This is a genomic window from Vibrio gazogenes (genome assembly GCF_023920225.1).
Classification (GTDB): Bacteria; Pseudomonadota; Gammaproteobacteria; order Enterobacterales; family Vibrionaceae; genus Vibrio; species Vibrio gazogenes.
In genome coordinates, this window is the sequence record NZ_CP092587.1 from 519,044 (window position 1) to 576,714 (window position 57,671).

Annotated in this window: 53 protein-coding genes and 2 pseudogenes (2 of these 55 running past the window's edge); 38 read left to right on the top strand and 17 right to left on the bottom strand. The window is 43.5% G+C overall.

What is annotated here, in order from left to right:
- The 5 genes from MKS89_RS02405 to nadC form a co-directional block, all read right to left on the bottom strand.
- Positions 1–1,011 carry the 5' portion of a type II secretion system F family protein gene (locus tag MKS89_RS02405; protein WP_072960108.1) on the bottom strand. It extends 216 nt beyond the left edge of the window, so only the first 1,011 of its 1,227 coding nucleotides appear in the window; it begins with the start codon at positions 1,009–1,011; the stop codon falls past the left edge of the window.
- Positions 989–2,812 carry a GspE/PulE family protein gene (locus MKS89_RS02410; RefSeq protein WP_072960106.1) on the bottom strand — a complete coding sequence of 608 codons (1,824 nt, stop codon included), beginning with the start codon at positions 2,810–2,812 and terminating at the stop codon, positions 989–991. Before MKS89_RS02410 ends, MKS89_RS02405 begins: the two co-directional genes overlap by 23 nt.
- A gap of 260 nt (positions 2,813–3,072) precedes the next feature.
- Complete coding sequence (locus MKS89_RS02415) at positions 3,073–3,513, bottom strand: pilin (protein WP_072960104.1); 441 nt, start codon at positions 3,511–3,513, stop codon at positions 3,073–3,075.
- Between the two features lie 182 nt (positions 3,514–3,695).
- Positions 3,696–4,310: a hypothetical protein gene (locus MKS89_RS02425; RefSeq protein ID WP_072960102.1), complete on the bottom strand. Its 615-nt coding sequence runs from the start codon at positions 4,308–4,310 to the stop codon at positions 3,696–3,698.
- A gap of 103 nt (positions 4,311–4,413) precedes the next feature.
- A complete protein-coding gene (nadC, locus tag MKS89_RS02430) occupies positions 4,414–5,304 on the bottom strand; it encodes a carboxylating nicotinate-nucleotide diphosphorylase (RefSeq protein WP_072960101.1) in 891 nt (296 codons plus the stop codon).
- A gap of 147 nt (positions 5,305–5,451) precedes the next feature.
- On the opposite strand from nadC, the gene ampD reads away from it, so the two are divergent.
- Positions 5,452–6,018: a 1,6-anhydro-N-acetylmuramyl-L-alanine amidase AmpD gene (gene ampD / locus MKS89_RS02435; RefSeq protein WP_072960100.1), complete on the top strand. Its 567-nt coding sequence runs from the start codon at positions 5,452–5,454 to the stop codon at positions 6,016–6,018.
- Between the two features lie 12 nt (positions 6,019–6,030).
- Here the strand turns inward: ampD and fldB are convergent, their stop codons facing one another.
- Positions 6,031–6,549, bottom strand: a complete 519-nt coding sequence (gene fldB / locus MKS89_RS02440; RefSeq protein WP_072960099.1) for a flavodoxin FldB — start codon at positions 6,547–6,549, stop codon at positions 6,031–6,033.
- A gap of 200 nt (positions 6,550–6,749) precedes the next feature.
- Here fldB and xerD point away from each other — a divergent pair, with 200 nt between their 5' ends.
- The 3 genes from xerD to recJ all read left to right on the top strand — a co-directional run bounded on the left by xerD (position 6,750) and on the right by recJ (position 10,452).
- On the top strand, positions 6,750–7,658 hold the full coding sequence (xerD, locus tag MKS89_RS02445) for a site-specific tyrosine recombinase XerD (protein ID WP_278247355.1): 909 nt from the start codon (positions 6,750–6,752) through the stop codon (positions 7,656–7,658).
- Positions 7,659–7,672: 14 nt separating this feature from the next.
- A complete protein-coding gene (gene dsbC, locus MKS89_RS02450; protein WP_072960098.1) occupies positions 7,673–8,407 on the top strand; it encodes a bifunctional protein-disulfide isomerase/oxidoreductase DsbC in 735 nt (244 codons plus the stop codon).
- 305 nt (positions 8,408–8,712) lie between these two features.
- The gene (gene recJ / locus MKS89_RS02455) at positions 8,713–10,452 is read left to right on the top strand and encodes a single-stranded-DNA-specific exonuclease RecJ (protein ID WP_072960097.1); all 1,740 of its coding nucleotides are present in this window, start codon (positions 8,713–8,715) and stop codon (positions 10,450–10,452) included.
- Between the two features lie 813 nt (positions 10,453–11,265).
- On the opposite strand, the pseudogene MKS89_RS21020 reads toward recJ, so the two are convergent.
- A pseudogene (locus MKS89_RS21020) lies at positions 11,266–11,509 on the bottom strand (transposase); the annotation flags it as partial.
- Positions 11,510–12,405: 896 nt separating this feature from the next.
- On the opposite strand from MKS89_RS21020, the gene MKS89_RS02460 reads away from it, so the two are divergent.
- From MKS89_RS02460 to MKS89_RS02510, 11 genes are read left to right on the top strand one after another with little or no spacing between them, the layout of a single operon-like run.
- Positions 12,406–13,056 (top strand): thioesterase II family protein, encoded by a 651-nt coding sequence (locus MKS89_RS02460; RefSeq protein ID WP_072960095.1) that lies wholly within the window; start codon positions 12,406–12,408, stop codon positions 13,054–13,056.
- A 12-nt stretch (positions 13,057–13,068) separates the two neighbouring features.
- A complete protein-coding gene (locus tag MKS89_RS02465; RefSeq protein WP_072960093.1) occupies positions 13,069–13,920 on the top strand; it encodes an AvrD family protein in 852 nt (283 codons plus the stop codon).
- Entirely contained in the window at positions 13,904–14,908 is a 1,005-nt protein-coding gene (locus MKS89_RS02470; RefSeq protein ID WP_072960092.1) for a beta-ketoacyl-ACP synthase III, read from the top strand. The genes MKS89_RS02465 and MKS89_RS02470 overlap by 17 nt, the downstream gene beginning before the upstream one ends.
- Before the next feature lie 11 nt (positions 14,909–14,919).
- Complete coding sequence (locus MKS89_RS02475; protein WP_072960090.1) at positions 14,920–15,153, top strand: acyl carrier protein; 234 nt, start codon at positions 14,920–14,922, stop codon at positions 15,151–15,153.
- Position 15,154: 1 nt separating this feature from the next.
- Positions 15,155–15,730 carry a histidine phosphatase family protein gene (locus MKS89_RS02480; protein ID WP_072960089.1) on the top strand — a complete coding sequence of 192 codons (576 nt, stop codon included), beginning with the start codon at positions 15,155–15,157 and terminating at the stop codon, positions 15,728–15,730.
- A 2-nt stretch (positions 15,731–15,732) separates the two neighbouring features.
- Entirely contained in the window at positions 15,733–16,011 is a 279-nt protein-coding gene (locus MKS89_RS02485) for a putative quinol monooxygenase (protein ID WP_072960087.1), read from the top strand.
- An 18-nt stretch (positions 16,012–16,029) separates the two neighbouring features.
- Positions 16,030–17,442: an MFS transporter gene (locus MKS89_RS02490; protein ID WP_072960084.1), complete on the top strand. Its 1,413-nt coding sequence runs from the start codon at positions 16,030–16,032 to the stop codon at positions 17,440–17,442.
- Positions 17,429–18,949 (top strand): FAD-dependent monooxygenase, encoded by a 1,521-nt coding sequence (locus MKS89_RS02495; RefSeq protein WP_072960081.1) that lies wholly within the window; start codon positions 17,429–17,431, stop codon positions 18,947–18,949. The genes MKS89_RS02490 and MKS89_RS02495 overlap by 14 nt, the downstream gene beginning before the upstream one ends.
- Positions 18,950–18,958: 9 nt before the next feature.
- Entirely contained in the window at positions 18,959–19,504 is a 546-nt protein-coding gene (locus MKS89_RS02500; RefSeq protein WP_072960064.1) for a carboxymuconolactone decarboxylase family protein, read from the top strand.
- A gap of 8 nt (positions 19,505–19,512) precedes the next feature.
- Complete coding sequence (locus MKS89_RS02505) at positions 19,513–20,499, top strand: aldo/keto reductase (protein ID WP_072960062.1); 987 nt, start codon at positions 19,513–19,515, stop codon at positions 20,497–20,499.
- An 18-nt stretch (positions 20,500–20,517) separates the two neighbouring features.
- On the top strand, positions 20,518–21,477 hold the full coding sequence (locus MKS89_RS02510) for an oxidoreductase (RefSeq protein WP_072960059.1): 960 nt from the start codon (positions 20,518–20,520) through the stop codon (positions 21,475–21,477).
- 163 nt (positions 21,478–21,640) lie between these two features.
- Here the strand turns inward: MKS89_RS02510 and MKS89_RS02515 are convergent.
- Positions 21,641–22,115: pseudogene (locus MKS89_RS02515) on the bottom strand (transposase); the annotation flags it as partial.
- A gap of 1,441 nt (positions 22,116–23,556) precedes the next feature.
- On the opposite strand from MKS89_RS02515, the gene pdhR reads away from it, so the two are divergent.
- The 4 genes from pdhR to lpdA all read left to right on the top strand — a co-directional run bounded on the left by pdhR (position 23,557) and on the right by lpdA (position 30,622).
- Positions 23,557–24,327: a pyruvate dehydrogenase complex transcriptional repressor PdhR gene (gene pdhR, locus MKS89_RS02520; protein WP_072960057.1), complete on the top strand. Its 771-nt coding sequence runs from the start codon at positions 23,557–23,559 to the stop codon at positions 24,325–24,327.
- A gap of 64 nt (positions 24,328–24,391) precedes the next feature.
- Entirely contained in the window at positions 24,392–27,052 is a 2,661-nt protein-coding gene (gene aceE, locus MKS89_RS02525; protein ID WP_072960054.1) for a pyruvate dehydrogenase (acetyl-transferring), homodimeric type, read from the top strand.
- Between the two features lie 16 nt (positions 27,053–27,068).
- Positions 27,069–28,952, top strand: a complete 1,884-nt coding sequence (aceF, locus tag MKS89_RS02530; protein ID WP_072960052.1) for a pyruvate dehydrogenase complex dihydrolipoyllysine-residue acetyltransferase — start codon at positions 27,069–27,071, stop codon at positions 28,950–28,952.
- A gap of 245 nt (positions 28,953–29,197) precedes the next feature.
- On the top strand, positions 29,198–30,622 hold the full coding sequence (gene lpdA, locus MKS89_RS02535) for a dihydrolipoyl dehydrogenase (RefSeq protein WP_072960050.1): 1,425 nt from the start codon (positions 29,198–29,200) through the stop codon (positions 30,620–30,622).
- A gap of 124 nt (positions 30,623–30,746) precedes the next feature.
- Here lpdA and MKS89_RS02540 read toward each other — a convergent pair whose 3' ends face one another.
- Positions 30,747–31,367, bottom strand: a complete 621-nt coding sequence (locus MKS89_RS02540) for a LuxR/HapR/OpaR family quorum-sensing transcriptional regulator (RefSeq protein ID WP_021020566.1) — start codon at positions 31,365–31,367, stop codon at positions 30,747–30,749.
- A gap of 424 nt (positions 31,368–31,791) precedes the next feature.
- Here MKS89_RS02540 and hpt point away from each other — a divergent pair, with 424 nt between their 5' ends.
- A complete protein-coding gene (gene hpt / locus MKS89_RS02545; protein ID WP_072960047.1) occupies positions 31,792–32,325 on the top strand; it encodes a hypoxanthine phosphoribosyltransferase in 534 nt (177 codons plus the stop codon).
- Between the two features lie 97 nt (positions 32,326–32,422).
- On the opposite strand, the gene can is transcribed toward hpt, so the two are convergent.
- Positions 32,423–33,091 carry a carbonate dehydratase gene (gene can / locus MKS89_RS02550; protein ID WP_072960044.1) on the bottom strand — a complete coding sequence of 223 codons (669 nt, stop codon included), beginning with the start codon at positions 33,089–33,091 and terminating at the stop codon, positions 32,423–32,425.
- A gap of 420 nt (positions 33,092–33,511) precedes the next feature.
- Between can and MKS89_RS02555 the strand changes: the two genes are divergently transcribed.
- The 17 genes from MKS89_RS02555 to MKS89_RS02635 all read left to right on the top strand — a co-directional run bounded on the left by MKS89_RS02555 (position 33,512) and on the right by MKS89_RS02635 (position 50,656).
- Positions 33,512–34,495 (top strand): ABC transporter ATP-binding protein, encoded by a 984-nt coding sequence (locus MKS89_RS02555; protein WP_072960041.1) that lies wholly within the window; start codon positions 33,512–33,514, stop codon positions 34,493–34,495.
- Positions 34,496–34,508: 13 nt separating this feature from the next.
- The gene (locus MKS89_RS02560; protein ID WP_072960039.1) at positions 34,509–35,279 is read left to right on the top strand and encodes an ABC transporter permease; all 771 of its coding nucleotides are present in this window, start codon (positions 34,509–34,511) and stop codon (positions 35,277–35,279) included.
- A gap of 528 nt (positions 35,280–35,807) precedes the next feature.
- A complete protein-coding gene (yiaK, locus tag MKS89_RS02565) occupies positions 35,808–36,809 on the top strand; it encodes a 3-dehydro-L-gulonate 2-dehydrogenase (protein ID WP_072960036.1) in 1,002 nt (333 codons plus the stop codon).
- 86 nt (positions 36,810–36,895) lie between these two features.
- Complete coding sequence (locus MKS89_RS02570) at positions 36,896–37,411, top strand: TRAP transporter small permease (protein WP_072960033.1); 516 nt, start codon at positions 36,896–36,898, stop codon at positions 37,409–37,411.
- Positions 37,411–38,691: a TRAP transporter large permease subunit gene (locus MKS89_RS02575; RefSeq protein ID WP_072960031.1), complete on the top strand. Its 1,281-nt coding sequence runs from the start codon at positions 37,411–37,413 to the stop codon at positions 38,689–38,691. The genes MKS89_RS02570 and MKS89_RS02575 overlap by 1 nt, the downstream gene beginning before the upstream one ends.
- Positions 38,692–38,703: 12 nt before the next feature.
- Positions 38,704–39,678 carry a TRAP transporter substrate-binding protein gene (locus MKS89_RS02580; protein ID WP_072960028.1) on the top strand — a complete coding sequence of 325 codons (975 nt, stop codon included), beginning with the start codon at positions 38,704–38,706 and terminating at the stop codon, positions 39,676–39,678.
- A gap of 93 nt (positions 39,679–39,771) precedes the next feature.
- On the top strand, positions 39,772–40,470 hold the full coding sequence (locus MKS89_RS02585; RefSeq protein ID WP_072960025.1) for an L-ribulose-5-phosphate 4-epimerase: 699 nt from the start codon (positions 39,772–39,774) through the stop codon (positions 40,468–40,470).
- 46 nt (positions 40,471–40,516) lie between these two features.
- Positions 40,517–42,004: an FGGY-family carbohydrate kinase gene (locus MKS89_RS02590; RefSeq protein WP_072960293.1), complete on the top strand. Its 1,488-nt coding sequence runs from the start codon at positions 40,517–40,519 to the stop codon at positions 42,002–42,004.
- Positions 42,001–42,651 carry a 3-keto-L-gulonate-6-phosphate decarboxylase UlaD gene (locus MKS89_RS02595; RefSeq protein ID WP_072960022.1) on the top strand — a complete coding sequence of 217 codons (651 nt, stop codon included), beginning with the start codon at positions 42,001–42,003 and terminating at the stop codon, positions 42,649–42,651. The genes MKS89_RS02590 and MKS89_RS02595 overlap by 4 nt, the downstream gene beginning before the upstream one ends.
- A 9-nt stretch (positions 42,652–42,660) precedes the next feature.
- Positions 42,661–43,425 (top strand): IclR family transcriptional regulator, encoded by a 765-nt coding sequence (locus MKS89_RS02600; protein ID WP_072960019.1) that lies wholly within the window; start codon positions 42,661–42,663, stop codon positions 43,423–43,425.
- Positions 43,426–43,443: 18 nt separating this feature from the next.
- A complete protein-coding gene (locus MKS89_RS02605; protein ID WP_072960016.1) occupies positions 43,444–44,313 on the top strand; it encodes an L-ribulose-5-phosphate 3-epimerase in 870 nt (289 codons plus the stop codon).
- A 344-nt stretch (positions 44,314–44,657) separates the two neighbouring features.
- Positions 44,658–46,196 (top strand): sugar ABC transporter ATP-binding protein, encoded by a 1,539-nt coding sequence (locus MKS89_RS02610; protein ID WP_072960013.1) that lies wholly within the window; start codon positions 44,658–44,660, stop codon positions 46,194–46,196.
- On the top strand, positions 46,183–47,220 hold the full coding sequence (locus MKS89_RS02615) for an ABC transporter permease (RefSeq protein WP_072960011.1): 1,038 nt from the start codon (positions 46,183–46,185) through the stop codon (positions 47,218–47,220). Before MKS89_RS02610 ends, MKS89_RS02615 begins: the two co-directional genes overlap by 14 nt.
- On the top strand, positions 47,220–48,335 hold the full coding sequence (locus MKS89_RS02620) for an ABC transporter substrate-binding protein (RefSeq protein ID WP_072960008.1): 1,116 nt from the start codon (positions 47,220–47,222) through the stop codon (positions 48,333–48,335). Before MKS89_RS02615 ends, MKS89_RS02620 begins: the two co-directional genes overlap by 1 nt.
- An 11-nt stretch (positions 48,336–48,346) precedes the next feature.
- Complete coding sequence (locus tag MKS89_RS02625; protein ID WP_077316200.1) at positions 48,347–49,231, top strand: SMP-30/gluconolactonase/LRE family protein; 885 nt, start codon at positions 48,347–48,349, stop codon at positions 49,229–49,231.
- Positions 49,232–49,240: 9 nt separating this feature from the next.
- Positions 49,241–49,729, top strand: coding sequence for a NanQ anomerase/TabA/YiaL family protein (locus tag MKS89_RS02630; protein ID WP_072960006.1), 489 nt, complete (start codon positions 49,241–49,243; stop codon positions 49,727–49,729).
- Between the two features lie 174 nt (positions 49,730–49,903).
- Positions 49,904–50,656, top strand: coding sequence for an IclR family transcriptional regulator (locus MKS89_RS02635; protein WP_072960003.1), 753 nt, complete (start codon positions 49,904–49,906; stop codon positions 50,654–50,656).
- Between the two features lie 82 nt (positions 50,657–50,738).
- On the opposite strand, the gene panC is transcribed toward MKS89_RS02635, so the two are convergent.
- From panC to sfsA, 7 genes are all read right to left on the bottom strand, one after another.
- Entirely contained in the window at positions 50,739–51,650 is a 912-nt protein-coding gene (panC, locus tag MKS89_RS02640; protein WP_072960000.1) for a pantoate--beta-alanine ligase, read from the bottom strand.
- Positions 51,651–51,736: 86 nt separating this feature from the next.
- A complete protein-coding gene (gene panB / locus MKS89_RS02645) occupies positions 51,737–52,531 on the bottom strand; it encodes a 3-methyl-2-oxobutanoate hydroxymethyltransferase (protein WP_072960288.1) in 795 nt (264 codons plus the stop codon).
- Positions 52,532–52,543: 12 nt separating this feature from the next.
- Positions 52,544–53,044, bottom strand: coding sequence for a 2-amino-4-hydroxy-6-hydroxymethyldihydropteridine diphosphokinase (folK, locus tag MKS89_RS02650; RefSeq protein WP_072959997.1), 501 nt, complete (start codon positions 53,042–53,044; stop codon positions 52,544–52,546).
- Positions 53,041–54,408, bottom strand: coding sequence for a polynucleotide adenylyltransferase PcnB (gene pcnB, locus MKS89_RS02655; protein WP_072959994.1), 1,368 nt, complete (start codon positions 54,406–54,408; stop codon positions 53,041–53,043). The genes folK and pcnB overlap by 4 nt, the downstream gene beginning before the upstream one ends.
- A gap of 101 nt (positions 54,409–54,509) precedes the next feature.
- Entirely contained in the window at positions 54,510–55,382 is an 873-nt protein-coding gene (gene gluQRS / locus MKS89_RS02660) for a tRNA glutamyl-Q(34) synthetase GluQRS (protein WP_072960286.1), read from the bottom strand.
- A 143-nt stretch (positions 55,383–55,525) separates the two neighbouring features.
- Positions 55,526–55,972, bottom strand: coding sequence for an RNA polymerase-binding protein DksA (gene dksA, locus MKS89_RS02665; RefSeq protein WP_072959991.1), 447 nt, complete (start codon positions 55,970–55,972; stop codon positions 55,526–55,528).
- Between the two features lie 124 nt (positions 55,973–56,096).
- A complete protein-coding gene (sfsA, locus tag MKS89_RS02670) occupies positions 56,097–56,840 on the bottom strand; it encodes a DNA/RNA nuclease SfsA (RefSeq protein WP_072959988.1) in 744 nt (247 codons plus the stop codon).
- Positions 56,841–56,940: 100 nt separating this feature from the next.
- Here sfsA and hrpB point away from each other — a divergent pair, with 100 nt between their 5' ends.
- Positions 56,941–57,671: the beginning of an ATP-dependent helicase HrpB gene (gene hrpB / locus MKS89_RS02675; RefSeq protein ID WP_106406968.1), read on the top strand. It continues 1,705 nt past the right edge of the window; the window shows 731 of its 2,436 coding nt (coding positions 1–731); its start codon is at positions 56,941–56,943; its stop codon lies off the right edge, out of view.

A 57,671-nucleotide genomic window follows, 5' to 3' on the forward strand; every position in this document is an offset into this window, starting at 1 on the left:
AAATTCAGGAAAATGGTGACTGTTCTGCATCGCCACATATAAGCTACTTCCGGCAGATACTTGTGTCAAAACTGTGTCTAGTGCCGCTCGATACCGTAGCGACCCTGCAATATTTTGTGCGCTTTTCAGGCTATCCAGTAAAGGAATGCCGCAATCATAGCAGGTTGCCAGAGTGCGGCAACAACGAATCATGATTGCTTTTGTTCTCAAAGGTCCGAACAGCGGTAGCTTGAGTTGGAGTGCTTCAACCATCGTTTGGAGTATCGTGAGGCGATGCCAGAAGCACCTCAACAGGCAGATCACACCAATTATCAAGGTGATAGTCCACTTCCCCCAAAATCGTAGCATGTCCGATACGATCAGAACCTGACGAGTCAACCAAGGTAACTCAGCGTGCATATGGGCAAACATCTGAGCAAATTCAGGGATGACTTTAGTTAACATCAGGGTGGTGAGTAGCAGTGCGCTCGCCAGCACAATCGACGGATAGGTTGCCGCTTTGATCATTTTTGCGCGGAGCTGTGCGTGCTTTTCTCGATAGTCGGCAATTTGAGCCAGCGTTTCCGCGATTCTTCCGGTCATTTCTCCGGCATGGAGCATGTCACCATACAGACCACGAAAAGCGGATGAACTTTGTTGGAGTGCATCTGTGACTGATGCACCGTTCATCAGCGCATCGTGTGCTTGTAATACAATCAGTTTTCCGCCAAAACGCGAGAATTGTGTGACCATCAAAAGAAGCGCTTGAACAATGGGAAGCCCTGCGTTCAGCATGATTGCCAGTTGTCGTACAAGGTCTGTGATATCTTTCACGCGAGCACGATTGAGCCACCGGGTGAGTGGATTGGGTGGTGCTGGGCGAATGATATGGATAGCCGTCAACGTTGGTTGCAGCTGGCGGAGTGCCTCTTCCTGAGAGAAGGCCCACAGATGTCCGGTTTTTCGCTGCTGATTGAGATGAATTCCTTGCCAGTAATAACGATGAAGTTCAGGCGTCGGGGACGGCATCATGGTCTCCTTTGTCTGTGGTGTATTGAGATTTTGTGGCATGTTGAGATGGGGTCGGCTGATGTGGTGCTGATGAGGATGGCGTCGCTGAACAGGCTTTGGTGGTCTCGGCCGGCGGTGTTCCCAGTACTCGGACAATTTCTTCATAAGCGGTCACGCCTTGGCGGACTTTCTCTAGTCCTTCATGCCACAGACCTGATATGGTGCCGTTTCCCGAAGATGGCATGTGTTTTTCCACAGGATGGGACGCTTTATCTGAGAAGGCAGTATCTGAGAAGGAAGTGAGCTGGGTGGGCTGGTACATGTCATAAATGCTGAAGCGGCCCTGATAGCCGGCAATACAGGCGTGACAGCCTTGCGCTGATGGCTGATAAATCTGTCCGTTATTTAAAATGGGCCAGCGTTGGCACAACTCAGGAGCCAGCTGTACGGCGACTTTGCAGCGTGGGCAAAGCTTGCGGAGTAGTCGTTGAGCCACCACCAGACGAATGGTCGGCAGGATATGATAGGTTTCCAGTCCCATGTAGAGGAGTCTGGTCAGGGCTTCATGTGCTGAGTTGGTATGCAGCGTTGAAAACACCAGATGTCCCGTTTGCGCTGCCCGAAAAGCGATTTCTGCGGTTTCCGGATCACGGATTTCACCAATCATCAGTGTGTCGGGATCCTGCCGGAGTAGCGCCCTGAGGATATGACTGAATGACATCCCGATTTTTTCGTTGACTTGAATTTGATTGACGCCGGAGAGTGCGATTTCTATCGGATCTTCTACGGTTGAAATATTGCGTGATTCGTCGTTGAGCCAAGTCAGTGCGGAATAGAGGGTCACTGTTTTGCCACTGCCGGTCGGGCCGGTAATCAGAATCATGCCCTGAGGATGTTGAATCGCTTGTAGAAACATCTCATGTTGAACCGCAGAAAATCCCAGTTGATCAGGGTGTAGCGCCATTTGATGGCTATTGAGGAGCCGAATAACAATCTTTTCCCCCCATTGGGTCGGTAGGGTTGAGATCCTGAGATCGACATCGATTGTCAATGAAGCACCGAGTTTGATTCGTCCGTCTTGCGGTAAACGGCGTTCCGCAATGTTTAAATTGGCTAATACTTTGAGCCGAGATGCGAGTCTGCGACTGACTTTATTCGATGGTGTATGCGTCGTTAGCAGTAATCCATTGATTCTCATGCGAATCCGATAAGTGTTCTCATAAGGTTCGAAATGAATGTCTGAAGCGTGTCTTTGATGGGCTTCCTGAATGAGTTGTAGGATAAACTGTGTGACAGGGGCATCGTTGGGCTGAATATCCGTGGTCTGGTAATCATCATTCGCTTCCTGAATTACGTATTCATCCAACCGATTTTGAGCGGGAAGACTATGGCCGCCTTTGTCGCTGGATTCGTAGTGTGCGATCGCTTCTTGTAATTGTTCTGCATCAGCAATCACCACATCAATATTGAGTCCGGTAGCAAACTGAAAATCTTCGCGAAGATGGGGGATGGTTGGATCTCCGACAGCCAGTGTCAGCCATTCTTGCTGGATTGATAGTGGCAGGGCTAAGTAAAGTTGCATCAGATCACTGACCTCTAATTGCTGACAGGTTTCTGCATAAGCGTAAGTGTGAATGTCGATCTGACGCAGTTTGAGATGTCGGGCAATGAAATCCGCTATTTGTTTTGCGGTCATCAGTTGAGAATCTAACAGGACTCTCAATGGCGCGGTTGCATGATGTCCGCATTGTTCCGTCATCATGGTGAATTGTTCTTGCGTCAGGTGGCGTTCTGAATGGAGAAGCCGAAGTAATATACTCATGGTTTGAGCCTCTGATCGTTCTGGTTCATGGTTATCAGTCTGGGCTATATACCCAAATGACCTCAAGATGCAGTTTCAGTGAACTCGCCCTTCGGGAGTGCTTCAATCGGCGCCTTTCTGCGTCAAATGCCATTGAAATGGGAAGGCCATTCCTGCCGACATTTTCCTTGAATGACGCCGATTGAAGACACTCTGAATCCTGCATCTTGAGGTTACTTGGGTATATCTGGCATATCGAGGGGGGCTAACATGATGGTGCTTTACATGATGGAGCCTTGCTGACACCCTTTGATGTGTTCTGCCGCATCCTGAATACATTGCCATCCCGTGGTTGCGCTTTTTTGCCATTGCACCTTTTTCCCGGAAACCGATGTCGTGGCATTAAATTCGAACAACAGCACACCTTGCTCCGCGACCTCGGGATCCGGAAGTAGCGATAGTGTTCCCAAAGCGCTCATCGTGGCACTTGCGCCAATCTCGCTCAGCCCTGTTGCGGACGGAAATTTGCCGTTTTCCTGTATGAATAAATCGATATTGGTTGTCAGTGCACTGGTGGTACTGACACCTGCGGTGACTTCTGATTTCTGGATGTAGTTGTGGTAAGCCGGGACTGCAATGGAAGACAGAATGCCGATAATGGTGACGACAATCATTAATTCAACCAAGGTAAACCCAAGTTGTCGGCTGGTTGTTGAGGGCATAAAAGATCTCCGTTGTTAGTGAACGGAGCACAGCATAATTCGGTCGCGGGTTATTGAAACGGGGGCTATTTGTGAATGCGGGAGAGCGCTAGAGCGCTCATTCCTGACTGACATATAAGTCTCAGAATATTTCGACAGAGTCCGCATTTTTTGTGCAAATATTTCGTGAGAACCTGTTTGTCTTAGTCTCTGGACCACTCATATTCGCAGGCATCGAAGTGTTTCTTCGTACAGAAATAGTGCTTATTTTTCTGAATGAACTGATCTTTTTTCAGAAATGCCAATGCCCAGTTGCGGGGTTGAAAGGTGATGGATTGCTGATTGAAGGTGATGGATAACGGCCGAGGTGTCGTCATGACCAGACGAAAAGAGAGTTCACGGCCATTTTCATCGCAGATGAGCGGGTATTGCTGTGACCCTTTGTCACGATTGACAGTGACCGTGTACGTTTGATCTGGCGTGCATGAGTGGTTGAAGATCGTGAACAGATCAAAGCGGTTGTCCAGTGTCAGAGAGGTAAAGAGAACGGCTTGCTGAAAAGGATAAACACGGCGAAACAGTAACTGGTGGGTATCCGTGGTTCGCGTGACCTGTACACCGCCGATATCGTACCATTCCCAGTCCATTTCTTTATTCTGAAATGTCAGCAGATAATGGGATGTCAGCCAAAGACCAATCGAGATCACCAGCAGAAACAGCAGGACAATTTTCGTGCTCGTCGCACTCAGCAGGGATTTTACATTGATCATATTGGTTGTGATTTTATCCTGTATTTGTTCACCGTGAACATTTTGCATTCTGAATGAATAGACACAATCCGTGTGTCAGTGTTCAGAATTTTTTATCTTTTCCTGCACGCTTGATGTGTTTGAGGTTAAGTCTACTGAGTACCGTCTCTTACTATCCCTGAAAACGCATCGACAAATCGAGTGCCTGAATATGTTTGGTAAGTGCCCCGACGGAAATATAATCAACCCCCGTCATGGCATATTCACGAATGGTTGCCAGAGTCACATTGCCTGAGGTTTCCAGCGCAGCTCTGCCGGCATTAATTCGTACCGCTTCTCGCATCATGTCACAGTCAAAATTATCCAGCATGATGATATCGGCACCGGCTTCGATCGCTTGTTGCAGCTCGTTGAGCGATTCAGTTTCAACTTCGACGGGTTTGCCGGGGTTGAGTTGTTTTGCTGTGTGAATGGCAGCGGCAATTCCGCCACAGGCGATAATATGATTTTCTTTGATCAGATAGGCATCAAACACCCCGATGCGATGGTTCAATCCGCCGCCGCAGGTGACGGCATATTTGAGTGCGTTACGCAGTCCGGGGACGGTTTTTCGCGTGTCGAGCAGACGGCATTCAGTGCCCTGAAGCATCGCTGCATACTGCGCAGTTTTGGAAGCACAACCGGATAATGTCTGAATAAAGTTCATGGCATTTCGTTCACCGGTCAACAATACCCGAGCGGGACCGCACAGGGTGCACAGGGTTTGATTGGGCTCGACGCGATCACCATCTTGCACATGCCATTCGATCGTCACGCTGCCACCAAGTTGCAGAAAGACTTCATCCGCCCAAGCTTGACCACAAAATACCCCGGCTTCTCTGGTGATGATTGTGGCTGTATTCTGTTGATCTGCCGGAATCAGGCTGGCTGTAATGTCGGCACTCGGATCAACCGTGCCACCCAGATCTTCATAAAGGGTTTCTCTGACGACTCGAGTAATATCGAGAGGCAACTGCTGTTTGAGGTAGCTGAGGCGTTCCTGACTATTATGGCTGTTTTTCATCGACGATCTTTCGCTGTTGGTTAGACATTTTTAGTGGTATAGATGCGGCATCATACGATGACCGGATGTGAAATTCAGCCATTGTGTTCGAATTTTCCGGTGATTTGCGTAAAATTCCGAGACAAAAGCAGTGAGAGGATGACAGGAATGATCGATCCGAATGGATGGTACGACAAAGCCCAACAGGTGATTTCTCCGTTTTATGACCAACGGGAAAGCCCTGAGGATATATCCTTGCTGGTGATCCATAACATCACACTACCGCCGGGACAATTCGGCGGGCCCTACATCGAGCAGCTTTTTCAGGGCAAACTACAGGCGGATCAGCATCCTTTTTTTCAAGTTGTTGCTGATTTTCGGGTTTCTGCGCATTGCCTGATTCGACGTGACGGCCATGTGATTCAGTTTGTTTCTTTTCTGGATCGGGCATGGCACGCAGGTGCATCTTCGTTTGCCGGACGGGCACGTTGCAATGACTATTCGATTGGTATTGAGTTGGAAGGCACCGAATTTACCGCTTATACCGATGCGCAGTACCAGTCTCTGGCAACGTTGACCCAAGCAATCCTAGCGCGCTACCCGCAGATCTCTCGGCAACGTATTACCGGTCATCAGTACATTGCACCGCTACGCAAAACAGATCCGGGGTTAACCTTTGATTGGCGTCGCTATCGACACATGCTGAAAAATAATGTCAGTGATATGCTGAGATGAAGATGATACGCCCTAGAGCGCATCATGATATTCAACAAGTATTTGTTCACACCAGTTTGCGATGCGCTCGTCGCTCAGTTCGTATTGAGAGTCTTCATCCAGTGCAAGACCGACAAAATAGCGACCATCTTCGGTCAGAGCTTTTGATGTATCGAAGTTGTAGCCTTCGTTCGGCCAATATCCGATAAAATGGACGCCACATTGTTGCAGTTCATCATGAAGCAACCCCATGGCATCGAGATACCATTCACCATAGCCTTCTTGATCCCCCAGTCCGTAGAGCGCAACATACTTTCCGGCTAGATTCGGCTGTTGAATGTGATCCCAGATTGCTTGCCAATCTTCCTGAATTTCGCCGAAATCCCAAGTCGAGATCCCGAGGATCAGCAGATCATAGTCTTGCATTCGCGTTAAAGGGACATCTTTCACGTTGTGTACATCGACGATATCTTCACCGATCATCGCGCGAATTTTTTCGGCTGCCATTTCGGTGTAACAGGTGGTGGAACCGTAGAAAAGACCAATCTTCATAACAATTATTCCAGCAAATCAATTATTCCAGCAAATCAATGTATGCCAACGTGCTCAAGGTTGTCGGATTCTAACGCTATCCCCCGACGAGCTCAAGATGAGTGACTCGCGATAAAATTGATCGGTTTTTAGTGATGTTTCTTCTGTCGGAAGATGATTCTATGGTATTAAGGGCAGGTGAAATGAAAGTGAGGTTGATAGTGTCTGAGATTTTTGCTGCTGATCAGCGCTGGGTTGAACAGTTTTTGGATGCGATGTGGATGGAGCGTGGTTTATCGGAAAACACGTTAGCGTCTTATCGTCATGATTTGGAAAAACTGTTGCGTTGGATGCAGCGTTACGACTATCGACTTGCGTCCGTTCTGACACCTGAACTACAGGCGTTTCAAGCTTGGCTGGTGGATGAAAATTATAAACAGACATCCCGAGCCAGAATGCTTTCTGCGATTCGTCGTTTATTTCAATATTTGAATCGTGAAAAGGTCAGGACGGATGATCCGAGCGCTTTACTGGTGACGCCAAAGTTACCAAAGCGCTTACCGAAGGATTTGAGTGAAGCTCAGGTGGAAGCATTACTGGATGCCCCAAATCCTGACGATCCCGTCGAGTTACGTGATAAAGCCATGCTGGAGTTGTTGTATGCAACTGGATTACGGGTCACGGAACTCGTCACGCTGACGATGGAGAATATCAGTCTGAGGCAGGGGGTGGTCAGAGTATTCGGTAAAGGTGGCAAAGAAAGGCTGGTACCGATGGGCGAAAATGCCATTGAGTGGATTCAGACATTCTTGCAGCAAGGGAGAGGCATTTTGTTGGGTGAGCATTCATCTGATGTCTTGTTTCCCAGCCGCAGGGCCCGTCAGATGACGCGTCAGACATTTTGGTACCGGATTAAATATTATGCAGTTCAGGCGGGTATCGATACGGACATGTTATCGCCTCATGTGCTACGACATGCATTTGCAACGCATCTACTGAACTATGGTGCAGATCTCAGGGTCGTACAGATGTTGTTGGGGCATAGTGACTTATCGACAACGCAAATTTATACTCATGTGGCGACTGAAAGACTAAAACAGCTCCACAACGAACATCATCCAAGGGCTTAAGTAAGGTGACAATGATGCGCGCAATCCGCGAATTAGTTTTATTAGGTTTAGTATTTTTCTCTCTGGCAGCGTCAGCCGCTGATTCATTTGATAAACAGGCATTAATGCAGCGATTCCAGTCGTTGGGATTAAGTGTGAAGGACATTGTCCCTGCTGATGTTGATGGTCTGGTCGAAGTTCAAACTACCAATGGGGTGTTGTTCGCTTCTCCCAAAGGGGACTATTTCATTGCCGGAACCCTGTATAAAATGAAAGGCAACGGTCAGTATGAAGATGTGATTGCAAAACGTCAGGCACCGATTAATGCCAAACGAATTGAACAAATGAAAGATCAGATGATCGTGTATAAGGCTGATCATGAAAAATATGTGGTCACGGTGTTCACGGATATTACCTGTGGTTATTGCATCCGTCTGCACAGTCAGTTGAAAGCGTATAATGATTTAGGTATCACGATCCGTTATCTGGCGTTCCCGCGTCAGGGACCGAGCGGGCAGGTTGCCGGGCAAATGGCCGCAATCTGGTGTGCCGATGATCCGGCGAAAGCACTGAATAATGCCAAAATCAATCGCGACATTGCGAAGCCAGAAGGTGATATAGGCAAGTGTAAGCAAGAAATAGCCAATCATTACCAGCTTGGCCGGGAGCTGGGCATTAGCGGGACACCAGCAATTTTCCTACCGAACGGCGAAATGGTCGGTGGCTACTTACCGCCAGAGAAATTACTTGAGCGTTTAAAAGCGATTTAAGCACTCCCGAAGGGCGAGTTCACTGAACTCAGAGACTGTGTTAGAGATTCTCGCCATAGAATGGCTATGACTCAAATCTCTGCCTTGCCTCTGAGCCCAGTGATTCTCGCTGAAACTGCATCTTGAGGTCATTTGGGTATATTTCTCAGGCGATTCACTTTTCAGTCTATTGATTTCTCCGATTATTTATTGCTTAGACCATGGATATTTGTCGGGAGAACAGATGGTCTGAACCGAGCCTTTGTCAGCATGGTATGATCCGTGTATCCGAATCGTCTTGTCGTGAACAATGATTGAAGAGAAAAATGATTGAAGTAAAAAGAAGACCTGTCGCTGACATTTCCTTGCTACCGGATAGCATTCCTCCGATTCTGAGACGTTTGTATATTGGGCGTGGTGTCCAGCATGTCAGCCAATTGGAGAAGAGTGCTAAATCTTTGCACAGTTACCAGTTGCTTGACGGAATTGAGCGGGCGGTTGCCATTCTGTTTGATGCCATACAGCGTCAGCAGCGAATCATCGTTGTCGGTGATTTCGATGCCGATGGTGCAACCAGCTCGGCATTATCGGTCTTGGCACTGCGGATGATGGGTAGTCATCGGGTCGATTATCTGGTGCCGAACCGTTTTGATGACGGTTACGGTTTGAGTCCGGAGGTTGTTGATCAGGCATTGGCGATGAATGCTGAAGTGATCATGACGGTTGATAATGGGGTTTCTTCGATTGAAGGGGTCCGTTATGCCAAGCAGCAGGGATTGACGGTGATCGTGACGGACCATCACCTGCCGGGTCATGTGTTACCTGAAGCGGATGCAATGGTGAATCCCAATTTACCCAGTTGCCAGTTCCCTTCAAAAGCATTGGCGGGTGTCGGGGTTGCTTTCTATCTCATGATGGCGCTTTGTGTTGCCATGCGTAAGCAAAATTGGTTTGGGCAGCGAGGTATACCGGAACCGAAATTAATGGAATTGCTGGATTTGGTCGCGCTGGGAACGGTCGCCGATGTGGTGCCGCTGGATGAGAATAACCGCGTGTTGGTCCATCAAGGGCTTCAGCGTATTCGAGCCGGGCATGTACGCCCCGGAATTCAGGCGCTCATTGAAGTTGCTAAGCGAGATTCTCGTCATCTGGTTGCCGCTGATTTTGGCTTTGCTTTAGGGCCGAGAATCAATGCCGCAGGCCGATTGGATGACATGTCCTTCGGTGTTGAACTGTTGTTGTGTGACAATATTCATGCCGCACGGAGAATGGCCAGTGAATTGGATGCGTTGAATCAGACTCGTAAAGAGATCGAGTCGGGGATGAAGCAAGAAGCGATGGCATTTTGCGAGCGACTGAAATTAGGAGAGGGAAGTGAACTTCCTTTCGGTATCGCATTATTTCAACGAGACTGGCATCAAGGGGTGATCGGGATTCTGGCCTCTCGAATCAAGGATTCTTATCATCGGCCGGTCATCGCTTTTGCGGATGCCGGAGACGGTTTACTCAAAGGATCTTGTCGCTCAATCCCCGGTCTGCACATGCGGGATACGTTGGACTTAATTGATACCCGGCATCCCGGTTTGATCCTGAAATTTGGCGGACATGCCATGGCTGCAGGGCTGTCAATCAAGGCCAGTGACTTTGAACATTTTTCTTGCCAGTTTGATCGGGTGGTTCGCGATAACCTTGACGAGTCAGCACTCAAAGGCGTGCTTTTGTCTGACGGAGAACTGCTGCCAGAGGAGTTTTCTATGTATACCGCGGAAACGATCAGAGCCGGCGGTCCATGGGGACAGGCATTCCCTGAGCCACTATTTGATGGTGAATTTAAAGTGCTGGATCAGAAATTGGTCGCAGAAAAGCATTTAAAACTTATGCTTGAGCCGATTTATCAGGGACATACCACGCATAAAATGATCGATGCCATCGCATTCAATGTCGATGTTCGCCGTTGGCCAGATCGATCCGTCAAAACCGTGCATATTGTTTATAAGCTCGATATTAATGAGTTTCGTGGTAATCAGTCGTTACAGCTGATTGTCGATCATATTGAAGCACGTTAGGTAAAGATTGTAATTACTGATTTGATAAAGATCTCATTATTGAGGGGGTAGGATTTGAAGTGAAGATAATCCCTGCATAGTTTGTAAACCTTACCTGAAATTAGATAAGAACGACTTCAATGATGCCACCTCGATTGCCGAAATTGGGGTCGTGGTTCTATGCACAGTGTGCCATTAAAAATGGATGAACAGAGCTTGCGTTGCAAGCAACACACTGAGTCTGACAGAGGTTTATTATGGAACGAACAGCTGTTGTTAATCAGATGAGCACTCTTTTGCTGGAATACGGGATAGCAGTACTGTAGGACGGAAGGTATAAGCATTTTGGAAGATACTGACAATGGATTGCCAGATTTCATGCGTGCCTTATTTTTTCGTTTACGAGAACGCTGGTTATCCAAGGGGCAAAAGTACTGAAAATCCACATGAATCGGGAGCGGTCTTCTCTTGGGAAGTGTATTGGCAGACTGGATGCATCACATCATAATCATGTGGTTCTTATTGTGCTGGCGAACAAATTCATTCGTATCTTCTGGAAGTTATTAACCTCTTGTAGTTGCCCACTACAATAATAGCTATCTTATGTTTTGCGGAAGATAACAGATGAAAGAAGAGTTAATCCCACATCATTGAAGCCTGGCTAAAAAGCAATCTATCGTGACTGAAAGCTTTATTAGGACGGTGATGTGCGGATCCCACCAAAGCAAGAGCACAAAGGTTGCTCACGAATAGGCCGGATACATTGACGTAAATGACTTCTAGAATTGAATTTCTCTTACAATTCAGGAGTCGACTATACATTTTTTAATATGTTTTTTTTCGTTCCAGACGATTAATCCTAGCTTCAAACTTTTGAATTTTTTGCTGTTCAGGGAGCAACACTTTAGATGTTGGAATTTGTTTCCTGTTCGTTCAAGTTGTTTAACCCACAATGAATAAGCGTTTCTTTGAGATGAAGGGACCGGTAGACTTTGGAAATGGATCCTTCTTGGATGAAAACCAGATTTGCGTTCTCGAATTTAAATTCTGCTGAAAATGAGCGACGTTGTTTTGTTATTGAACATATCTTTTCTGATGGTGATTTTACTACCTTAATTGGTGTCTGGAATCATTAAACCATGATGGTTCTATTGTCAGAATTTCTCGGGTGAAATTATCGGCAAAATTAATGTTCTGAACTATCTACCACATAGTGGACTGTCATCATAAAATCCATCGAGCAGCTGTGAGTCGATTGCACAGGAATTATCAACGAAAACGGATGACGAGAGGGAAGACATTTTTACTTTTTCAACTTTTATTGAGCTTCAAACTACAGTACTCCAAATAAATTTGTTTATGATTCCAGTAATATTACCAACGTCCCAGGATTTGGAATAACTTAATAGTCTAGATAATCCCCTTCCCCAGCAGGAAAAACAGTCACACTGATTGTTGATAATTAGCTCATTCATAAAAGTAAAAAATCCTAGATTGGTTGAACTAAAATCCCTTATATAACTAGCTAGACCCATTCAAATTTTTATAAATGATGAAATTGAAAATAATTGTGAATATAAAATTATATATTATCATTAAAAATAGATGGGTATCAAAACGGACAAAGTATATATAAATCAAATAATTTATATGTAAATTATTTGATTTTATAATGTTTGTGGTATTTTTTTTGAACTTTTTCTTATAAGAGAATTATTTTTTATAATAAATTAATGTGAATTTAATATTGCCATGATATTAATCAATAAAATATAAAAATAAAAATGTGACGAACTTCAAAAAAACGGACATTATATTCAACTGATTTTATATTGCTATCACTATATCTAATTGTTTTTATTGTATTCTGATATTTTTTTTGCTTTTTAAAAAAAGTCAATAGAAATAAAGGTATTTATTTTATCAAGATGTAATGATTAAAATAGAATTAAACCATGAGATAGAATATTTAATATGAGTTGTCTGATTTTGTTTCCTTATGCTGGTGGAAGTAAAAAATGTTTTAAGATAATAGAAAGATTAATAGGTGATAACAGTAAAGTAATCACAATAGATTATGATAATAAATCATTTGAACTAGATAAGAATGATGTGGTTTTTTTTATAAAAAAAATTGTTCAATTTTTAAAAAAAATAGATGACGATATTATTTTTTTTGGACATAGTTTAGGTGCTATCATTGCTTACGAATGTGCTCTAGCTATACCTGATAATAAATGTAAAAAACTAATAGTATCTTCATGTTTGCCACCAAAACTGTTTATGAAAAAATTGATGTCATCAGGCAATATTGATGACTTAGTTGAACAGCTAATATCGAATGATGCAGTTCCTAGTGTAATAAAAGAAAATGATATGGTCACAGAAAATACTAGAAATAGAATAAAAAATCATATATCAATACTGCAAGACTATAAAGTGAATAGAAGTAAAGAACTTGATATTCCTATATGTGCTATATCCTCACATAGAGATCTAATTGCTCCATATAAAGATATGAAACTCTGGTGTGACTATACATGTAATTATTTTACACACCAATTAGTCTTTGGTGATCATTTTTATTTCAGAGAAAATTCAAGGTTAATTGATAAGATAGTATAGGAAATAACTGTTATGAATGTAAAACATATTGATGATTATCTAGGGAAATCAGATAATCGTTATTTTGGTAGTGGATATAAGAAAACGATATATAAATTAGAAAAAAGTGATATATGTAATAATGAGATAAAAAATACTTATAGTATTTTTTATCCTACTGACTGGTCTAAAAAGAAGGGTAAGTTAAATCCTCATCTAAGTAGTGTTGATGTAATCATATTAACTTTGCGTATGTTTACATTGTATAAAAACCATGTTTCATTTAATTATCATGACTTGATGCCAAGTGAAATAATAATAAGATCATCAAAAATTCCACTTGAAAATCTTGATAATATTGAATGTTTTCTTAAAGTAAAAAATAGTAATGATCTTGTAACACTTAATGGTAAAATTGGAAATATGAATGTTCAAATTATTTTGAATAAGATTAAAGATGAAGGCTATTATAATATTGATGGTTTTGAAGATGATGTTCAAATTATAAAAAATATAAATTTTATTAGTGGGGAGATAGCCACTTCTGAAGTAATGAAGTATAGGAAAACTGAAAAATTAAATATATTTAATGTATTAGATTCATTCTTAGTTACGTTGCAACTTGGACAAGTTTTATTATATAAAATAGATAATATAAAGAGAGAGGATTCTAATAACCTATGGATGAGAGATTTACATATACGAATGAACAATAAAAATAATGTAGATGATAAGGTATGCGTAAAGTTAGAAGATAATGAATTAATTGAAATGAATCAAGAATGTTGGAGATGTTCAAATATAAAAGGAACAATGGGCGATTTTATAATTAACTGTAAAGTTACACATAAGTTAGGACAGAAAAATTATGTATGCAAAAATTAGTGGATTAGGTGCTGCATTACCATCTAATAAGATATTAAATGAAGATATATCAAGTATGCTAGAAACCAGTGATCATTGGATATCGACTAGAACAGGAATTAAATCTAGGTATTTTTCAAAAGAAGGAGAAAGTACAGGTGATCTAGCTTATTTTGCAGCAAAAGAAGCTCTAAGTGATAATGATTTAGATAATATTGATTTGCTCGTTCTAGCAACATCTACACCAGATCGATTATGTCCTGCTACTGCACCTAAAGTTGCTGCTAGGCTGAATCTTAATCATATAGCTGCATTTGATATTAATGCTGCTTGCTCTGGCTTTATATATGCTCTTCAGATGGCTAAAATGGGCATCGAATCAGGAACATATAGAAGTGCATTAGTAATAGGTGCTGATACATATTCTACGATTACTAACCCTAATGATAGAACGACCTATCCTTTATTTGGAGATGGTGCGGGAGCTATATTATTAAATGCTTCAGAACATGAGAATGACTTGATTGATATTACTCTGGGAAGTGATGGAGAGTTTGAAGATTTAATAACAATTGAGAATGGTGGTTCTGAAAGTAAGTTAAAAGGTATAAAGAATATTTTACCAAATTATTTTTCTATGTCTGGTAAGGAAGTCTTCTTAAAAGCGATTGATAAAATGAAAGTTTCAGTGGAGAGTATTCTTTCCAAAAATAATATATTGAAAGATGAAGTGGATTTTTTAATTCCTCATCAAGCTAATATGAGGATTATAAATACACTAAAAGATACTATAGGATTTAAAAATGTTGTCACATCTATTAGTTTAGATGAGTATGGGAATACATCTGCTGCCTCTATACCCCTAGCTATGACTAAATCTTTATTAAATAATGAAATTGATGAGAATACTCTTGGTGTGATGACTGCATTTGGTGGTGGTATAACATGGGGATCTGCTCTGGTTAGATCTCCCTCTATTGGTATAAAAGTCGGAATAAAATATTTATAGGGTAAATATATATGAAAAGTAAGATATTTGAAAGAATAAGAGAATTACTTGTAGATAAGTACTACGTTCCATATGATGATGTAAAGATAGATACAGTCTATGAACATTTGGATATAGATTCTCTAACACTGCTTGAAATATTTGTTATCCTTGATAAAGAATACAAATTGACATCATCTAATAGTAATATTAGTGACGAAATAACTATCGGACAGTCTATAGATAATTTATTGGCTGGAAACTAGAATGATATATATATTTAGACATGGGATGACAGAATCAAATTTAATAGGTAATCTATTGAGTGAATCTGATGAAGAACTCTTACCAAAAGGAGTTGAATATTTTAAAAATATATCTAAAAAACTTTCTGATTTAAATATAGATAATATATATACATCTCCATACAAAAGAGCTTATCAATCAGGAAGTATAATAGCTAACAAGATTGGTAAAAAATTAGTGGTGGTAGATAAGTTAATTGAAAGAAAGTTAGGGGATTTTGATGGAGTATCCAAAACTGATGTAAGATATAAGAATAGAATAGATGATCTGAAAAATATAAATTATATACCGCCAAATGGAGAAGCCCCTAAACATGCGGTCAAACGATTTAAAAGTATGGTAGATGATGTATTGGATAATAAAGGGAACTCAGTAATAATTTCTCATGGTGGGATAATATATTTATATATGCGGTATGTATTGAATCAATATGAAAATACTTGTTTTTTAGATAATGGTGAATGTCATATTATTGAAAAAAAGGACAATAGTGAGATTGTTGTTACTAACTCAAAGTATGATTTTCTGAGGAATTGATCATGAGTTTAAATATTGTAGTTTTTATAAAGCCCAAGAGTGAATATATTGAAGAATATATGTCTTTATTAATAAAATTGAAAAATATCACAATAAAGGAAGATGGGTGTTATCTGTTTGACGTTTATCGGTATATGGATAAGGTTGTATTAATAGAAGAGTGGGAGAGTCAAAATAGTATCAATTTTCATATGGAACAAGAATATACAAAAGAATTCATTAACAGTATAAGTGATAATATTGAAGAGCAAGAAATTTTTCGATTAAATAAAATAGAGTAATATGAGAGTAGAATTATTATGAAAGCCAGTGATTTTATATTTAAGGAAGTGTTTCTAGTTATTATTGTCAGTTTGTCTATGCTATTAATACCATTAACGATAACGGCAAGTAGTATTATAAATTTGTCTATAATTAATGAATATGATATTAGTTATATCAATTCTCAATGGTTTATAAACTTTTTTATGATTTTCTATGGAGCTTTCTTGGCTATTACTGGCTCTTTATCTGACTTTATTGGAAGAAAAAAAATTTATCTGGGAGGTGTTATATTTTTTGCACTAGGATCCTTTTTATGTTGGGGAGCTAAAACATATGAGTTTTTGTTATTTAGTAGGGCGATATCAGGTATTGGTGCTGCAGCTCTAACAACATCTTCTACATCTATTATAGCTGCTAATATAAGAGAGAAGTCTAAAAGTATTGCTTTTTCTTTTTTTGGTATTTTTCTAGGAGTAGGAATGGTATCTGGCCCACTAATTGCTACTCATAGTAATGAACTATTTGGAAGTTATAAGTATCTGTTTTTATTTACTGGATTTTTTTTAGTTATTTTATTTTGTATATCACTGAATATAAATGATAGCTTTAATAGAGGGAAAAATAAATTTGATCTTATTGGATCCATTTTTTTGACTCTATTTTTACTTTCAGCTGTTACTCTATTTTCCATGATAACTTCTACTGCCTATAAACTTGATTTAATTTTATGTTGTTTTGTTATATGTTTATTAACAATTACTACTTTTATTTATGTTGAGATGAAGGTAGATAATCCAATATTAAATATAGATCTATTTAGAAATAAAGCGTTTCTCTCTATGTGTCTAACATCGCTAGCTTTAGGGCTCGGTTATATTAGTTTGCTTTTTTATATACCCTATATCTTACATGATATCATCAAGTTAGATGATAGCACAGTTGGTATGCTTATAACGGTTGCTACATTACCTTCACTATTCATACCTCCAATTGTTACAAAATATAGAAATAACTTGAGTACGGAAATTTTATTGAAATTAACATTATTTCTATTAACTTTATCGCCATTGTTATTAATGATTATGATTAAGGTTGATAGTATCATTTTGTCCTATATCATAATGTTTTTATTTGGTGCATCATTTGGAATTTCCTTGTCATATATTGATGGAGAAGCAGTGGTTTCTGTAGATAATAATAAGTCAGGAATAGCTGCAGGGACTTTTAATACCTTTCGTATCGCAGGAGAATCAATATCAATTCCATTTTTTACAGCATTAGTTTCAACTATAAGTAAATTCTCATTAGATGATTCTATCGTTGTTAGTAAATTGTCAATAATTGACTCATTAATAATTATTTTTATAATGTTGGTTTTTGTTTCTTTATTTATTACTAAATTGTATAAACAAAATAAAGGGGAGTTTAAAAAATATGTCTTATCATAGTGAAAATGAAGTGCTGATTGTTGGAGCTGGACCTGTTGGAATGTTAATGGCTCTAGAGCTTTTACTACTCGGAATAAAACCAAAAATAATATCAAAATATGAAAGAACATCACCACATTCAAAAGCTACCATTATATGGCCTAGAGTTTTGGAAATATTAAATAGAGTAGGTGTCGCTAAAGATATAATAAAAAATGGACATTATTTTGATCAAATGAACTATTACTCGAATAAAAGAAAAATTGGCGACTTTAGATTTGATAAGCTAAAATATACGAATTATAATTATGGTATAGCTATTCCACAATGGAAAACAGAATATTTTCTTGAAGAAAAATTAAAATCTAAAGGAATTAATATTGAATATGGAAGTGAGTTTTTAGATGGTTATCATTGTAGTGATGATTCTGTTGCTACACAGATAAAAAATAGAAATGGTCAAGAAGTAAATTGTGTATTTAAATATATAATTGGCGCTGATGGTTTTTCTAGTAAGGTTCGTGAATGTTTTGGTTTCAATTTTGATGGGTTTTCAATGAAAACAAAATTGGCCATTACTGATGCAGAAATAATTGGTGAAACAACAAGTAGAGAAGTCGGGTATTATTTACACAAAACTGGCAATATGGTTTTAGCTCCTATTGGTGATGGTATTTTTAGAGTTGGTGCTAGTATACCAGAAAATTATAAAGGAGAAATAGATAGAGAATTCTTTAATAACGTATTAAAAACTCGCTCACCTGGCAATAGGAAACTTGGTAAAATTAATTTTTGTGGATATTTCGAAGCTCATGTTAGATCTGCTGACTGCTATAATAAAGGGAATGTATTTCTTGTTGGTGATGCAGCTCATGCAATGAGTCCTTCTGGTGCTCAAGGAATGAATAGTGGTTTTCAAGATGTATTAAATCTTAGCTGGAAATTAGCTGGAGTAATGAATAATAAGTTTGATAAGAATATTCTGAATTCATATTCAGAAGAGAGAAAAAATGGGATATTAAGAACTTCAAGTTTATCTACATTCTTAGCTAAAAAAAGTTTATATGATAACTTTATTATGATTCTATTTCGAGATTTAATATTTGTATTCTTATCACGGCTTGGATTTTTAGATAAATTTCTTTCGCCGAGAATTGCACAAATTGATATACCAATGTTTGATCTAAAAGAAGGTGTTAATAAAATAGAAAGAGGAAGAAGAATCCCACTGGAGTGGGAGGAATCATGTACGATACCAAATCTATCAATTAATTCTCATACTATTTTAATGTGGCCAGGTGATGAATATGATTATAATTCTTGGAATGGTCTTTTTAATAAATTAAGTGTATCCTTCTCGGAAGGTATATTTATTAATCTAGCTGGTAATACTTTAGGTTTAATTAGAGGTTTGTTGCCTTCTAAACCTTTGTGTATTATTGTTAGACCTGATGGTTTTATATCTAAAGTTCTTGATGTTAATGATGAACTTAATAGTAATCTAAATAATGAATTTAACTTTATATGAGGAGTTTTTATGACTATTAATCTTGTAGAATTAAAAAAAATATCAGAAATGTCAAAAGAAGAGTTAAGTGTATATGATAAGTTTCCATCAAATCTTACTCGGGGATTATTGCTAACAAAATGTTCTGCTGGGCCTCATTTGGCATTAGGTGGTGCTTTAACTCAAGGATACTTAAATGATTATGAAAGAGAAATAATTGTTCTTAGAGTGGCAAAACTAGTGAATAGTGACTTTGAGAGAATTATTCATTATCCTTTAGCAATTAAAGCTGGGTTGACTGAGAAAGAAATAGATGATATTGAGAATGCTAATTATAGCAATATGTCAGAAAATAGAGTGTCAATGTTGAAATATATTACTGAATGTATTTTACAAGGTTCTGCATCAGTTGAATCATTTAAAGAATTAAATAAGTATTATACTCAGGGAGAGATTGCAGATGCAACACATCTTGCTGGTCACTGTTGGATGACTGCAATGTATTTATCCAGTTTAAATATTCCACTTGATGAAACTGAAACATCATGGGATAAACTTACAGAACTCAACAATTAAGGGATATTGTGCAATATAATAATATAGGAAACTCAGGACTTAAAGTTTCACGCCTTGGGCTGGGCTGTATGTCATTTGGAGATAATCAACGAGGAAGTCATAGTTGGACTCTTGATGAGAGAGAGAGTCGAGAGATCTTATTAAAAGCTTTTGATTTAGGTATAAACTATTTTGATACTGCTAATATCTATTCTTTAGGAAGTAGTGAAGAAATATTAGGTAATATTATAAATAAATATCTTCTTAGAGAAGATATTGTCATATCAACAAAAGTATATGAAAAGATAACTGATTCGCCTCTTTCTGGAGGTTTATCCCGAAAAGAACTATTCTACCAAATTGATCAAAGTTTAAAGAGGTTGAAAACTGATTATATTGATCTTTATGTTATTCATCGTTGGGATCCATACACTCCTATTGAAGAAACAATGGAAGCATTAAATGATCTGATAAAATTAGGAAAAGTAAGATATATTGGTGCGTCATCAATGAGAGCTTGGCAATTTATAAAGGCTCAATATGTATCTAAAATGAATGGTTGGTCTCAATTTATTAGTATGCAGAGTCATTACAATCTTATTAGTAGAGAAGAAGAAAGAGAAATGATTCCATTTTGTGAGTCAGAAGGATTTGGCTTTACTCCATGGAGTCCATTAGCAAGAGGAAAACTGGCTAGTAATAATATTATGGAGGAAAATACTAGTCGTAAAGAAAGTGATAAAGTACAAAAATGGCTCTACGATGAGTCGAGTTCTAATGATAGAACAATTATCTCTACCTTACAAAAAATTTCTACTGAGAAAGGATTAAGTTCAGCACAGGTTTCTCTTGCTTGGCTTTTATCAAAAAAAGTTGTTTCGGCCCCTATTATCGGTTGTACAACGGTTAGACAGCTTGTGGACAATGTTAAGAGTGTAGAATTATCTTTATCACCTGCCGATATTGTAGAGCTTGAGAGCAGTTATCTTCCGCATAATACACCAGAGTTATCTTAGGTTCAATTTAAGGAAATTATGATGTCTAATCAAAGAAAAATTTCTTCTGTTTGTTTTAATCATGAATCTACTGCTTCAGATGTTTTGCAAAATGTAGATGTATCAGGGAAAAGGGTACTTATTACTGGTGGCCATTCTGGACTTGGATTTGAAACAACAAAAGCTTTTAGTAATGCAGGAGCTTTTGTTACTGTTGCTTCAAGAAATACGGAAGAGGCATTGAATAAGTGTAATGATTTAAGAAATGTTGATATTAAAGAGATAGATTTATTTAGTCTTCAATCTGTACATAAATTTTGTGAATTATTAATATCTAATAATACCAATTTTGATTATATTATTTGTAATGCTGGAGTTATGGCTTGTGATTTAATTCGGACAGATAATGATTGGGAGAGTCAATTTGCCACTAATCATTTAGGGCACTTTGTAATGGTTAATCTTCTTATGACGATCCTTAATGACAAGTGTCGTGTTATTGTGGTTTCCTCTGCCGGGCACCATAATTCACCAATTCGCTGGTCAGATATTCATTTTCATAATGGTTATGATAAATGGCTAGCTTATGGGCAATCTAAAACTGCTAATATTCTTTTTGCTTTGCAGCTAGACATATTCGCTAGAGAACGAGGAGTTCGAGCATTCTCACTACATCCAGGAAAAATATTCACTCCTTTACAGCGTCACTTGAATCGGGAAGAGATGGTGTCTGAAGGGTGGATTGATGCAAATGGGAATGCTATTGACCCTACATTTAAATCTCCAGAACAAGGAGCTGCAACTGCTGTTTGGGCTGCTACTAGCCCAGAGTTAGATGATCTCGGTGGACTATATTGTGAAGATTGTAATGTTTCGGTTTTGTTTGATCACAATTGTGAACCATTTACCGGAGTACGCGATTATGCTATCAGTCGCGAAGAAGCTTTAAAATTGTGGGAATATTCAGCGAAAATCACAGGAGTTAATTTCTTTAATTGAAAGATTTGATTCATTGACCACGATGCTGGACTTTCTATGATTAACCTCGCTCGGTTTTAGTGATTACCACGAACTCTGATTCTTCAAAGTTCGTGGTGCTAAGAAACTGTTTTTTATATTTAAAAAAATAGACAATAGGCTACCCGGCTATCGAGATTTTTATTAGATCATATAGCTCAGAGATTGTTTTCTTCATCTTTGCGCTCAGTCCATTACACCCATACTCAAGAATTAGTGGCGCAGCTCTTCTTCGGCGGGAGACGGCTTTGCCGATGTGAGTAACAATCTACGTATCTGGTCAACGGTGGCAATACGATGACTAACAATTCTTTGTCTAGCTCGGTGTAGTGCTTGAATACCCTGCTGCTTTTGATTCTTCTTCGGCTCAGAATAAAAGGCTTAACAAACTGAGGCGCAATTATTTTTACTGAGTGGACAAACTTCTTGGATTCACGCTGCTAATAAAATGCTCCCGTACAAGCTTCAATTGCAATCTGACAAACTGGCAATTATACAATTTCACGCATAATATTATCTCTTTCAAGCCGTTTTGAATATACGACTTTACCAGCCTAATTTAGACCACAAAGCTGAAATACTGCTTTTGCTAAGTCAATTTCGAGATATGTGATAACTATTATATGCCCTCTGATGTTTAATACATCTTCAGTATTAGGTAGAGGTAGACCCTCCATCCCATTAACTGGGAATTGAAGTACGGTGGTATGGATGACTCTGATGTGAAAGGACTTGAGGATGAGAACCGAAAACTCAAACAGATTTTTGCTGATTCTAGCTTTGAGTATTGTATTGTCAAAGATATTAAACTGTAAAGCCAGCGAATAAATAAGCGCTTGTTGAGTATGTTCGCTCACAATTTCGGGTCAGCCTCAGGATGGCTTGCTGCGCAGTTGGTATGAGTGATTCCGTATGTCAATGGCAAACAGACGCTCATTTGGATGATGAGATCATTGTCAAGATACAGTAGGTATTAGAACATTATCCTGTCCACGGTTTTTAGCTATTTAAGGTGCTCAGACAGTAGGGTATCCATGGAATCATAAACGAGCTCACCGTGTGTACTGCACTCTCAAACTGAACATGAGGTGCAAAGAAAAAACGGTTACCAACATGCTCCCACTCCGCTTGCAAGCCTTGAGTGGATAAACCGTTTGTCTATCGACTTTATGAGCAAAACATTAGGTTGTGGCAGATGTTTTCGTACCTTTAATGTGGTTGATAATGTCAATCGCGAAGTTCTGATGATAGACGTGGATTTAAACCTGCCAATACAGAGGACTATTCGGTGATGGAATGGATTATTACTTGGCGAGGGATGTGGATACGGGTCAGAGTTTATCTCAATCACTCTGGCTGGGCTGAAGACAATAAAGTGGAAGTGAAATTTATTCGATAGGGTAAGTCAACAGAGAACTCATATATCGAGCGCTTTAATCGAACTCATCGAACAAGAATTCTGGATATGTATATTTGACATGTTGAATGAAGTTCGAGATTTGACAGAAAATTGGATGAGGTAATATAACGAAGAAAGGCCGTATTACTGGATACTCTCACTCTCTAGGAGTATTTGGAAAGACACTGAAGTTGGGAACATTCTAATTTACCGAGCTATTAAAATTTTAGAGGGTTACTGATTCACTATGAAGCTGAGTTTCAACCTTTCTTCTCGATGAATCTTTAACATTTTCTTATGATTGACGAGCCTTCTTCACGTTTCAATAAGGCATGAATGCACTGATTAACCATAGCGGACGAGTACTTCCACTATTTTTTTAGCCTGATATGGAGAGATAGTTGTGTTAGTAAAGAGAAGAAGTTGTTTATGCTCGCCAGTTATTGGTCAGATCTGCTGAACTTGTCACCTTATGTCACTATGTTTATTAGCAATTATGAATGAATATTGTTGCAAGTATGTTTAATTGTGATGGGTTCTATGATTTGGGTCAAATTTTATCTGGACAGGCAACTTTTGAATATGTTAATTTCTGCACCAGTTGGGAATTGGTATTACCAATTGACTAGATGAAAATATAACAATATAGCAGAACAATAAGTATGGCCTATCAAAGGATTCGTCAGCCGAAACTTGCCGATGTGATAGAGCAAGAATTAGAACGGCTGATTGTGGAAGGAATATTAGCGCCTGGGCAGCAACTTCCTCCAGAGCGAGAACTAGCCCGACAGTTTGATGTATCCCGTCCATCCGTTCGAGAAGCCATTCAGCGGCTTGAAGCGAAGCGTTTGTTGACTCGTCGTCATGGCGGAGGAACGTATGTGACTGCAAGTATTGGGACGAGTTTTTCGGATCCTTTACTCGATTTACTATCTAGCCATTCTGAAACTCAATTAGATTTACTTGAAGCCCGCCATGCTTTGGAAGGGATATCAGCTTATTTTGCAGCTTTGCGTGGCACAGAAGAAGATTTTGTGCGAATTCAGGCCTGTCTGGATAAAATCAGCGAAAAACAAAAAGAAAAAAATATCGCGGAAGAATCATCCAGTGTTGTTGAATTTTTAGTCGCACTGACTGAAGCAGCACACAATGTGGTCTTGCTACATATCGTTCGTAGTTTGGCTCCGCTGCTTGAGCAAAATGTATTACAGAATTTTAAACTATTACACCGCCGCCCTGAAGTGGTGGAGAAAGTGAGTAAGCATAGGGCAAGTATCGTAGATGCTATCGTTTCCGGGGAACCTGAAAAAGCTCGTGAAATGTCGCATTCTCACCTCGCCTATATTGAAGAAACACTGCTGGACCTTACGCGTGAACAGACTCGACGAGAACGTTCATTGCGCCGGATTCAGCAAGGTAATAAGCCTGACTGACTGCCTAGTCAAATGGTCTTAATTACTGATTTGTTTTGATCAAACCAACAAAAGGAAAGATCGCATGTCTGACATGAAGCATGACGTAGATGCACTGGAAACTCAGGAGTGGTTAGAAGCCCTTGAGTCAGTTGTCCGTGAAGAAGGCGTTGAACGTGCTCAGTTTCTCTTAGAAGAAGTTCTGGAGAAAGCACGTATTGATGGCGTCGATATGCCAACAGGTGTTACAACAAACTATATCAATACCATTCCTGCTGATCAGGAGCCTGCCTATCCGGGCGACACAACACTTGAGCGCCGTATCCGGTCAATTATTCGCTGGAACGCAATCATGATTGTTCTTCGTGCTTCGAAGAAAGACTTGGAGTTGGGAGGCCATATGGCTTCATTCCAATCTTCCGCTGCGTTTTATGAAACATGCTTTAACCACTTTTTCCGTGCACCAAACGAAAAAGATGGTGGCGATCTGGTTTATTATCAAGGTCATATCTCTCCGGGAATTTATTCTCGTGCTTTTGTTGAAGGTCGTCTGACTGAAGAGCAACTCGATCACTTCCGTCAAGAAGTTGATGGCAAAGGGATTCCATCTTATCCGCACCCTAAATTGATGCCTGAATTCTGGCAGTTCCCAACGGTATCAATGGGCCTTGGACCGATCTCTGCAATTTATCAGGCGCGTTTCCTGAAATATCTTGACGGCCGAGGCTTAAAAGATACGTCTGAACAGCGTGTTTATGCCTTCCTTGGTGATGGTGAAATGGACGAGCCGGAATCTCGTGGTGCAATCTCTTTTGCCGCGCGTGAAAAGCTGGATAACCTCTGTTTCCTAATCAACTGTAACCTGCAACGTCTGGATGGACCGGTTATGGGTAACGGTAAAATCATTCAGGAACTGGAAGGTCTCTTCCGCGGTGCCGGCTGGAATGTCGTGAAAGTGCTTTGGGGCAACAACTGGGATTCTCTGTTGGCAAAAGACACTTCTGGCAAACTATTGCAGTTGATGAATGAAACCATTGACGGCGACTACCAGACATTCAAGTCAAAAGATGGTGCTTATGTTCGTGAGCATTTCTTCGGTAAATATCCTGAAACAGCAGCACTGGTTGCTGATATGACCGATGATGAAATCTTTGCCCTGAAACGTGGTGGTCACGATACATCGAAGTTATTTGCTGCATTTAAAAATGCTCAGGATACTAAAGGTCGTCCAACCGTGATTCTTGCTAAGACCGTAAAAGGTTATGGCATGGGTGATGCGGCTGAAGGGAAAAACATTGCGCACCAAGTGAAGAAGATGGATATGACCCATGTTCTGAAAATGCGTGATCGTTTAGGCCTACAAGATCTGATTTCAGATGAAGCGGTGAAATCTTTGCCTTATCTGAAACTGGAAGAAGGTTCAAAAGAGTATGAATACCTACATGCTCGCCGTAAAGCATTGCATGGTTATACACCACAACGTTTGCCGAAGTTTACCCAAGAATTGGTGACGCCAACGCTGGATGAATTCAAGCCGCTGCTGGAAGAACAGAAACGTGATATTTCTTCGACAATGGCGTTTGTTCGTACGCTGAATATTCTGCTGAAAGATAAAAGTATCGGTAAGCATATTGTGCCGATCATTGCCGATGAAGCGCGTACGTTCGGGATGGAAGGTCTGTTCCGTCAAATTGGTATCTATAACCCACAAGGCCAGACATATACGCCGGAAGACCGGAGTGTGGTTTCTTATTATAAAGAAGATACTTCAGGTCAGGTATTACAAGAAGGGATCAACGAGCTGGGTGCGATGTCATCTTGGGTTGCAGCTGCAACATCATACAGCACCAATGACTTACCGATGATTCCGTTCTACATCTATTACTCCATGTTCGGTTTCCAACGTATTGGTGATATGGCATGGATGGCTGGCGACCAACAAGCACGTGGTTTCTTGTTAGGTGGAACTGCCGGACGGACAACGCTAAACGGTGAAGGTCTGCAACACGAAGATGGTCACAGCCATATTCAGGCTAGCACGATTCCAAACTGTGTTTCTTATGACCCGACATTTGCTTATGAAGTGGCGGTCATCATTCAAGATGGTATCCGTCGTATGTATGGTGAACAAGAAAACGTTTACTACTACCTGACGCTGATGAACGAAAACTATGCGATGCCTGCAATGCCAGAAGGTGCAGAAGAAGGCATTCGTAAAGGGATCTATAAGCTGGAAACGCATGCAGGTAATAAAGGCAAAGTTCAGTTGATGGGTTCTGGCACGATCATGAATGAAGTCCGTAAAGCGGCTGTGATTCTAAGTGAAGAATATAGCGTTGCTTCTGATGTTTTCTCCGTCACTTCATTTAATGAGCTGACGCGTGATGGTCAGATATGTGAGCGTATCAACATGCTTCACCCTGAAGCTGAAGAGAAAGTACCTTATATCCGTACTGTCATGGGTTCTGAGCCTGCTATCGCGGCAACAGACTACATGAAAAATTATGCCGAACAAGTTCGCGCTTATGTGCCTGCTGAATCTTATAAAGTGCTGGGGACTGATGGTTTCGGTCGCTCTGACAGCCGCGAAAACTTGCGTCGTCACTTTGAAGTGAATGCAGGTTATGTCGTAGTCGCAGCATTGAATGAACTGGCAAAACGAGGCGATATCGAGAAATCTGTTGTGACAGCAGCGATTAAGAAGTTCGATATTGATACAGAAAAAACAAATCCGCTATACGCTTAATTGAGGTAGAAAAACAATGACAATCGAAGTTAATGTACCAGATATCGGTACGGATGAGGTTGAAGTCACTGAGATTCTTGTAAGCGTTGGTGACAAAGTTGAAGAAGAGCAATCCCTGCTGACCGTTGAAGGTGATAAGGCCTCAATGGAAGTACCGGCGCCATTTGCAGGTACCATCAAAGAGATCAAGATTAAAGAAGGCGACAAAGTGTCAACCGATTCTCTGATCATGATTTTTGAAGATGAAGGTGCAGCATCAACTGCAGCACCGGCCGCTGAAGCGAAATCTGAAGCGCCAGCTCCAGCCGCATCAACAGCAAGCACGGAAACGAAAGAAGTTGTTGTTCCGGATATCGGTGGTGATGAAGTTGAAGTGACTGAAATCATGGTTGCTGTCGGTGATCAGGTTGAAGAAGAGCAATCTTTGCTGACTGTTGAAGGTGATAAGGCTTCAATGGAAGTACCTGCACCATTTGCAGGTACCATCAAAGAGATCAAAATTAAAGAAGGTGACAAAGTGTCAACCAGCTCTCTGATTATGATCTTTGAAGTTGCGGGTTCAGGTACTGCACCGGCCGCCGCTTCTGATGAGTCGGCACCTGCTGCTTCAACTGGATCTGCGTCTAAAGACGTGCATGTCCCTGATATCGGTGGCGATGAAGTTGAAGTGACTGAAATCATGGTTGCTGTGGGTGATTCGGTGACTGAAGAGCAGTCGTTGATCACTGTTGAAGGTGATAAAGCGTCAATGGAAGTGCCTGCGCCATTTGCTGGTACGGTCAAAGAAATCAAGATCAAAGAAGGCGACAAAGTGTCAACAGCATCTTTGATCATGGTCTTTGAAGTTGCCGGAGCGGCACCTGCTGCTGCGCCTGCAAAATCAGAGTCTGCGCCTGCTGCACCAAAAGCAGATGCTGGCAAACCAGCTACTGCTAGCGCTACACCTGCAACGGGGGATTTCCAGGAAAATAACGAATATGCCCATGCTTCTCCGGTTGTTCGTCGTCTGGCGCGTGAGTTTGGTGTTAACTTGGCAAAAGTCAAAGGAACGGGTCGTAAGAGTCGTATCCTGAAAGAAGATGTACAGAACTTTGTCAAAGAAGCATTGAAACGTCTTGAGTCGGGTGCTGCTTCTGGTCAAGGTGACGGTAGTGCACTTGGACTACTGCCATGGCCGAAAGTGGACTTCAGCAAGTTTGGTGAAACTGAAGTTAAACCATTGTCTCGGATTAAGAAAATCTCCGGTGCTAACCTTGCCCGTAACTGGGTGATGATCCCGCACGTCACACAGTGGGATAATGCTGATATCACTGAGCTTGAAGCATTCCGTAAAGAACAGAATGCGATTGAAGCGAAGAAAGATACCGGTATGAAGATCACGCCACTGGTTTTCATTATGAAAGCCGCGGCCAAAGCACTTGAAGCTTTCCCATCATTCAACGCTTCTCTGTCTGAAGACGGTGAAAGCTTGATTCTGAAGAAATACGTGAATATCGGCATTGCCGTCGATACGCCGAATGGCTTAGTCGTCCCTGTATTCAAAGATGTGAATAAGAAAGGTATTTACGAGCTTTCAGAAGAGTTGATGGCAGTTTCTAAGAAAGCCCGTGCAGGTAAATTGACAGCATCAGATATGCAAGGTGGTTGTTTTACAATTTCTAGCCTTGGTGGTATCGGTGGCACTGCATTTACACCAATCGTAAATGCCCCTGAAGTCGCAATTCTGGGTGTGTCTAAGTCAGAAATGAAACCGGTCTGGAATGGCAAGGACTTTGTTCCTCGTCTGCAACTTCCGTTGTCTCTCTCCTACGATCACCGTGTGATCGATGGGGCTGAAGGGGCTCGTTTCATTAGTTATCTGAATGGTTGCATGAGCGACATCCGTCGTCTGGTACTGTAATCATCGTGAAATGATAAGGCGGCTGAATAGCCGCCTTAATCAATAGAATCAAAGGGCAATTTGAACCGGAATGTTATTCTCGGGTTTTAATTGTTGACTGGCTCACAGGCTTTGGGGTTTATCTTTTCATATCATTAACATCTCTGTAAACTGGATTGGTTTTAGGATTCACTCCTCACATGTTTTAGACGTATGTTTTTGAAGCCCCGTTAGCCTGTAAGGGATAATGACTACAAGAGGTCAAAATGAGCAAAGAAATCAAAACCCAGGTGGTTGTGCTAGGTGCAGGTCCTGCTGGTTACTCCGCTGCTTTCCGTTGTGCCGACTTAGGTCTGGATACTGTAATTATTGAGCGTTACAACACCCTCGGTGGTGTATGTTTGAATGTCGGTTGTATTCCATCTAAAGCACTGTTGCACGTTGCGAAAGTAATTGAAGAAGCGAAAGCATTATCAGAACACGGCATCGTGTTTGGCGAACCGTCAACAGACATCGACAAAATTCGCCTGTGGAAAGAAAAAGTAATCAATCAGTTGACTGGCGGTCTGAGCGGTATGGCGAAGATGCGTAAAGTCAACGTCGTCAATGGTTTTGGTAAGTTTACGGGTCCAAATAGCATCGAAGTTGAAGGTGAAGATGGCAAAACGGTCATTAACTTCGACAACGCGATTATTGCTGCGGGTTCTCGTCCGATTGAATTACCATTTATTCCGCATGAAGATCCACGAATTTGGGATTCAACCGACGCGCTGGAATTAAAAGAAGTGCCGAAGAAAATGCTGATCATGGGTGGCGGGATTATCGGTCTCGAAATGGGAACGGTTTATCATGCACTCGGTTCACAGATTGATGTTGTTGAAATGTTCGATCAGGTGATTCCTGCGGCAGATAAAGATGTCGTAAAAGTGTTCACCAAACGCATCAAAGACAAGTTCAGCCTGATGCTGGAAACCAAAGTAACAGCGGTTGAAGCGAAAGAAGATGGTATCTACGTTTCAATGGAAGGCAAAAATGCCCCGGCAGAAGCAGAACGTTATGATGCAGTACTGGTTGCCATCGGTCGGACACCAAACGGTAAAATGCTCGATGCTGAGAAAGCTGGTGTGGAAGTTGATGAGCGCGGCTTTATCAATGTTGATAAACAAATGCGTACCAATATTCCTCATCTTTTTGCGATCGGTGATATTGTCGGTCAGCCAATGCTGGCACACAAAGGTGTTCATGAAGGACACGTTGCCGCTGAGGTGATTGCCGGTAAGAAACATTACTTTGATCCGAAAGTTATTCCATCAATTGCATATACTGAGCCTGAAGTTGCATGGGTTGGTAAAACAGAGAAAGAAGCGAAAGCTGAAGGGATCAATTACGAGGTGTCAACTTTCCCTTGGGCTGCATCTGGTCGCGCCATTGCGTCTGACTGCTCTGACGGTATGACGAAGATGATCTTCGATAAAGACACGCACCGTGTTATTGGTGGTGCGATTGTTGGTACCAACGGTGGTGAGTTGCTCGGTGAAATTGGTCTGGCAATTGAAATGGGTTGTGATGCTGAAGATTTGGCGTTAACGATTCATGCTCACCCAACGCTTCATGAGTCTGTTGGTCTGGCTGCTGAAGTGTTTGAAGGCACCATTACGGATTTGCCAAACGCAAAAGCGAAAAAGAAATAATGGGCTGAACCCCTTCAATAAAAAACCGCTGTCATGACAGCGGTTTTTTTATCTCTGAAATCTCTTACTGGAATGAACACGTTTTCCAGTCGAACACAAAGAGAAGCGATTTCTGGATAATCAGTTAAGCCCGACGGTTGTTATAAATGCATAACATGTCCAAGTAGCTGTTCACGAGATCATCGATCTCTTTTTGATCTTGTAAACGGTTCACTTGTACAAACAGGGAATAGAAAATTCCGAGGAACAGCGTGACTAAATGTTCAGGATCATAATGATCGCTGACATCGCCGCGTTCGATTGCATTGGTAAACATATTTTTTACCAACAGACGGTTTGTATGGTTGGTCGATACGAATAACGGCCAGACTTCGTCGCGGGTCGATGCACTCCATTCAAACCACACTTTCAGCCAATGACAATCTTCAAAGACCAGTTTTGTCATTTTATGTGTCAGATGATAGAGATTATCTTTGATATAACTATCGACATCGATGTTGTCTGCGAGGAAGTTTGAGAACTGGTGAACGACGTGAGTGAGAACATCATCAACTAAATCCTCACGAGTTGGGAAATAGTTAAATACAGTTGCGACAGATACCTGAGCAATTTCAGCGATATCTGCATGTCCACCACGTCCGATACCCCGTTTGGCGAAGACTTCAAGCGCAATTTCCATCAGCTGAAGTTTACGTTTCTGAGGTGATAATCGTGTACGAGGGCGTTTTTCTATTGAAGCGTCCATAGTTTTTTTCCTTGCCAATTACGTTGAATGAATATGTGTTCTAATGATTATTTTATTATTTTGTGTTCGATATATGAGTGTAATGGTGCATATGTGTCAGGTCAATTCTTTATATAAAGTTTTTGTGCAGTGCCTCAAGTATCATTTGTGACAGAATATGAATCATATTAAGTGATAATTACCGTGAAATTATGTCTTTATTTTATAGATGAATTTTATTCATCCAGAAGCCGGGCGGATCGGTGTGACATTTTTTCGCTGCGTATAGCGTAAGTCTAGACCGTCCTGTCAGGTTTGTTTAACTCTGATCTGAGAGGTGGTACTATACGCCCCCTTCATTGACAGGCTTATCATTCAAATAATGCCGGATTCAGTGAGACAAGACGCATTCATTTAAAAGCCATACCAAAGCAATGAGATTCTTATGAAGCATACCGTTGAAGTCATGATATCTGAGCAGGACGTCCAGAAACGTGTACAAGCCCTAGGGAAGGAAATTACCGAATATTATCAGCATAGCGAAGAGTTGGTTCTCGTGGGATTACTCCGCGGATCATTCGTTTTTATGGCTGATTTAGCCCGAGCGATTCAACTGACGCATCAAGTCGATTTTATGACGGCTTCCAGTTATGGGAACGAAATGGAGAGTTCACGAGATGTTCGTATCCTGAAAGATCTCGATGATGACATTAAAGGGAAAGATGTATTGTTGATTGAGGATATTATCGATACCGGCAATACCTTAAATAAAGTGAAAGAGATCCTGTCGCTTCGCGAACCACGTTCGATTCGTATCTGTACATTGCTGGATAAGCCTTCTCGCAGAGAAGTGCCGGTTGATGTGGCATGGATTGGCTTTGAAATTCCGGATGAGTTTGTTGTCGGTGTCGGTATTGATTATGCGCAGAAGTATCGTCACCTGCCTTATATTGGTCGGGTCATAATGCAAGAGTCATAAGATTTTCCCGGACAAGGATCAACATGATCTTTGTGAAAATAAGAGCCCGTTAGGGCTTTTATTTTTATCCGGGCGATGAATGACAAGAATGGGTCGCTCAGCGACAGAGTAACTCGTAGTCTGGATTGAGAATTTCTTCCATCGCTTGATGGTAGCTATCTTCAACCGTTTGTGGTGAGTTACAGCGAACGCCTAAGTATTCTAGCTTTCCGTCTTCGATGCCGTAGACCACACCGTGTAGTTCGATCTGTTGTCCTCGCTCCCAAGCGCCTTGAAGGATGGTCGAGTTACCCAAGTTATAAACCTGTTCTGCGACATTGATTTCAACCAGCTTATCGGCACGGTTTTGCTCCGGCATCTTATCAAGGTAAGTGCGGTGTTTGCAGTAAACGTCGTGAATATGGAGTAACCAGTTATTAATCAGGCCGAGCTTCGGCGTATCGATTGCGGCATTCACGCCACCACAGTGATAGTGTCCACAAATGATGACATGCTTCACTTTGAGCACATCGACAGCATACTGGACAACAGAGAGGCAATTCAGGTCGGTATGAATAACTAAGTTGGCAACGTTACGGTGAACAAACAATTCTCCGGAATGAAGTCCGGTCAGACGTTCTGCCGGTACGCGGCTATCGGAACAGCCAATCCAGAGAAAATCCGGGTTCTGGCCTTCTGCCAGTTTACTGAAATATTCGGGATTCTCCGCTTTAATCGATTGAGTCCATTTCGCATTGTTTTCGAATAGTGTTTTTATCTGGGGCATCTTACTTTCCTTATCAGCAATGGGATGTATTCCCACAGCCTAAAGATCATCAATCTGATTGTTCGGTAGGCTTGACTGAGAATCAATATACACAATCTGGTGGCGAATATATTACTTTTTTCACTCATCTGATCAGATATGCTAAGTGTAGGAAACAAATCGGTGATAAAATCACCAACTTTGAAGGGCTCAGACAAAATATAGAGTCGTGGCGGGGGGAACTGTGCATTTTCACCGTAAATACCCTCATTTAAATCCGGTTTTTTTGAGTTTTAGCGACAAGTTTTCTATTTCATTTTTCTGATGTAAGGTTGAATCTGATAGATTGAACCTCCATATGGAAATTATTCGTCTACTTGCATCCCTATCATCAGTTGCTGCTTCAGCAGACGATGTCAATGACACAGGATCTTATTTAATATGAATGCATTAGAACTAACCGATTTACGTAAAACGTATGCCGGTGGATTTGAAGCACTGAAAGGCCTCAATCTGACGGTGAGAAAAGGGGACTTTTACGCCTTACTGGGGCCGAATGGTGCCGGGAAGTCAACCACAATCGGTATTATTTCCTCACTTGTCAATAAAACTTCGGGAAAGGTAGCCGTCTTTGACCATGATTTGGACCAAGAAATGGAACTGGCGAAGCTTTCTTTGGGATTAGTGCCGCAGGAGTTTAACTTCAACCAGTTTGAAACGGTTGAGCAAATAGTCATTCAACAAGCAGGATATTATGGTGTGCCGCGTGCCCAAGCCAAAGAGCGGGCGAAGAAATATCTGACTCAGCTCGACTTATGGGGAAAGCGGAAAGAGCGCTCCAGAAATCTCTCCGGCGGGATGAAACGTCGTTTGATGATTGCCCGGGCTTTAATGCATGAACCTCAGTTATTGATTCTCGATGAACCAACTGCTGGTGTTGATATTGAATTGCGCCGCTCGATGTGGGATTTCCTTCAGCAGCTAAATCGGCAAGGCATTACCATTATTCTGACGACACATTATCTGGAAGAAGCAGAAATGCTGTGCCGTAATATCGGGATTATTCACGGTGGTGAGTTGATTGAGAATACGTCGATGAAAGCGTTACTCGGTCAGCTTAAGGTGGAGACTTTTATTCTGGATATTGCACCAACGGTAACCGATATCCCACAACTGACGGATGTGCTCAGTCAGAAAAATATTGATGGTTCTCTGGAGATTGAAATCGAAAAAACACGAGGCTTGAACCATGTTTTTCGTCAGTTAAGTGAGCATGGCATTCCGGTTCTGTCGATGCGGAATAAAGCCAACCGACTGGAAGAATTGTTTGTCCGTATCGTCAACGAATCGACAACGGGTGGACACACTGCCGTCAATCATAATGCGGATACCACAGATCACGAGCACGAGACGTCAACGAACTAAAATGAGAGGAAGCATGTACAAGCTTTATTGGACCGCCTTTTGCAGTCTGCTGGGGAAAGAAGTGGTCCGTTTTTCCCGTATCTGGGTGCAAACCCTCGTACCACCAGCGATTACGATGACACTCTATTTTATTATTTTCGGTAATTTGATTGGTTCCCGCATCGGAATGATGCATGGTGTCAGTTATATGGCCTACATTGTCCCCGGCCTGATTATGATGTCGGTGATTACCAACTCTTACTCCAATGTCGCCTCCTCGTTTTTTAGTGCCAAAATGCATAAGAATATTGAAGAGCTGCTGGTTGCTCCGGTACCGACTTACATCATCATCGGTGGTTATGTGATGGGGGGCGTTACCCGAGGACTATGTGTCGGGGTAATGGTGACATTGGTGTCACTGTTTTTTGTCGATCTTCAGGTTGAACACTGGGGCATTATTGTCGTGACCGTTTTCCTGACATCGGTTGTGTTCTCTCTTGGTGGGTTTATCAATGCCATTTATGCGAAAAGTTTTGATGACATTTCGATCGTTCCGACGTTCATCCTGACACCGCTGACTTATCTGGGTGGTGTTTTCTACTCATTATCACTGTTGCCTGAATTTTGGCAGTATGTGTCGAAGGTCAACCCTATCGTTTATATGGTCAATGCATTTCGTTATGGATTTCTGGGGATTTCCGATGTGAGTATTCAGGCATCGTTTTCAGTGTTAGGGATCTTCATTGTGGTGCTGTATTCATTGTCTTACATGCTGGTGAAAAAGGGCATCGGTCTGAGAACGTAATTCATTGATTCGCTCGGTCATTCAAGAACGAAGACGATTCGAACAACAGGGCGCACCGGTGACGGTGCTCCCTGTTGTTTTATATGAACATTATCTGATAAAGATGCGCGTTATAGAAAAGGCCATGACGTGAATAATACGCTCAGGATAAGTAGCAAGCTCATTCTGATAAAGAACAGAACAGATTTTAGATTAGACATTTCATTTTTCCTCAGAACATCAATATCGTCATTGTATTTATTCTTCTATTTTATCTGATCAATCCATTTCTATTGCTTTTTTGTTGTAATTTTCCTTCATTTTTTCGTATTCATGCGGATTCGAGTCTTCTTATCAGTTTAATGAACTGATTTTTATATTATTTGTGTTTTTTTATTTCATTTTCCACTCATTTCGTATTGCGAAACAAAAACTGCCAATTGTTTTGAATTTAAATCATTGGCTCACAAAGTGAGCAATTTGAGATTTTAAAATTCGGAATAAAACGTAGCATCGATTACGTAATATGAAATGAACTGGAGATAAGCAATGCCTCTCGTATCCTTAAATGAACTGCAACATCAATTTGAAAATGCCTTGCTCAAAAGGGGCATGCAAGCCGATTCAGCAACCAAACTTGCCCAAGGGTTTGTTGAAATGGCGAATGAAGGAACCTACTCACATGGTATTAACCGATTCCCAGTTTTTATTTCTCAGGTGGATCAAGGGCATATCAAACTCAATGCTGAACCCGAGTGTGTCAATAGTCTTGGCGCTTTGGAACAGTGGGATTGCCATTTTGGTCCCGGTGTTCTGAATGGGCTGATTTGTACAGATCGTGCCATTGAATTGGCGAAACAGTACGGGATCGGCATGGTCGCAATGCGTAACTCAAACCACTGGATGCGCGGTGGCACTTACGTTCTCAAAATGGCTCGTGCCGGATTGGCTGGCATTGCGTCCACCAACTCAATCGCAGTAATGCCAGCTTGGGGAGGAAAAGATCATCGCGTTGGCAGTAATCCATTAATTATGGCTGTTGCAGGTGATCCGCCGGTATTGGTGGATTGTTCAATGAGTCAGTATTCCTATGGTCAACTACAAAACTATGTGCTGGCGGATAAAGAACTCCCGGTTGTCGGTGGCTTTGATGATGACGGCCATCTCACCACTGATCCGCATATCCTCTGGGAAAACAAACGACTACTACCGATGGGATTCTGGAAAGGTTCATCGATGGCGGTGGTGCTGGACATGCTACTGACGGCGGTGAGCGGTGGCTACTCCGTCCCAGCGCTCACAGAAGATATGAAAGCTGAATTCGGGGTCTCACAGTTTTTGATTGCGATCGATACCAGCAAAACGATGGATGGCGAACGTCTGATCGAAGAGATGAAACGGATCCGAGAATATGTACTCGCCTCAGAACCTGCTGAAAGTGGCAAAGTGATGATTGCGGGATCTGAAATTCAGTCTTATATCGACAAGCATCAACAGCAAGGTGGAATTGAGATTCACGAAGACATTTGGCAACAGATTCTTGCACTCTAGATTGACAGCGTGAGTCGATCTGGCAACAAGAGTCGATCCGATAACAAGCATGATTCAGACAAGTAAGCATCGCCGGAGAGTTGTATATGCGTACGGTATTGAAATGGGTTTTGGACAGCATTGACATCATCATGGCTGCGATATTAGTCGCAATGTTAGTGCTGGTATTTACCAATGTAGTGCTCAGGTATGGATTTTCTTCAGGGCTGAGGGCATCGGTTGAATTGTCCCGTCTGGGGTTAGTCTGGGTTGTCATGTTGGGGGCCGTGATCGTCCTCCAACGTGATGAGCATCTGGCGGTCAAAGAATTTACCGAGAAACTTATGCCGCGCTGGGTCCCATTCCTCAGACGGTTATGTTGGTTGATCATTTTGATCTCAGTCGGGATGCTGTTTCATGGCGCATTCAATCAGATGATGGCGAACTGGCGCGATATTTCGCCTTTGACCGGTCTGCCGTCGGCGCTGTTTTATCTTGCCGGTACGATTTCCGGCGGCTTGATGGCCATTCTGGCGGTTGGACGCATCTTTTTCCCCCAGTGGATGATTGACCATTCATCTCATGACGCGACTGCGACAAAAGAAACTCAGGGGGATAGATAATGACGCTATTTATCTTCTTAACAGTCTTGATTGTGTCGATCCTGTTGGGATTACCCGTTGCCTTTGCATTACTCCTGTCGTCAATCGCATTGATGGTCCACATGGATCTGTTCAGCTCTGACATTCTGGCTCAGTCGTTGGTGAATGGTGTTGATAGCTTCACGTTGCTGGCGATTCCATTCTTCCTGGTTGCCGGTGAGGTGATGTCGGCTGGCGGATTATCGACGCGGATCGTCCGGCTAGCGACCTGCTATGTCGGCCATCGCAAAGGTGGGTTGGGGTATGTCGCCATTATGACATCGGTTCTGCTTGCCGGGCTTTCCGGGTCGGCGGTTGCCGATGCGGCGGCACTGGTCAGTATTCTTTACCCGATGATGAAAGCGGCCAAATATCCGCAGAGTTCATCGATGGGGCTACTGGCCGCTGGTGGCATCATTGCCCCGGTCATTCCACCATCTCTGCCATTAATCTTGGTTGGGGTTGCGGGTGGTATTTCTATCAAAAATCTATTTCTCGGTGGGATCGTGCCCGGCATTTTAATGGGACTGACATTGATGTTTGTCTGGGCGTTCACTGTCAGAAGCGAAGATCTGGATGTGCAGCCCAAGGCCTCAGGTGCTGAAAAACGAGCGGCGCTGAAAGATGGGATCTGGGCGTTGTTGCTACCGGTAATCATCATTGGTGGGATTCGCTTTGGCATCTTCACCCCGACAGAAGCTGCGGTTGTCGCTGCTGTATACGCCATCTTTGTCGCTGCGGTGATTTACCGGGAAATCAATCTACGCAGCTTTTATCAAATCTTACTCAATGCCGGACGTTCGACCGCCATGGTGATGTTCTTAGTCGGGTGTGCGATGGTCGCCGCCTGGTTGATTACGGTGGCTCAGTTACCCCAACAATTAGCCCAGATGCTGGCACCATTGGTTGACAGTCCGCGTCTGCTGATGGCGGTCATTATGCTGCTGGTTTTGTGTGTCGGTATGGTGATGGATCTCAGCCCGACCATTCTGATTTTGGTGCCGCTCCTGATGCCGGTTGTCAAACTGGCAGGGATCGACCCAACCTATTTTGGACTGATGTTCGTGATCAATTGTTCGATTGGTTTGATTACGCCACCGGTTGGCACTGTGCTGAATGTCGTGTGTGGCGTGGCAAAAGTGCCAATGTCGGCGGCGGTCAGAGGCATCTTTCCATTTATTCTGGCGTACACCGTGTTACTCACGCTGTTCGTCATCTTCCCGAGCATTATAACAATACCAATGAAACTTATTATCGGATAACGGAGAAACAACATGAAATCAATTCTGAAAGTAGCAGGTTTGGTGACAGCACTGGCAGTGTTCACGACCCAATCTTATGCCACCACGTTAAAGCTTGCCCATGCTGCACCTGAATCAGATCTGCAACAGGACATGTCACTGTTCTTTAAAAAAGAGGTTGAAGCGCGTTCTCATGGGGATATCAAAGTCAATATCTTTCCCCAAGGACAATTGGGAAATGATAAACAGATGATCGATGGTACCCGAGCGGGGATCATTGATATCTCGATGGTTGGGCTGAATAACTGGTCTGGTTTAATCCCTGAGTCGGCTGCTTTCACTTTGCCATTCATTTTCCCGAATCGGGAGGCCGCTTATAAGGCATTGGACGGTGATGTGGGCCAGGATGTGTTCAAGTCGATGGAAAAATATGGCATTAAAGGGCTGGGATATCCGGAAAACGGTTTTCGTAATATGACCAATAATCGTGGACCTATCCGTAAACCGGCAGATGTCGCCGGGTTGAGAATGCGAGTGAATAATTCCAAAGCTCTCAATGATATGTTTAATGCATTGCATGCGAACCCCCAACAGATACCTGTTTCTGAACTTTATACTGCCTTAGAAACGGGTGTGGTTGATGCGCAGGATCATCCTATTGGTGTCACCCTTTCTTTTAAGTTCTATGAAGTACAGAAATACTTGAGTATGACGCAACATGCATATTCGCCGTTGGTCTTAACCATGAATTTAAATAGCTTCAAAAAACTCAGTGCTGCTGAACAGAAAATCATCACAGATGTTGCAACGGAAGCCGTCAATATGCAGCGCAAAATGAGTATTAAGAAAGAAGATCAGATGATCGCTGAATTGGAATCTCATGGTATGAAAGTCAACCGTGATGTCGATGGCGCAGCATTTCAGGCGGTGGTTAAGCCGGTTTGGAATGCGTTTATCAAAGAAAACGGTGACGGCATGATCAATCGCATTTTGGCGACTCAAAAATAAAGTCAGCGATGAATGAGGCTTTCGGTGTGCGGTGCTGCCGTACACCGAAATTCAGAGGAGAGATATCGACAAGGCATGTCGATAGGAGCATGTATGTATTCTGAAATCAAACAACGTGTACTTGATGCGAATTTGAGTCTGCCGAAGTATGGTCTGGTGACATTCACATGGGGCAATGTCTCTGAGATTGATCGGGCACGCCATATCATCGCGATTAAACCATCTGGTGTGGCATACGATGACATGACTATCGACGACATCGTCGTCGTCGATCTGGATGGCACGATTGTCGAAGGGACGTTGAATCCTTCAAGCGACACGAAAACCCATCTTGAACTCTACAAAGCATTTCCATCGATCGGGGGCATTGTGCATACCCATTCACGCCATGCCACGATTTGGGCTCAGGCCGGATTGGATATCCCAGCGCTCGGAACCACCCATGCCGATTATTTTTACGGCAACATTCCTTGCACGCGTCCGCTGACGCCAGCGGAGATTGCGGGAGATTATGAGCAAAATACCGGTTTGGTGATGATTGAAACGCTACAGCAGCGACAGATTGATCCGGTTGCTGTCCCCAGTGCGATCATTACCGGTCATGCCCCGTTTAGTTGGGGAAAAAATGCCGATGAAGCCGTTCACAATGCCGTGGTTCTGGAAGAGGTTGCAACGATGGCTCTCGGCACCCGTTCTCTGAATGCCGACATTATGTTGCAGCAAGAACTTTCGGATAAGCATTACTTCCGTAAGCATGGGAAAGATGCCTATTACGGACAAAAAAGCAAATAAATCAGTCGGTTCACTGATGGCGGAGCAGAATATGGGTCAAAGCACAATGCATTATTTTCTTGGGATTGATTCCGGTGGTACGGTTCTGAAAGCGGGTCTGTTTGACCGTCACGGACGCCAAATTGCGTTGTATCGTGAAAATACCCAAGTGATTCGTGAAAAGCAGGGCTGGATCGAACGGGATTTAACCCTGTATTGGCAGGAAGCCTGTCGTGCGATTCAAGGGGTGATCAAGCAGAGTGGTATCCGACCGGAGCAGATTCAGGGGCTGAGTATTTCTGCGCAAGGTAAAGGACTCTATTTGCTGGATAAACACGGCAAAGCGCTGCGTCACGGCATTCTATCGTCTGATTCTCGTTCTATCGAAATTGTCAGACAGTGGCAACGAGACGGTATCCCTCAGACAATCTACCCGCTGACCCGTCAGACCTTATGGACCGGGCATCCCGTCTCGATCCTGCGCTGGGTGAAACAATATGAACCCCATCTCTATGCGCAGATCGGCTCAGTCTTGATGTCCCACGATTATTTACGTTACTGCCTGACCGGTGAGATCCGGGCAGAGATGACCAATATGTCGGAAAGTAATCTCTATCATGCTGACAAGCAACAGTACGATCCGGCACTGCTGTCGATCTTTGGTATTGAAGAGGTTTGGAGTGCGTTGCCTGAGCTGATTTATCCTTCAGCGTGTTCAGGTACGGTCAACGAAGATGCTGCCCAAGCCACCGGACTCATGGTTGGCACGCCGGTTTACGGTGGGTTATTCGATGTAGTCTCGACTGCAATCTGTTCCGGCATTGATGCCGAGCAACCGATGCTGAATGCAGTGATGGGGACTTGGTCGGTAACTTCCGGGATCACGACGGCTCTTGAAGATCATCCTGATGAGCAGTTTGTTTACGGACATTATGCGATGCCCGGTGCTTATATTGTCCATGAAGCCAGCCCGACATCAGCAAGCAATTATGAATGGTTCGCGCCTTATCTGGGCGGAGAGAAGATCGATCATCAGGAGAATGAGCGTTTAGTCAGCGCATTGGCGCCGTTAGCCAGTGATGTGCTTTTCGTTCCTTTTCTGTATGGCTCTAACGCAGGACTGGGGCTGAAAGGATCGTTATATGGGTTGCAGGCTTATCACAGCAAAGCGCATCTCATTCAGGCGATCTGGTTGGGGATCTTGTGTTGTCACAATGTTCATCTGCAAAAAATGTTACGCCGTTTCCCGGAAACCCGCGTGTTACGGGTGACCGGCGGTACCACCCAGTCCTCGACCTGGATGCAGATGTTGGCCGATCTCACCGGATTGATACTCGAAATACCCGCAGTAGAGGAAACCGGAGCATTAGGGGCAGCCCTTGTTTCAATGGTTGGCAGTGGTACTTATCCCGATCTCGCCACTGCATTGGCTGCATCAGATATCCCGATAGCAACGGTTCAGCCCAATCCTGATTTATATGCCAGTTATCAACGCCAGTATCAACGGTATCTGCGCTATGTCGAAACGCTGAAAAATTTTGAGGAAATGGTATGAACCAGACACAACCTTATTTGCAAATTGCACTGGATTCGACGGATCTGAGCACCGCTTTGAATGATGTTCATCATGTCGCAGATGTCGTTGATGTGATTGAAGTCGGTACGGTACTGGCTTTCTCAGAAGGGATGAGTGCGGTCAAAACGCTTCGGCAACGTTATCCCCGGCATATTTTAGTGTGTGATATGAAGTTGCTTGATGCAGGAGAAACATTAGCGGAGATGGCATTTGCCAGCGGTGCAAATTGGATCACCGTCGGTGCAGCCGCGCATATTGAAACCGTGCGCTCAGCTCAGCGGATTGCGCAGCAGTTTGATGGTGAAATTCAGATTGAATTGTTCGGACACTGGACAATTGAGGACGCGAAACTCTGGGTAGAAAGTGGCGTGACACAAGCGATTTATCACCGCTCCCGGGATGCGCAAGCGGCCGGAGTGGGGTGGGGTGAGCATGATTTAATGCTGATGGAGCAATTATCTGAGGTCGGGCTTGAACTCTCGATTACCGGTGGTATCGTTCCGGAAGATATTCATTTATTTAAGAATATCCGTGCAAAATCGTTCATCGCTGGACGCGCACTGGCAAATCGCGAGGGAAAAACCATAGCCCATGAGTTTCGCAAACAGATCAACCACTACTGGTAAGGTTTCTTTATGAGTGAGCAGGTAAAATCACTGGTGAAGTCTATGGCTGTGCTGGAATTTCTTAGCCACCACCCCGATGGGGTCGCGTTGCATGAAATTGCGCAGCAGACCGGCATCAACAAAACCTCGGCTTATCGTATGCTCAGTACCTTTGAGGCATTGGGGTATGTCGCCCAACATTCGGCGTCGAAGAATTATCGATTAACGCTGAAGCTACTGCATATCGGTCATTCGGCTTTGAGTTCCGACGTCTTGGCGACAACTCGGCCGAAGTTGAATGAGCTGGTGAAAGACCTGAATGAAACGATCAACTTTATTTCCCGTGAGGGGGATAAGATCGTGTTTCGGGATAAGTTGGAACCTCAGCATTCACCGTTCAGAACCCGGACGTTTGTCGGTATGTATTCCGAAATGTATTGCACCGCTGCGGGAAAAGTTTTTCTGGCGTTTTCAACGCAGGAAGATCAAGAGAATTACTGGCAGCGCAATGTCGGCCTGATTCAGAAACTGACCGACAATACCATTGTCAATAAAACCCATTTTCTCAATGAGCTGAAGAAGATCAGGGAACAAGGGTATGCGATTGATAATGAAGAAAATGAAGCCGGTATTTCTTGCACCGCCGTGCCGATTTTTGACCGTTCAGGCTCGCCGGCCTATGCCGTCAGCCTCTCAACACTCACCCCCCGGTTAAGAAATTTCGGACCGGATAATCTCGCGAATAAGATCAAACAAACGACAGAAAAGATAGCACAAGAACTGTTTAAACAGTGATTGAAAAGGATACCAGCGATGAACAACCATACCCTCAAATCTCGCATCGGCCTATATGAAAAGGCGATGCCGGCAACGCTATCCTGGGAAGACCGTCTCAGAGAAGCAAAATCACTTGGCTTTGATTTTGTCGAAATTTCTGTCGATGAAACCGACGCCCGGCAACAACGGCTGGACTGGGGAGATGATGAGATTGAACAGCTTCGTCAGCTCTGTTTTCAGTACGATATACCATTACAAAGCATGTGTTTGAGTGCGCACCGTAAATTCCCATTCGGCTCTGAACATCCACAGGTTCGAGAAAAAGCCCGTGAGATTATGGAAAAAGCCATCAAACTGGCTTATCGACTGGGAATCCGGACCATTCAATTGGCTGGATACGATGTTTATTATGAGTCTCAATCGGTAGAGACTCATCAACGCTTTATTGAAGGAATGCGTTGGGCGGCGAAGCTGGCAGAGCAGGCCGGTGTGATGTTGGCGGTCGAAATCATGGATACGCCGTATCTGAATTCGTTATCTAAATTTGAAGTCTTAAAACGGGAAGTCCCGTCCCCTTATTTTATGGCTTATCCCGATGTCGGTAATATCACGGGCTGGAATCACGATGTTTGTACTGAACTGAAACTGGCCCGGGATCATCTGGTACAGATTCATCTCAAAGATACGCTGAAAGTGAAACATGGTTTCTCCGGGAAGTTCCGGGATTTGGTGATCGGTGAAGGCGAAGTTGATTTTCCGGCTATTTTTACGGCACTTAAAGAGATTCACTACGGTGCGCCGTTCGTGATTGAAATGTGGGCTCATGATGAGCACTGGCGAGACAATATCATCACCGCCAAACAGCGTTTAACGGAGATGGCACATAGCGTCGGGTTTGAGCTATAGGCTGTTTTCTACCCGTCCAGATTGAACAAAATTCAACCATGAAAGGTCAACAGCTCCTAATAAGGCGCGTGTCAACGCGCCTTATTTTTCATCTTGTCTCATGATGACAGTCAATGGTGATACCCAGTCGAAACAAGGGTTGGCGGCAAATGTGATCCGATTCACTTAAAGACCAAAAACAAACGATATCCCTATCAAATACAGATCTTGCTCACTTTTTAAACACAAAAAACACTATAACGTAATTTGGAATTTAAAATAATATTATTCCACAATGTGGAATATAAGTGTGGTTGATTGTGAGCTGACATCCCGCGAAGCAGTCATATCATCATGAGGTATCTATGGAATTGCTCAACAATCCACAAGGAAGTCTGCTCTCGATTGATCGGTTAACTAAGCGATTCTTTAATTTTGTTGCATTGGAATCCGCTTCTTTCCATGTACACCCGGGACGTTGTGTGGCGCTACTTGGGGAAAATGGTGCCGGAAAATCGACCTTGATTAAAACGCTGGCCGGCATTCATAAAAAAACATCCGGTGAGATTCGTTTTAAAGGGGAACCGATTGAGGATGCAACCCATTTAGCGTCAGCCAATCAAGTCCCTATTGCCTTTATTCATCAGGATCTTGGCTTGATCGAATGGATGACGGTTGCGGAGAACATCGGTTTAACACTGGGGTTCCCGAAACGCTGGGGCATGATCAACTGGAAAGCCGCAGCAGAAAAAGCGCAGCAAGTTCTGGATTTGGTCGGGTTAGACGTGAAAGCGTCTGAGCGCATTTTTAACTTAAGTGCGGCAGAGAAATCCTTATTGGCGATTGCCAGAGCCTTGGTCGCTGATGCGGAGGTGTTGATCTTAGATGAACCGACGGCTTCTCTGGTTGCCAGTGATGTCGGTCGGATGTTTCAGGTGTTGAAACGGCTGAAAGCGCAGGGAGTGGGGATGATTTATGTCTCCCATCGGCTGGATGAAATTCATGATATTTGTGATGACGTAGTGGTGTTACGCGATGGACGTTTAGTGGGCTCCGGTCTGGTCAGTGACTACACCATTGATGAGTTGGTAACGCTGATCGTCGGTTCGCAAAAAGAGATGAATTATCGGACCCCGCTCCAGCCGGAGCAGGATGATATTTTGCAAGTCCGTAATCTACAACTCGGTGATTTAGAGCCGTTCAATATGACGTTGCGTCATGGTGAGCTGGTTGCTTTGGTTGGTCTGCGCAATGCCGGGCAAGAAGCGATTGGGCAGGCGTTATTTGGAGGGCTCAATATCAAGTCCGGTGAGGTGTTCATTCGCGGAGAAAAGGCTGATATCAGTTCGCCCGCTAAAAGTATTCGCAGTGGATTTGCCATGGTGGCAGCTGATCGGGTCAAAGAGAGTATTTGTGGCTCAATGAGCGCGATGGAAAACCTGAACTTGAATCCGACCATCAATGGTGGCGGTTATCTGACTTTCCTGTCAAAGCCTCAAGAATATCGTCAGGCCCTCGAAGCGATGAAACAATACGAAGTTCGCCCGATGGATCCTGATATTGCAATCAGCTCAATGAGTGGCGGCAATCAGCAAAAAGTGATTTTGGCGCGCTGGTTCAATCTGAATAAGCCGATTGTCATTTTGGATAATCCAACGGCTGGTGTTGATATTGGTGCTCGTTCTGAAATTTATCGAATCATGCGTGAGTCCATTCGTCAGGGATTGTCTGTGATTGTCATTTCCAGTGACTTTGAAGAGGTGGTGAATATATCAAATCGGGCGTTAGTGTTTAACCGGGGAAAAGTGGTGAAAGAGCTGACGGAGCAGCAAGTGACGGTGGCTAATTTATTGAAGTATGCATCAGGTTCAAAAGTAGGAGAGGACGAACATGGCGACGTCTAATATTAAATCGACCGCACTAGAGACGGATGTAACCCTCTCTTTGGGGATTGGGAATTTCATTACCCAGATTGCAATGCGTTATGGATTACTACTATTGACGGTATTTTTAATCCTGCTGTTTAGTCTGACGACCAACACCTTCTTTTCAATGCTGACACTTCAGGCAATTTTGAGTGAAAAGAGCGTTGTTGCGATTCTTGCTTTAGCAGCGATGGTGACCATGATCACCGGCAAAATGAACCTCAATGTTGGGTTTGGTGTTACCTTCTGGCATGTCTTTGCCATTACCTTACAGCAATGGTACGGATTCTCCTGGGAAGCTGCGGCATTGATTGTTGTGCTGTGTGGGTGTCTGTATGGTGCATTCAACGGCATGCTGGTGGCATTGGCGGATATTGACTCTTTCGTGGCCACGTTAGGCACCGGGACCGTGATTTATGCTGTGTCACTATGGCATACCGGTGGCCGTCAAATTGTTGGTGCATTGCCGGAGAATTTCTATCTGTTCAGCAGCTATGACATTGTCGGCATTCCGATCATCGTCTTTTACCTACTCGCGATTACGCTGCTGCTTTGGCTGGTGACTGAATACACCGCTTTAGGACGCAAACTCTATGCAGTCGGTGCGAATCCGAATACTGCATCCTTAAATGGTATCAATACGACCTCTTGTTACATCGGCGCTTATGTGGTTTCGGACGGATTGATCGCTTTTGCCAGCGTGCTGTTGGCTTCTCATATCGGGATCGGTTCTTCTTCGGTTGGTCAGGACTACATGCTACCGGCATTGGTCGGTGCATTCTTAGGCTCAACGACATTTCGTGCCGGGCGGGTCAACGTCTGGGGCACTCTGATCGGTGTTTCTCTGGTTAGCGTCGGGATTTCAGGTCTTCAACAATGGGGCACACCATTCTTTGTCGAACCACTATTCAATGGCGCGATTCTGTTAATTTCCATCACTTTGGCTGGCTTTAGCCAAAAACGTAAACAAACAGCAACCAAAAATAATGTGAAGGTGAAATAATGAAAAGACGATTCAAAATACTAGCCATGGTGATCGGTGCTGCATTAACAACCCTGCCCGTGCTTGCTGATGAAGCATCAGATTATGTTGAGATGGCAAAGCAAGTTGTCAAACAGGCATCAACAGACACTGCTGCTGCATTCTCACTCCCTAAAGGGCCGGTTGCCGCTAAGGATAAGACGATTATTTTTATTGCTTCTGATCTGAAAAATAGTGGTGTTTTAGGTGTGATGAAAGGCTATCAGGAAGCAGCGAAAGTGATTGGTTGGCATGTACGAGTGCTTGATGGGGCCGGCAGTGTGCCATCACAGTCTTCTGCCTTGAAGCAAGCCATCGCGTTGCAGCCGGATGGCATTATCATTGGTGGATTTACGCCCAATACGATGATTCCCACCCTGCGTCAGGCACATAAGCTGGGGATTCGGATTGTCAGTTGGCACGCGACCCCCGAGCCCGGCCCGATTGAGAAACTCTATATAGAAGATAACATCACCAGTTCGGCTGATGATGTTGCCAAAGTATCGGCAATGTATGCAATTGCCAAGTCCAATGGTCATGCGCATGTCGTGATTCTGACCGATGGTTTATACAGTATCGCAGTACGTAAAGCCGATGTGATGAAATCTTATATTGAAAAATGTAGTGGATGCTCTGTGCTGAGTTATGAAGATACGCCACTGGCAAATACGTCAGCACGGATCCCGCCGCTGACATTTTCATTGGTTCAGAAATATGGCGATAAATACAACTATACTCTGGCAATCAATGACCTCTATTTCGACTATATGGCACCGGCGCTTCGTTCGCTATCCGGTAAGAAAAAAGGTGAAGGCCCGTATAATATCTCTGCCGGAGATGGCAGTGAATCTGCATTTGAACGGATTCGTAACGGTAATTTTCAGGTCGCAACCGTTGCCGAACCGCTAAACCTGCATGGATGGCAGTTAGTCGATGAACTGAATCGACTGTTCCATGATCAACCCATCAGCGGTTATGTCACACCAGCACATTTAGTCACGGCAGATAATATTCATCAGTCAGGCGGGGATCGCAATTTATACGATCCGGAGAATGGCTATCGAGATTATTACCAAGCGTCTTGGCAAGTGAACTGAGCGAGGTGAATATGTCTTTTGAAGAGGCGTTGTTATCGCCACTGCATCAGGTTAGTGGCGGTCATATCTGGTGCGAGGGTGCTGCATGGTTGCAGCACCCCGGTCAACTGCTGTTTTCGGATGTAAAAAAAAATGCGCTCTATCTTTATCATCCCGATTCTCACGAGACAGAACTTGTCACGGATTACTCACATTTTGCCAATGGCAACTACCCATTGGCCAATGGCAATGTGGTGACATGCGAACACGGGCGGCGCTGTCTTTCTATTCGGCATAAAGACAATCTGGCACTCGCCAAGGTTTTAGTTGATAAGTATGATGGTAAACGACTCAACTCACCGAATGATGTGGTTGAGCGTCGCTCGGATGGGACGATTTGGTTTACTGACCCGCCATACGGCATTCTTAGTGATGCTGAGGGATATAAATCGGAAAGTCAGATGGTTGGGTGTTATATCTACTGTTATGATCCGCATGATGATTCATTGACGATTGCATCGACTGATATTCAGCGACCCAATGGTCTGGTCTTTTCTCCCGATGAAACAACCTTGTATGTGGCGGACATGTCGATTGTTGATTTTCCAACGCAGGGGTTAAAACACCTGAAAGCCTTTGATGTACATGGAAAAGTGCTCTCTCAAGGACGGTTGGTTTATCAAGTGGAACACGGTATCCCTGATGGGATGACGATGGATCATTTCGGAACGCTCTATTGCAGTTCGTCTGAAGGGATTTTAGTGCTCAATCGTGAAATGGTGCTGGTGGGACGTATTCCAGTGCCTGAGACGGTTTCTAACTGCACGCTGAATCATGATGAAAGTACGTTATATATCACGGCATCGACTTCGGTTTATGCTATCGATCTCAACTGCCAGATATTGGCAGAATTATAAGGAATTACTATGCTCGCTTGCCATTTTCATGCCTCTGATTATCGTGCTTTGTTACCTGCGCTCTTTGTCCGTGCGATTGACTATGTGACGACCCAAGATTTAAACGCTCTCGATTCCGGACGTCACACCATTCCCGAGATCGATCCGGATGATGCTTTTTTTATGATCCTCGATTATCAAACAACGGCAGAAAGCCCGGTAGGCCCTGAGTTTCATCACAAATATTGTGATGTTCAGTTTATTATTCAGGGAGAAGAACAGTTTGGCTGGACTGAATTGACCGATGAACAACATCAGCAGCTATCGCATGACTATCATTATGATCAACAAAAAGATATCTGTTTCTTTGATCAACAACTGGTGACACTCTCTTATGCAACCATGTCTCATGATCAGTTTTATCTGTTTACACCGAGAACGGCCCATATGCCGAATCTCTCGGTCACCACGACATCACAGGTTAGAAAAGTTGTGATTAAGATTAAGTATCCGGCTTGATTCGGTCACCCGTGTGACCATTTTTATATCGAGCGCATATTTTAGATCGAATATCATGTTTTATATCGAATATACAGTTTTGTGGAAAGACACGATCTATTGATTCACAAGACTGTATTTTCTCGTCATTGGAAATTGAAGTGTGGTGGAAGCCGCGAGCACTATTGAGTCACTATGCAATCCGTACATAAAACCTTTGAAGTCCTAGAGATTGTTGCTACCGCCTCGGATGGGATGAGCCTTGATGCTTTGTGCAAGGTGATACCGTATCCGAAAACCACGGTACACAGAATCTGTAAATGCCTGTGTCAGTGTGGTTATCTCCGTCAGGCAGAGAATGGAAAATACTATCTGACGACGAAGATGATCACCTTAGGTTATTCGGTGATCCATCATGATACGTTTGTCACGGAAGCCGCCCCCTACATGGCTACGCTTGCCGAGCGAGTCGGATTTACGGTCAACTTACAACGGCGTGATTTTGATAAAGTGATTCTGTTGAAAAAAGAAGAACCTAAAAATTCGGTCTTTCATACTAATGCTCATGCCGGATTGGCCTCGTCGTTGCTGCATTCCGCTTGCGGTAAAGTGGTCTTATCCTATTTCTCCCCGGATGAACAGCAGAAGTGCTGGGAGAGTCATCGACACGATTTGGCGAATTTTCGTCATTTCGGTCAGGCAGAAATCCATGCGGAGAATGATTTTTACCGAGAGCTGGCACTCATCAGGCAGCAAGGATTTGCGGTTGACGGGGAAGGTAATGAATCTGGGATTACCTGTATTGCTGTGCCACTGGAAACGGATCAAATGGTCAACTATGCCATCAGTGTCTCGGGGCTGACACCTGAAATCCATCGATTTGGTCAGACGCAATTACTGGCGCAGCTGCGGGAAGTGGTTGGGGCGCTGGGAGGAAAAATAGCTTAATCAGCCGCGAATCAGTAAGGCAGAGATACCGAAGACAGCAAGCTCAACGCAGGCTGTCTTCGATCAGGATGAGAGCGCTAAATTAGCTATCGCTTTCGTTGTTCTCTGTTTCGCTGGTATTCTTATTCGCCTCTTTGCCTTCTCGGGCGAGTTCGACAACCTGATTATCAATCAGGCGGACTTTGCCCATAAAGGCTGACATGAGGATCACGGCCTGTTTACTGCTCTCTGTTACCGGCAGAAGTGTGCGGGCATCGCGAATAAAGATTTCATCCGGTTCCAGATCAGCGGCTCTGAGCTGATCAATCGCATCTTCGATAATGGTGTCGAAGTCCGTCCGCCCGCCTCGAATCGCACTACTGATCCAGCGCATGGTTCTGGCTAATACCGGCGCGCGCTGACGTTCATCCAGTGTCAGTAAATTATTGCGTGAACTCATCGCCAAACCGTCGGCTTCTCGGATTGTCGGGACACCGACTATCTCAATATCAAAACAGAGATCAATCACCATCTGACGGATCAGTGCAAGTTGTTGGTAATCTTTCTCACCAAAACAGGCAATATCCGGCTGGACGATATGAAAGAGTTTGGTCACGATGGTGGAGACACCACGGAAATGACCGGGGCGTGAATCGCCTTCCAAGATACGCGAGAGTCCGGGAACCTCGACAAATGTCTGGCTATCCAATCCTTCGGGATACATGATGTCGGTCGAAGGCGTGAAGACCAGCTCAACGCCCTCTTGAGTCAATTTGGCCAGATCGTCATCCAACGTCCGTGGATAGTTGGTCAGATCTTCTGCTTTATCAAATTGCATCGGATTGACGAAAATACTGACAATGACCACATCGGCCATTGCTTTGGCTTTACGTACCAGCGTTAAATGACCTTCATGCAAATTTCCCATCGTCGGGACAAAACCAATGCTATGGCCATCACGCTTGTACTGTTTAATCTGCGCTTTGAGCGCTGAGATATCAGTGTAAGTCTGCATGACTTGCTCCTTCCGACAATCGGGTTTTAGGCGATCTCTGGCCTGGCAATGTTGCATTAGTCAATGCTGTATTCGGTAATATTGTATTAGGCAATGGTGTGTTCTTCATCAGGAAAAATACCATGTTCCACATCTTCCATGTATTTGGCGACCGCTTGACGGATATCGCCAGTTTCCGCTAAAAAGTTTTTTGAGAACTTAGGCATGTAGTTGGCCGAAATTCCAAGCATATCGTGCATGACCAGTACCTGACCATCGGTATCGGCACCGGCACCGATCCCGATGACCGGAACCTCGAGTGCTTGGGTAATCTGAGCGGCTAACTTGCTAGGGACACACTCGAGTAACACGATTTGTGCACCGGCCTCTTGCAATGCCAATGCATCATGTAACATCTGTTCGGCTTGTTGTTGTTCTCGTCCTTGTATTTTATAACCGCCGAAGATATTCACCGATTGAGGTGTCAGACCTAAATGTGCGCACACGGGGACCGCGCGTTCAGTCAGCATTTTAACTGTCTCTACCAGCCAGTGGCCGCCTTCAATTTTGACCATGTTTGCACCCGCCTGCATGAGCTTAGCCGCATTTTCACACGCTTGAACCGGCGTCGCGTAGCTCATGAACGGCATATCAGCCATTAACAGTGAATTGGGGCTGCCTGCTTTGACGCATCGCGTATGGTAGGCCATATCTTCAATCGTGACGGGCAACGTATCTGTCCGGCCTTGCAGAACCATGCCCAGAGAATCACCGACCAGTAGCACAGGCATATCCTGGCTCTCGAAAAGTTGCGCGAAACTGGCATCGTAAGCGGTTACGGATGCAAACTTACGGCCTTCTTGTTTCCAGCGCATCAAATTATTTATCGTAATTTTTTTCATCATTCATCATCCTTACGAGACGTCGGCAGGTGCGTGCCAAATCGTGAGTCCATTTTGATCAACGTGTTGAAGAAGTTGATTCAGCTCAGTCCCATCCGGGAGAATTAAGTGAGGTGCGATTTCAGCAAGCGGATATAGCACGAACTCTCGTTCTTTCATGCCATAGTGGGGGATCACCAGTCGCTCAGAATTGATCACTGTATGACCATATAAGAGAATATCGAGATCTAAGGTTCTTGGCCCCCAACGTTCCTCTTTTCGCACTCGTCCCTGATCCAGTTCAATGGCTTGGGTATGATCTAATAATTCAAGTGGTTTTAAATGCGTTTTGATCTCAACGACAGCATTGATATAGTCCGGTTGATCCGTTGGCCCCATGGGCGTGCTGCTATACAGTTGAGATGCTTGAATAAATTCCGATTCAGGCAGATGTTGTAAGGCCTGAATCGCTTGCCGGGCCTGTTGGTCCGGCTGTGCCATATTACTCCCGATCGCAATATAAACCGTGATCATGACACTTCCTGTTTATTTTTTTTCTGTCCTGCTTGGCGTTGGCGCGCTTTCGCTTTTTTGGAGTTGATGCGGCCGATGTCATTGACCATCGCCTGACGCATATTTTTCCCGGCATTTTGGAATGTTTCCCACCACTGGGCGAGTTCTTGCGTTTCGCCCTCTTCGACGATGCCTCTCATGACTAAGAAGTCAAAGCCTGCCCGGAACTTATTGATATCCAATAAACGGAAAGCCCGTTTACCATGACGGCGTGAGAAACGCAGTTGCAGCTGCCAGATATCACGGATAGTTGCGGTATGGCGTCTTGGGATGGCGATTGTTTTGACCAATTGATCCAATATTTTGTTACCCGCTTCCATCACGGCATCGTAGTAACAGAGGTTTTTGGATTCCATAAATGTTTCGGCCAAATGAATCATCGGATACCAGAGAATCGCAGCAAACATAAATGCCGGATTGATTCTTTTCCCTTCCTCGATTCTTTGATCGGTTGAATCGAGTGACAGATCAAGCATCTTTTCCGTCGGTGAACTGTGATCATCGGTAAAGTAAGCAGAGATCATCGGGAACATTTGCTGGAACAAGTTGTACTGCCGCATCTGATGGTATGTTTCCAGACCATATCCGGTTTGCAACATTTTCAGTGACTCTTCATAGAGTCGGGCTGAAGGAATGTCTTGTAACAATGGTGCCAATGCTTCGATAGGGGCTGCCGTTTCTTCTTCGATATCGAAATCAAGTTTGACTGCAAAGCGAACGGCTCTTAGCATCCGTACCGGATCTTCGCGGTAACGGGTGTGCGGATCGCCAATCAAACGGATCAGTCGGTCTTCGATATCTTCAATGCCACCGGCGTAATCATGAATCGTATAATCAGCGATGTTGTAATACATGGCATTGACGGTGAAATCACGCCGTTCCGCATCTTCGTCGATTGTGCCGTAGACGTTGTCTCGCAGTAGCATTCCGGCTTCCGACTGACTCGATTTCTGACGGTCGTTCTCCTGATGATGACCACGGAATGTGGCGACCTCGACAATTTCACGCCCGAACATTACATGGGCAAGGCGAAAACGTCGGCCAATCAAACGGCAGTTGCGAAACAGCTTACGAACCTGTTCAGGCGTCGCATTGGTTGTAATGTCGAAATCTTTCGGGGATTCCCCCAGCAAAAGATCACGGACACCGCCACCGACAAGATAGGCCTCATAGCCTGAACTTTGTAGTCGGTAAAGCACTTTGAGTGCACTCTCGCTGATTTGTTTGCGAGAGATTTTGTGCTCTTGTCGCGTGAGGATATTTAGCGTCAAATCCGGATATACGCGATGAGCCTGTTCTGTAGTATCGTTTTTATTCATGAGCATCAGACAAGGATAAGAATCTCTACCTTGTTGTCTTTTGTTGACAGAATGTCTTTGTGGGTCAATTTGCGGCTAATCATAGCCTATTGGACTCAATTTGAGAATCATCGTGTGATTTCAAACGTCTCTGGGAGTTGATGAATATGCCAGTTTTGACAGCCCCAAGCAACAATTTCCGACAGTTCTGCTGCCTCGATATCGACGGGGAGCTGAAAGCCGAGAAATTTCATAGCTTGAATCAGGGTTGGCCGTGGGTTGTGTAGATCAATCGCTGGTGCATGATTTTGTTTCGAGAGTTTATGACCGGCTTGATCAACGGCTAGTGGTAAATGAAGGTAACTGACCGGGGGGTGACCCAATTGTTGATAGAGGCTGATTTGGCGTCCGGTCGGCTCAATCAAATCGGCACCGCGGACAACTTGCGTGATGCCTTGGTCAATATCATCGAGTACCACTGCCAGGTTGTACGCAAACAAACCATCCCGGCGTTTGATCGTAAAATCTTCTTGTGCTAATGCTAGCGGGATCTCAATTTTACCATGTTTTTCATCGTCAAACTGAGTAATTGGTGTCTCCACGCGTAAGCGAACGGCATATCCGGGCTGCGGGGTCAGTTGTCGGTGGCGGCAGGCACCATTGTAATAGCCGCCAGAGGCTTTGATTTGTTTTCGGGTACAACGACAATAGTATGCCTGACCTTGAGCAAGCCACTCATCAATCTGCGCTTGATAAACCGGATGACGATGACTTTGATACCAAACCGTTCGATCCCAGTGAAGCCCATAGGCTTCGAGGGTTTTCAGGATGAGATCCGCAGCGCCGGGCATTTCCCGTGGTGGATCGAGATCTTCAATTCTGACCAACCATTCTCCGTTCATGGCGTGAGCCTGAAAATAGCTGCCTAATGCCGCAACAAGGGAGCCAAAATGCAATGGGCCGGAAGGAGAAGGGGCAAAGCGCCCGATATAATTACTCATGTTCATCGATTGTATTGAAATGATCAGTGATGGAAGCTCACTAAGTTTAGATATAGCCGTATTTTGAACCGGATGACAATAACAAACAAGGGAGCAAATGCTCCCTTGTTTGTTATTGTATGAGGTAAGGTAATAAAGCTCGATTAACCTTGCATTTGTCTTTCTTTGATTTCTGCAAGCGTTTTACAGTCAATGCATAAATCAGCGGTTGGACGTGCTTCAAGGCGACGAACACCAATCTCAACACCACAAGATTCACAGAAACCGAAGTCTTCTTCTTCAATCTTACTTAGTGTTTTTTCGATCTTCTTGATTAAACGACGCTCTCTATCCCTATTGCGAAGCTCCAAGCTGAACTCTTCTTCCTGAGATGCACGATCAACAGGATCCGGGAAGTTAGCCGCTTCGTCCTGCATATGGTGGACAGTCCGCTCAACTTCTTCTCTAAGTTGGTTGCGCCAAGCTTGTAAAATTTTTGTAAAATGAGCGATCTGGCCCGGTGACATGTATTCTTCACCCGGTTGTTCCTGATATGGCTCAACACCTGCGATGGCTAGGATGCCTAGCGATTTTTTTTTGGATTCTGTCATACAGCATCTCCTACTAACACCTAGTCAACTGCGAGAGCAGTCTACTTAAGGCGGGTATCTATACCAGAAAGAAAAGGGGGTGGCAAACACTCGTTGTAAACTTGTTACCAATGTGCAGACAATATCAATATTTTATTGATTCGCTGATCCATTCTATCTTTGATACAAGTTTCATTTCATATTTGGAGAGTTCTGCTTTGTAGCACAGGACTTCCACGCCTTCCTTTTGAGCTTCTTCCAACAAACGTGAATATGTCGCGTCTATATGGAGGGCAGCCGATACTTTTTCAATCCCTGAGTGTAATACAGTAAATAAAAGTATGGCTCGTTTTCCATTTCGAGCAACCTCAATGAGTTCTCGAAGGTGTTTTTGTCCTCGAGTCGTGACCGCATCCGGGAAGTATCCCTGACCGGATGGCTTGGCATCTAGGGGAGAATACTCAAGTAACGTGACACTTTTCACTTCAATGTAGCAGTCCGGCCTAGAGTCGGCACTGAGGAGAATATCGATCCGACTGTTCTCCTGACCGTATTTCACTTCGGTACGTAAGGTGTCATATCCCTGAAGCTCTTCGATAATACCCGACTCAATGGCTTCACAAGCCAGTGTATTGGCACGAATCGTATTGACACAAATCCGATGTCCGTGTGTTGTTTCCGTCAACTCCCAACTGAACGGATACTTGCGTTTGGGGTTGTCCGAACGCGAAAACCATACCGTGTCACCGGGCGTTGCACAGCCTGTCATCGCGCCTGTATTGGCGCAGTGGATAGTGGTGGTCGTGCCATCGGGCAATTGAATATCAGCCAGAAAACGTTTGTAACGTTTTAACAGGACAGCGGGACTTAACGGGGGAGCAAACTGCATTTATTCACGTTTTTTCGGTACAATCATTTTCTCATTTAATCACAAGGGTGATGTTTTGTCACAGTCGTCAGCGTTATCTCAGTTACCCATAGAAGCCGTCATGGCTGAATTACTGGCAGCGATTGCCGATTGTCCTCAGGTCATTTTGAAAGCACCACCCGGTGCCGGGAAATCCACAGGTTTGCCGCTTGCTTTACTTCAGCAAAACATCATTACCGGCAAAATGATTATGTTGGAACCACGTCGACTCGCAGCGCGGAATATTGCCAATTATCTGGCTTCACAATTGGGAGAGTCGGTTGGCGAAACCATTGGTCTTCGGGTGCGGGGCATGACTCAAGTGAGCGCTCATACACGACTTGAAATAGTGACCGAAGGTGTGATGACGCGGATGCTGCAACAAGATCCCGAGCTGAAAGGGATTGATTTACTGATATTTGATGAGTTTCATGAGCGAAACTTAGATGCGGACATCTCACTGGCACTGGCATTAGAAGTACAAGAAGCATTACGCGACGATCTGAAATTACTGATTATGTCGGCCACGCTCGATGGCGCGGCTTTACAGGGCATATTGCCAGCGGCGGGTTACATTGAATCGACAGGGCGCAGTTATCCGGTCGAAGTGTATTATAAGACGCCCGCGGCCGGGGGACGGCTGATTGAAACCGCTGCGAAAGAAATTTCATCGCTGTTTTCACGTGAAACCGGCTCCATGCTGGTCTTCTTGCCCGGGGCTGGCGAGATTCAACGTCTCGCCCAACAGCTTGACGGGCAATTGACGGAGGATGTGTTGGTATGTCCGCTTTATGGTCAGCTTTCCGTGTCCCA

Excerpts from the sequence above, each read along its gene's own strand:
- MKS89_RS02410 (WP_072960106.1), bottom strand. The coding sequence starts at position 2,812 with ATGAGTATATTACTTCGGCTTCTCCATTCAGAACGCCACCTGACGCAA.
- MKS89_RS02415 (WP_072960104.1), bottom strand. The coding sequence starts at position 3,513 with ATGCCCTCAACAACCAGCCGACAACTTGGGTTTACCTTGGTTGAATTA.
- MKS89_RS02425 (WP_072960102.1), bottom strand. The coding sequence starts at position 4,310 with ATGCAAAATGTTCACGGTGAACAAATACAGGATAAAATCACAACCAAT.
- nadC (WP_072960101.1), bottom strand. The coding sequence starts at position 5,304 with ATGAAAAACAGCCATAATAGTCAGGAACGCCTCAGCTACCTCAAACAG.
- ampD (WP_072960100.1), top strand. The coding sequence starts at position 5,452 with ATGATCGATCCGAATGGATGGTACGACAAAGCCCAACAGGTGATTTCT.
- fldB (WP_072960099.1), bottom strand. The coding sequence starts at position 6,549 with ATGAAGATTGGTCTTTTCTACGGTTCCACCACCTGTTACACCGAAATG.
- dsbC (WP_072960098.1), top strand. The coding sequence starts at position 7,673 with ATGCGCGCAATCCGCGAATTAGTTTTATTAGGTTTAGTATTTTTCTCT.
- recJ (WP_072960097.1), top strand. The coding sequence starts at position 8,713 with ATGATTGAAGTAAAAAGAAGACCTGTCGCTGACATTTCCTTGCTACCG.
- MKS89_RS02460 (WP_072960095.1), top strand. The coding sequence starts at position 12,406 with ATGAGTTGTCTGATTTTGTTTCCTTATGCTGGTGGAAGTAAAAAATGT.
- MKS89_RS02465 (WP_072960093.1), top strand. The coding sequence starts at position 13,069 with ATGAATGTAAAACATATTGATGATTATCTAGGGAAATCAGATAATCGT.
- MKS89_RS02470 (WP_072960092.1), top strand. The coding sequence starts at position 13,904 with ATGTATGCAAAAATTAGTGGATTAGGTGCTGCATTACCATCTAATAAG.
- MKS89_RS02475 (WP_072960090.1), top strand. The coding sequence starts at position 14,920 with ATGAAAAGTAAGATATTTGAAAGAATAAGAGAATTACTTGTAGATAAG.
- MKS89_RS02480 (WP_072960089.1), top strand. The coding sequence starts at position 15,155 with ATGATATATATATTTAGACATGGGATGACAGAATCAAATTTAATAGGT.
- MKS89_RS02485 (WP_072960087.1), top strand. The coding sequence starts at position 15,733 with ATGAGTTTAAATATTGTAGTTTTTATAAAGCCCAAGAGTGAATATATT.
- MKS89_RS02490 (WP_072960084.1), top strand. The coding sequence starts at position 16,030 with ATGAAAGCCAGTGATTTTATATTTAAGGAAGTGTTTCTAGTTATTATT.
- MKS89_RS02495 (WP_072960081.1), top strand. The coding sequence starts at position 17,429 with ATGTCTTATCATAGTGAAAATGAAGTGCTGATTGTTGGAGCTGGACCT.
- MKS89_RS02500 (WP_072960064.1), top strand. The coding sequence starts at position 18,959 with ATGACTATTAATCTTGTAGAATTAAAAAAAATATCAGAAATGTCAAAA.
- MKS89_RS02510 (WP_072960059.1), top strand. The coding sequence starts at position 20,518 with ATGATGTCTAATCAAAGAAAAATTTCTTCTGTTTGTTTTAATCATGAA.
- pdhR (WP_072960057.1), top strand. The coding sequence starts at position 23,557 with ATGGCCTATCAAAGGATTCGTCAGCCGAAACTTGCCGATGTGATAGAG.
- aceE (WP_072960054.1), top strand. The coding sequence starts at position 24,392 with ATGTCTGACATGAAGCATGACGTAGATGCACTGGAAACTCAGGAGTGG.
- aceF (WP_072960052.1), top strand. The coding sequence starts at position 27,069 with ATGACAATCGAAGTTAATGTACCAGATATCGGTACGGATGAGGTTGAA.
- lpdA (WP_072960050.1), top strand. The coding sequence starts at position 29,198 with ATGAGCAAAGAAATCAAAACCCAGGTGGTTGTGCTAGGTGCAGGTCCT.
- MKS89_RS02540 (WP_021020566.1), bottom strand. The coding sequence starts at position 31,367 with ATGGACGCTTCAATAGAAAAACGCCCTCGTACACGATTATCACCTCAG.
- hpt (WP_072960047.1), top strand. The coding sequence starts at position 31,792 with ATGAAGCATACCGTTGAAGTCATGATATCTGAGCAGGACGTCCAGAAA.
- can (WP_072960044.1), bottom strand. The coding sequence starts at position 33,091 with ATGCCCCAGATAAAAACACTATTCGAAAACAATGCGAAATGGACTCAA.
- MKS89_RS02555 (WP_072960041.1), top strand. The coding sequence starts at position 33,512 with ATGAATGCATTAGAACTAACCGATTTACGTAAAACGTATGCCGGTGGA.
- MKS89_RS02560 (WP_072960039.1), top strand. The coding sequence starts at position 34,509 with ATGTACAAGCTTTATTGGACCGCCTTTTGCAGTCTGCTGGGGAAAGAA.
- yiaK (WP_072960036.1), top strand. The coding sequence starts at position 35,808 with ATGCCTCTCGTATCCTTAAATGAACTGCAACATCAATTTGAAAATGCC.
- MKS89_RS02570 (WP_072960033.1), top strand. The coding sequence starts at position 36,896 with ATGCGTACGGTATTGAAATGGGTTTTGGACAGCATTGACATCATCATG.
- MKS89_RS02575 (WP_072960031.1), top strand. The coding sequence starts at position 37,411 with ATGACGCTATTTATCTTCTTAACAGTCTTGATTGTGTCGATCCTGTTG.
- MKS89_RS02580 (WP_072960028.1), top strand. The coding sequence starts at position 38,704 with ATGAAATCAATTCTGAAAGTAGCAGGTTTGGTGACAGCACTGGCAGTG.
- MKS89_RS02585 (WP_072960025.1), top strand. The coding sequence starts at position 39,772 with ATGTATTCTGAAATCAAACAACGTGTACTTGATGCGAATTTGAGTCTG.
- MKS89_RS02590 (WP_072960293.1), top strand. The coding sequence starts at position 40,517 with ATGCATTATTTTCTTGGGATTGATTCCGGTGGTACGGTTCTGAAAGCG.
- MKS89_RS02595 (WP_072960022.1), top strand. The coding sequence starts at position 42,001 with ATGAACCAGACACAACCTTATTTGCAAATTGCACTGGATTCGACGGAT.
- MKS89_RS02600 (WP_072960019.1), top strand. The coding sequence starts at position 42,661 with ATGAGTGAGCAGGTAAAATCACTGGTGAAGTCTATGGCTGTGCTGGAA.
- MKS89_RS02605 (WP_072960016.1), top strand. The coding sequence starts at position 43,444 with ATGAACAACCATACCCTCAAATCTCGCATCGGCCTATATGAAAAGGCG.
- MKS89_RS02610 (WP_072960013.1), top strand. The coding sequence starts at position 44,658 with ATGGAATTGCTCAACAATCCACAAGGAAGTCTGCTCTCGATTGATCGG.
- MKS89_RS02615 (WP_072960011.1), top strand. The coding sequence starts at position 46,183 with ATGGCGACGTCTAATATTAAATCGACCGCACTAGAGACGGATGTAACC.
- MKS89_RS02620 (WP_072960008.1), top strand. The coding sequence starts at position 47,220 with ATGAAAAGACGATTCAAAATACTAGCCATGGTGATCGGTGCTGCATTA.
- MKS89_RS02625 (WP_077316200.1), top strand. The coding sequence starts at position 48,347 with ATGTCTTTTGAAGAGGCGTTGTTATCGCCACTGCATCAGGTTAGTGGC.
- MKS89_RS02630 (WP_072960006.1), top strand. The coding sequence starts at position 49,241 with ATGCTCGCTTGCCATTTTCATGCCTCTGATTATCGTGCTTTGTTACCT.
- MKS89_RS02635 (WP_072960003.1), top strand. The coding sequence starts at position 49,904 with ATGCAATCCGTACATAAAACCTTTGAAGTCCTAGAGATTGTTGCTACC.
- panC (WP_072960000.1), bottom strand. The coding sequence starts at position 51,650 with ATGCAGACTTACACTGATATCTCAGCGCTCAAAGCGCAGATTAAACAG.
- panB (WP_072960288.1), bottom strand. The coding sequence starts at position 52,531 with ATGAAAAAAATTACGATAAATAATTTGATGCGCTGGAAACAAGAAGGC.
- folK (WP_072959997.1), bottom strand. The coding sequence starts at position 53,044 with ATGATCACGGTTTATATTGCGATCGGGAGTAATATGGCACAGCCGGAC.
- pcnB (WP_072959994.1), bottom strand. The coding sequence starts at position 54,408 with ATGCTCATGAATAAAAACGATACTACAGAACAGGCTCATCGCGTATAT.
- gluQRS (WP_072960286.1), bottom strand. The coding sequence starts at position 55,382 with ATGAGTAATTATATCGGGCGCTTTGCCCCTTCTCCTTCCGGCCCATTG.
- dksA (WP_072959991.1), bottom strand. The coding sequence starts at position 55,972 with ATGACAGAATCCAAAAAAAAATCGCTAGGCATCCTAGCCATCGCAGGT.
- sfsA (WP_072959988.1), bottom strand. The coding sequence starts at position 56,840 with ATGCAGTTTGCTCCCCCGTTAAGTCCCGCTGTCCTGTTAAAACGTTAC.